Source organism: Pseudomonas sp. WS 5071 (assembly GCF_012985765.1).
Lineage (GTDB): Bacteria > Pseudomonadota > Gammaproteobacteria > Pseudomonadales > Pseudomonadaceae > Aquipseudomonas > Aquipseudomonas lundensis_A.
Genome location: NZ_JAAQWY010000034.1, coordinates 1 through 55776, shown reverse-complemented (window position 1 = coordinate 55776; position 55776 = coordinate 1). Strand labels below are relative to the sequence as shown.

Here is a 55776-nt window from a genome sequence, read left to right as displayed (position 1 = left end):
TGGATGCGCAGCATGGTTTCCAGAGGATAGGGTTTTCTACCGCCGCCGGCCTTGGGGTAGAACGGTTCGATCAGCTCCAGCAGGCCTGCCCAGGGCACCACCTGATCCATTTCGGCGAGGAAGCGCTCTCGGCGGGTTTGCTTGCGCTTGCCGGCGTACTCAAAGTCGGAAAAGCTCATCTGGCTCATGGGCGGCTCGGATCAGGTGTTGCGGGGATTCTCGCATAACTGAAGGCTTGTTCGGAGATTCCCTAGAACCAGGGGTACTGAAAACCAGTCTAGAGCACAAACACGGGAAACAACTCTGTGGCCTACACGCCTTATATTAAAAATGAACGCAATAAAATTCCGTCAAGCAGCGTTACGCTGCCCGAGCACTTAGAATCAACATAGACACGTGTAGTTACTTTCTTAGCAGGTTTCAAAAAGAGCGATGCACTCAGAAAAAAAACATCGGCAACGACTTATCAGGATACGTCGTTGCCAATAACTGATTAAGACTACAGCTGACCGATCTTATCTTTCATCGCCCTATATTTCCGTCCCAACAGGGAGGGACAGGTTTATCACGCCCAGGCCACTACCCTGAACAGCGCCCACACGGGCGCACAGCCAAACGCCAGCCACACCGCCAAACGCGGTCGATAAGGCAGCAGCATCAGCAAACCGAATCCACTTACTGACAACATGCCAAACCAGCCGATGGGCCCCATAGCCCAGCCCCAGGCACGCCCACAGAAGTAAAAGCTCAGAGCCAGGCTCAACCAGCCCGCCCCGCGTAGCAGTCGCCGCACAGTTGCCGACGGCGCGTGTTGCCACACCTGTTTGTAATGCCGCTCTAACCCCTGACACAAACCGAGCATGCCGATATACGCCAGCGCGAAGGCCGTAAAAAAGTAAGCAGCCATCTCAACTCACCTCGGCCATGGGCGATGTTTTTTTGCGCGGCACCCGCCCGATCGACGGTTGCGCGATTTTCCAGCCAGTCCAGAGCAACAGCGCGCCAATCACCATCGCGACGCCTTCCACGCCCATACGACTGGGCAGCGCCCACGGCTGATTGACGGTCAGCAAACTCAGTATTGGCAGCGTCAAGCACAGCGTGCCCGCGAGGGTCAGTTGCTCGCGCCATGCCTGCATACGCGGCCGGAGCAAGGCGTGCCCCAGGCTCAGTGCCCAGACGCCAAAGAACACATTCAGTTCGGCATCCGCACGGTCCGCCATGCCCACCGGCAGCAGGCGATTGCCCCACAGCAGGCTGATGCAGGCCAAGCTCAAGCCCGCCATGACGGTCACATTGAGTGCTTCGACCCCGCGGTAAAGCACCTGTGCCACGCGGTTTTCAGTGGCGTACTTGCGTCGACGCTTGACGGTAAAAAGCACCAGTCCACTGGCGATCATGGCGCTGCTGATCAACCCGCAGATGAAGTACAACCAGCGCATCGGATAGCCGCCGAACTGGGCAAAGTGCATTCCTGAAATGACCCGATGGGTCAACACGCTGGGGCGCATTTCAGTGGGCCCGGACAGCTGCTCGCCGGTGACGCCGTCAAAGCGCATGCCCTGCCCTTTAGCCAGTGCAATCCGGTTGCCCAGCAACGGCCGAATCATGATTTGCGCGTTGCTCTGGCCGGGGTTGGAAATGCTGACCCCGCCCAGCGGCCCCATCACCTCGCGCGCCTTACTCAAAAGCGGCGCCAACGCCACCAACGGCGCGGGTTCGGCGGTGGCCGGATGTTGCACGTCAAGGACAACGGGCGCTGGATTCTGCGCCTTGAAAAACGCCTCGCGATTGCCGTCGAACAACGCGTCCATGGCCGCAGGCATGTAAATCACCAAAAAAATCGCCAGCCCGCTGTAAGTAATCATCAGGTGGAACGGCAGCAGCAACACCGCGCTGGCGTTATGCGCATCCAGCCATGAACGCTGCCCTTTGGCAGGTCGGAACGTGAAGAACTCCTTGAAGAATTTTTTGTGGATCACAATGCCGCTGACCAACGCTGCGAGCATGCCCATGGCCATCGCGCCCACCAGGTAAATGCCGAACATGCCCGGCATGTGCAAGGTGAAGTGAAAGAAGAAAAAGAACAGGCCGCCCGCGGTTTCGCGCACGGGTATTACCGCGCCAGTGTTCGGGTCGAGGGTCACTGACACGCCGTCGCGGCGCCCGCCGGTCGAGGCTTGCAGGGCTGGCGTGCGCTCGCCGGGCAGGCTGATGCCCCACTGTTTGGCATCGGCTTTGTGTTCACGCAAATAGCCCAGCGCACGCTCGGCTGCCTGTTCGTCGCTCACGTGATGGGCAGGCAGTTCGGGCTGCATCCAGTTGTCGATTTCCTGATCGAACACCGCGAGGCTGCCGGTCAGGAAAATCACAAACAACAGCCAGCCCACGATCAGGCCGCCCCAGGTGTGCAGCCACGCCATGCACTGAGTCAGGGTCTGTTTCATGCCAGTCGCTCCATCCACTGCGGCCAAAAACCAATGGCCGCCAATGGCAGCGCCAGCACCGCCCCCATCCACGCCGACCAGAGATGGCGGGCAGCAAAAGCCCAGAGGATGGCGAAGGTGTAGATCACAAAAGACAGCAGGCTGGCGACGATCAGTGCGTCCACGTTGTCCAGCGGCAACACACGCGCCAGGGCTGCGGTAAAGGCATAGGTAAAAGCATAACCGCCCACCCAGGCCGCCAGTGTGCGAGACAGAATCGGCACCCAGGCCGAGGATACGGGTTTCATAGCGTTCAATCCTTCGTTCAGCGCCGGCCACGGTTTTGCCAGTGCCAGATGCAACAACGGCGCGGCGCCCGTGTATACGGGTGTCGCGCCTGTAAAGACCGGCATTGCAGGGGGGGCAATGCACAGTCACTCAGGTCATCAGAACGAGGTGGTCACCGAGGCGAAGTAGGCGCGGCCCGCTTCGTTGTAGGTTTGCGCTCCCGCTTCGTCCGAATTGCCCTTGCGGTACAGTTGCTTGTCGAACAGGTTGTTGATGCCGAGTCGCACGCTGAGGTTTTTGTTGAACTCGTAACCGCCGCTCAGACCCACCAGACCATACGGGTCTACGGATTGCTGCACCGACTTATCGAGCTCTTCGTTGGCACGGTTATTACGTTTTGGCGCTTCTTGCTTGCCGTAGTAAGTCCCGCTGACCTGGAACGACAGTTTCTCGGTGGCGTACCAGTCCAGGGTGGTGTTGACCGTGTACTTGGGAATGATGCTCAGTGGATCGCCGGTTTCCTTGTCTTTGCTCTCGATCATGTAGGTCAGGTTGGTGTTCCAGTCCAGATCGTCGCGCAGGGTCACGAACAGGTTGCCCTCGATCCCCTGCACGATGGCTTTGCCGCTGTTATCCCACTGGTAGACACGTCGGCCATTGGGCAAGCGGTAGGCGGCTTCGTTACTGGCGTTGATCTTGTTCTGATAATCGTTGCGGAAATACGTACCGCTGGTGCGCCATGTCCCTTTATCAAACGCCAGACCAATCTCTTTGTTGACGCTGATTTCGGGTTTGAGGTCCGGGTTACCGACGAGGTAGCAACCGCCGATGTTCACTTCAACCGAGCTGCAACCTGCGCCGCGGCTGTACAGCAGGTAGTTGGGGTTGGACTGGTAAAGGTTCGGGGTTTTGTAGGCACGGGCGATGCCACCTTTGACGCTCAGTTCATCGGTGATTTGATGCGACGCGTTCAGGCTCGGGCTCCAGTTGCCGCCGAACGCGTTGTGATGATCGAAACGCACCCCCGGCGTGATGATGGTTTTGGCACCCGCTTCGATGTTGTCTTCCACATAAAACGCGTAGCTGTTGGCCGTGGACTTGGTTTGCGTGCGGTCCTGACCCGGGATGCCCGGTGTACCGTCTGAACCCGGATCCCAGCTCTGTGGACGCAACGAACCCGGGTCATTCAGGGATTCGTACAAGTATTCGCCGCCCAGTGTCAGCACTTGCTCGGTCCATGCATTGAGCGGCAGGTTCACTTCGCCGGTGGCGCGGGTATTGCGCAAGCGCGATTCGAAGCGCCCCGCACTTTGCGAAGGGGCGCCTTCGCCGTAACCGGCAAGGCCCTCGTTCAGGCGTGCGTTGCGGGTCAGGTCATGGCTCAGCGACGCCTTGGTCGAGCCCCAGTCGAACGAGCCATTGTGGGTCGCCGAGAAGGTGCTGCGTTGCAGAACGCTGGTTTCCTTGCCGGTCAGACTGTTTACGAAATCGCCGCCGCTGTTGAGCATGGTGTCGCCAGCAAAGATGTTGCCCTGACGGCTGTAACTGGCTTCGAGGTCCAGCGATTGCTCCGGGGTGAACTGCCAGCTGAGCAAGCCGTTGATGTCTTTGTTGCGCACGCCTTCACGGCCCGCCACTACGCTGTCCGGCGACGCCTGCTCGGCCGTGTTGATGCCCGCGTCGTCAGCGTCGGTTTTATTCGCACCGCCGTACACGCGAAACACCAGGTCGTCAGTGATCGGCCCGCTGAGGTTGAAGTTGGTGCGCTTGCTGATGCCTTCGGCGTCGTCTTCCGGTGCCAGGTAGTAGGCAGTCAACGAACCTTTGAGTGTGTCGCTCGGCCGTTTGGTGATGATGTTCACCACCCCGCCCATGGCCCCCGAGCCATAGCGAGCGGCGGCGGGGCCGCGCAGGATCTCGATGCGTTCGACCTCTTCGGCAGGCACCCAGTTGGTTTCGCCCCGGGTATCACGGTCGCCGCTCCAGCCATAACGCACAGCGTTGCGCGAGGACGAAGGCTTGCCGTCGATCAGGATCAGGGTGTTCTCCGGGCCCATGCCCCGCAGGTCGATCTGGCGATTGTTGCCCCGGCTGCCACTGGTGCTGTTACCCGTCAGGTTGACTCCTGGTTCGCGGCGCATGATTTCTGACAGGTCGTTGGCCGGTGGACGTTTTTTGATGTCTTCAGCGGTGATGATCGAAACCCCCGGCGCTTGCTTGAGTTCCTGCGCGGCGGTGCCCAGAACGCGGGTTTCTTCAAGCTCCAGTGCCTGCGAGGTGCCGTCGACCGGCAGGTCCGCGCCTTGAACGGGAACCTCGTCACGCTCACGTTCCAGCGTATCGGCCAGCAACGTGGGTGAAGCCAGTGCAGCAATAAAGGCGAGCGAAATCTGACTGCGTTTGAATCGAGACGACATGTCCAGTTGATCCCTTAACAATGGAGTGTGCTCAGCAGGCGCACGACTGCAAGCGTCTGCGCCGGGCTCCAAAGGACCCTGCAACGCTTGAGCGCCATGGCACTGCAAGGGTCGCAATAATAATCACTCTCAAATGAGAGTAAAGCGCAACGGACAATAATCCTCATTAATCAGTTCCGTATCCCGCGTTTTTTTCAGCTTTTTCACGCGCGAAAAAGGTTGCCAAACCCCGGCAACCCTGAGAAAACCAGCGCCCAGAAGGCTCTACAGCAGCTTTTCTTAAATTTGTTACTTTTTGTGTAGAAGATTGGCTTTTAAAAAAAAAGCTCCCCAAGACACTTCTTGAGAACCATCAATGAACCCTGAACTCCTCATCACGGACCTGCAAACCGGCGACGGTAAGGCCGCAGTCAAAGGCGCCCTGATTACCACCCACTACACCGGCTGGCTTACAGATGGCACGGTGTTTGACTCTTCCCATGAGCGCGGCAAGCCGTTCCAGTGCGTGATCGGCACTGGCCGGGTGATCAAAGGCTGGGATATTGGCCTGATGGGGATGCAGGTCGGTGGCAAACGCAAGCTGCAGGTGCCCGCGCATCTGGCCTATGGTGAAAGAAGCATGGGCGCGCACATCACGCCGAACTCTGACCTCACCTTTGAGATCGAACTGCTGCAGGTGCTGACGCGAGACGATTGAGCGCATCAGTGCATTTTGAGGATTTTCCGGGAGTTGCCTGTCAGTGAACCGTTTTAGCCTGTTTGTTTTCTCGTGTGTGTCCGTGGCCGTACTCGGCGGTTGCAGCAGCCAGGACACCCGTACTGGCCCGGTGCTGACGCCTGAGCAAACCCGTGCGCGGATCGTGCAACTGTTGCCGGCCACGGTGTCTGATCGTCAGGGTTGGGCCGCTGATATTCAGGTCGCTTTGGTGGCGCAGGATCTCCCTGCGTCCGACGAGAACCTCTGCTCGGTACTGGCCGTCACCGAGCAGGAGTCCACCTTTCAAGCAGACCCGCCCGTGCCGGGGCTCGCAAAAATTGCCCGCACTGAAATCAACCGTCGTGCCAGCAAGTTGCATATCCCGGAATTCTTGGTACGCAGCGCGCTGAACCTCACATCGCCGACCGGCAAAACCTATAACCAACGTCTGGACGCAGCCCGCACCGAAGGCCAGTTAAGTGCCATTTTCGATGACTTTATCGGCATGGTGCCCATGGGCAAAACGCTGTTTGGCAGCCTGAACCCGGTACACACTGGCGGCCCGATGCAAGTGAGCATCGCGTTTGCCGAACAACGGGCGAAGGATTATCCCTACGAGGTGGCTCACTCGATCCGACAGGAAGTGTTTACCCGGCGCGGGGGCATGTATTTCGGTATCGCTCATTTGTTGGGCTACCCGGCGGATTACTCACAGTCGCTGTACCGTTTTGCTGACTTCAACGCGGGCTGGTACGCCAGTCGCAACGCGGCTTTTCAGAACGCGGTGAGTCAGGTTTCCGGTATCCCGCTGGCACTGGATGGCGACTTGACCATTCCCGGTTCTTACGCTGTAGGCTCTACCGAGCGTGCCGTGCGAGCGCTGGGCAAACAACTGGGCATGAGTGACAACGCCATTCGGCGTCAGCTCGAAAAAGGCGACAGCCTGGCCTTCGATGAGACCGAACTCTACCGTAAGGTGTTCGCGCTGGCCGATCGCCAACAAGGCAAACCGTTGCCCCGTGCCGTGTTACCGGGCATCACCCTTAAAAGCCCGAAAATCACGCGCAACCTGACCACCGCCTGGTTTGCCCAACGCGTGGATGAACGGCGTCAACGCTGCATGAATCGCGCGGGCTCGGTGCCGATCCGATAGCACCCTTACACTGTGTACTGTTTGAACAGTTCTTCCTTGATGATCAGCAGCGCATCCTCGTAATAGCGTTCGCCCCGCGCTTCGCTGAGCAATACCGATCGAATGCTGCCCTCGCCTACGTCGGGGGTGTGTTCACAGGTCAAGTAAAACTCGGCGGTCTCGGGCTTGAATTCCAGGTAATAAAACAGTTCTCGACCCTCGCGGTGCCAATAGCCTATTTCTCTGCGCATGGGGTTCTCATATACGGGATGTCAGGAGGTAAACGCTGCAGCGCGACACTCAACTGCTGAATGCTGGGGGCTGCGCTCAGGCTGATTCGCACTGCGTTCAAGGGCGCTGATTTAACCGTAAATACCTGTGAAGGCACCACCTCAATCCCCGCCGTGCGAAACGTCTGCACCAGCGGTTCTGCCTCGGCGGGGGCTTGTAACCAGATATGCGGCGAGGCCATGTGCGTCTGGTACATCCCTCGCCCCATGAGGTGTTTTGCCATCCGCCAACGATGTCTAACCTCCCGGATTTGCCAGTCGAGGCGCTCTCGGGCAATGCCTTCACCGATCCAGTGGCAGGCAATCGCCAGCGTCAGGGGTGAAAGCCCCCAATGTGCCGCCTGGGCATGGGGGTCAATGCGCGCCAGTACCTGTGGGCGGGCCGCGATCCAGCCCAGTCGCAAACCCGCGCCGACCGTTTTGGACAGGCTGGTGATCAGCACGCCAAGCTCGGGCAAGAACTGGCACAGCGGCGGGCTGTCGGTCAGGGCGCCATAGACATCATCTTCGATCACTTGCACGCCATGGCGCCGGGCAATCTGCGCAATGATCTGCTTGCGTTCCACACTCATGACCGCTGACGTCGGGTTCTGCAAAGTGGGTGTGAGCACTGCAATGCGCGCCCCCGTGGCGCGAATCATGCGGTCGAAATCGTCCGGCATGATGCCTTGTTCGTCCAGTGCGACGCCGTGCAGGGGCAGCCGCAGTTGCGCACAGGCGGCCTTGATGCCGGGGGCGGTCAACGCTTCAACCAACACCGGTTCACCTGCCTGACACAGTGACAACAGCACGGTGAATAACCCCTGCTGCGCGCCGGTACACAACATGATGTGATCGACCGGCAGTTCCAGCCCCCGCCCGCGCAACCAGGCTGCACCTTGCGCCCTGGCCTGCAGCAAGTCGGCCGCACTGACATAGTGTTGCAGGCGACTGGCCTGTCGGGTGTCAAGCAACCAGCTCAGCGCCTGCGCGTCGCGCTCGGTGTGCAGGTCGATGGCAGGCAGGTTGGTTCGCAGGTCAAGGCGCGAGGGCAGATCCTCAACCTGTTGCAGCTTGAATAATGTGGCCTCCTGACTGCTGGCCAGTACGTAAGTGCCGCGCCCCACTTCTCCCGACACCAGATGCCGACGCGCCGCCTCGCGATAGGCTTGCATCGTGGTGCTCGGGTTCCAGCCCAACGCCCAGGCCAGACGGCGCTGTGGCGGCAAGCGTTCGCCAGGTTGCAACTCACCACAGGCAATGGCACGGGTGATTGCATCGACCAACGCCAAATAGCGCGGCTCTTGTGTCTGGTTGAGGGTCGGCATCCACATTTATTGTTGGCCATGCAATATAAGAATCGGCCCATACAATGTGCCGTGCTTAGAATCGAGTCAAACCCTCGATCACGGTACCTCCAATGTTTGACTTGAACAGCCTGCGTCTCGCCGCCCACGATATCCACCAGACCCTGGCACCCACGCCACAACTGGCGTGGCCTTTATTGGCCGAGCGCTTGGGCGCGCAGGTGTGGGTCAAACATGAAAATCACACCCCGACCGGCGCTTTCAAAGTGCGCGGCGGGTTGATCTACGTCCAAGGCTTGATCCAGCGCGAACCCCACACGCGAGGCCTGGTGACCGCCACGCGCGGTAACCACGGGCAAAGCCTGGCACTGGCTGCGCGCCGCATGGGGCTGGCGATCAGCATTGTGGTGCCGGTCGGTAATTCGTCCGAAAAAAACGCTGCGATGCGGGCACTGGGGGCGCATGTGATCGAGTTTGGCAACGACTTCGACGAGGCCCGAGCCGAAGCAGCCCTGCTTGCGCAATCCCATGGGCATCATCTGGTGCCCGCGTTCCATCCTGACCTGATCCGCGGGGTCGCCACCTATGCACTGGAACTGTTTGAAGCAGTGAGCGACTTGCACACGGTGTATGTGCCTATTGGCATGGGTTCGGGTATTTGCGGGTTGATCCAGGCCCGCGACCTGCTGGGCCTCAAGACCGAAATCGTGGGCGTTGTGTCGCGGCATGCCGATGCGTTTGCCCAGAGCCTTGAGCAAGGTCGCGTAGTGAGCACAGAAACCGCCCATACCTTCGCCGACGGCCTGGCCTGCCGCCAGCCTATGCCGCAAGCGCTGGCCATGATTGCGCAGGGCGCTGCGCGAGTGATTCGGGTCTCAGACCGTGAAATTGCCCACGCCATGCGGGTCTATCATGAAACCACGCACAACACCGCCGAAGGTGCAGGCGCTGCGGCGCTGGCCGGTTTGATCCAGGAACAGCCCCAGCAGCAGGGACGCCGAGTGGCGGTGATTTTGAGCGGTGCCAATATTGATCGGCAGCTGTATGCCGGCATTCTGGCCGAAGGGTTCGACGACTGAGGTCACAACAAGGAAGCGCCATGACTTGCACGATCCGACGCGCCACCCCCGCAGAGGCACCCGCCATCAGCCAACTGATTATCACGACGTTGCGTGTTTCCAACGCTGGTGATTACTCGCCGCAGGTCATCGCGCAGGTGGAGCAGCACTTCGCCCCGCCTTCAATTCTTCAGCTCATGCAACAGCGCCAGGTGTACGTCGCCCATGCCGAACAGCAACTGATCGGCACCGCCAGCCTGGATGGCGCCGTGGTGCGAAGTGTATTTGGGGACCCCGACTGGCAAGGACGCGGCGTAGGACAAGCATTAATGGCGCAGCTCGTTGCGCTGGCGCGCGCGGCACACCTGAGCGCATTGCAGGTCCCGGCCTCGGTCACGGCCGAGTCGTTCTATGCCCGGCTGGGCTTTGAAAAAGTGCGCGACCAGTACCATGGCGAAGAACGCACCATCGTCATGAACCTGCCGCTGAACGAGTCATCACCGGTTAACTAAAATTTCATCCCCTGCGACAAATTGTCTTTATTTGTGCCGGAAACAGGCTCAGAATAAAAACTGTACTGTACAGTACCATTCTAAAACCTAAACCCGCAGCGCTTCTAAGGCCTTGGCTGCCGGTTGCCGGGATCACCGTAATGAAAAACGCTAAACAAGAGGCGCCTGCCTCTAAAGGAAGACACCTGATACTGGGCATCTTCGGACTGTTGCTGGCCCTCAGCGGGCTGTTTCTGGCAGTTGCAGGGACGCGACTGATGGCACTGGGAGGCTCCTGGTACTACCTGCTCGCCGGGCTCGGCATGCTTGGATCGGGTGTGCTGTATATCCGCCGCAAACCCGCCGCCACTGCGGTCATGGCCATTGTGTTTGTCGCCACCGTTATCTGGTCACTGTGGGAAGTCGGCTTCACGTTCTGGCCGATGGTGCCGCGGCTGGCGCCGTTCTTGGTCATGGGTCTGTTGGCGTGTTTGCTGCACCCCTGGCTCACACAGGGTCGCCAGCGTGCTGCCAGTTATAGCGCCAGTGCAGTGTTTGCCGCCTTGCTGGCCGTGGGTGCCAATGCCCTCTTCACCCCGCACGGGGTGATCGAAGGCACGCCGCTACCGGTTGCCCAACTGGCTGCTGACACCCCGCAAGAACGTGCCGTGGACTGGAGTCACTACGGTAGCAACCCGGCGGGCACCCGCTACACGGCACTGAATCAGATCACCAAAGACAACGTCGATCAGTTGCAAGTGGCGTGGACCTATCGCACCGGTGAAGTCGCCGAAGGCGCGTCTGAATACCAGAACACGCCGATCCAGGTCGGCAACACCGTCTACACCTGCACACCTACCAGCAAAGTCATCGCGCTGGATGCGGATTCCGGTGAACAACGCTGGATGTTCGACCCCAAGCCGCACAACATCAAAACCTGGAACCGCTGCCGGGGCGTGAGCTATTACGAGCCTGCCAAGGTTGAACACCCGTTGGTGTTTGCCGACCTAAAGCCCGCTGCTCCCCCGCAAGACGGCGTATGTGCCAGGCGCATTGTGCAAGTGACCATGGATGCCCGGTTGCTGGAAATCGATGCCCAAACCGGTAAACCGTGCGAGGCCTTTGGTGACAAAGGCGCCGTGGACCTGACCCAGGGCTTGGGCAAGGTCATGGAAAACGTGCCGTATTACGCCTACACCTCAGCCCCGACCGTTTCGCGCAACCTGATTATCTTGGGCGGCTGGGTCTTTGACGGGCGTTCGACCGATGAACCGTCCGGCGTGGTTCGGGCGTTCAGTGCCGACACGGGTGAACTGGTCTGGGCCTGGGACCTTGGCAATCCGGCCATCACCAAATTGCCGCCTGAAGGTCAAACCTACACCCGCAGCACACCAAACATGTGGTCCAGCCCGGCATTCGATGACGAACTGGGTCTGGTGTACCTGCCCACGGGTAACCAGCAACCGGATTTCTGGGGCGGCGCACGCCCCGAATTGACCGAGAAATACTCGTCTGCCGTGGTTGCGCTGGACATGGCCACCGGCCGCGAACGCTGGACGTTCCAGACCGCGCATCACGACATCTGGGACTATGACCTGGCGGCCCAACCGGCCCTGTATGACGTACCGGACGGTAAAGGCGGCAAGATTCCGGCGCTGATCCAACTGACCAAGCGCGGGCAGATTTTCATGCTCGACCGCCGCACGGGTCAGCCGATTGCCGAGGTCATCGAAAAAGCGGTGCCACAGGACCATGCGGCTGGCGACTGGGTTGCCAAAACCCAACCTTACTCAGTCGGCATGCCCACCTTCGGCGCAGCACCGCTGACCGAGAAAGACATGTGGGGCGCGACCTTCTTCGATCAATTGATGTGCCGCATCGACTTCAAGAAGCTCAACTACCACGGCGAGTTCACCGCACCGAGCACCGAAGACACATTGATCTACCCAGGCTACTACGGGGGCTTTAACTGGGGCGGCGCGGCGATTGACGAGAAAAACGGTTACCTGTTCGTCAACGACATTCGCATCCCGCAGGTGGTCAAACTGGTGCCGCGTGAAGGTGTCGACCTCTCCCACCTCAAATCCGGACATGGCGTCGGCAGCACCTACCCTATGGACGGCACGCCGTTCGTGATTGACCACAAAAGCTTCAACTCGCCCTTGGGTATTCCGTGCCAGAGCCCGCCGTGGGGCGTGTTTGCTGCGGTAGACCTGAAGACACGCAAACAGGTCTGGGAGCGCCCGGCCGGTACCGTTGAAGACGCGGTCATCCAGGGTGTGCGCGCCAACTTGCCGATTCCACTGGGCATGCCGACCCTGGGGGGCGGCGCCATCACGGGCTCCGGAATCGTGTTCTACGCCGGTACACAGGATTACTACCTGCGTGCCATGGACATGGCCACCGGCAAAGAGCTGTGGAAGGGCCGCTTGCCGGTCGGAGGCCAAGCCACGCCGATGACCTATCGCTCACCTGAGACCGGGCGTCAATATGTGGTGATCGTCGCAGGTGGCGCGCGTCAGTCTCCAGATCGCGGGGATTACGTGATAGCGTACGCGCTTCCCGACAAAGAGTAGTTCCCATGCCGCAGGTGCACCGTTCCCCGACTTCAACCCCGACCCGGAGTGAGGACCGACGGCGCAACCTGCTGATCACGGCAAGCGAACTGTTTCTGCAGCAGGGCTACGATGGCCTCAGCATGGACGCCATCGTCGCCGCTGCGGGCGGCTCGAAGGCCACGATTTACCGGTATTTCGGCAGCAAGCAAGAGCTGCTGGTGGCCGTGGTCGAGTACCTGTGCGAAGACTTCATCATGGACCTCAAGCAACTTGACACCTCGGGTGTCGAGTTGACGCGCGGTCTGGAAATGATCCTTGAACAGTTGGTGGCAGTGGTCACCAGCCCTCGTCATGTCAGCTTCTACCGTCTGGTGGTCAATGGCTCGGCCCATGTCCCGCAAGTGGGGCAAACCTGGTATGAGCACGGCCCCAAATTTTGGCACCAGTTGATCGCCAACCTGCTCGAAGAGCAGCGCCAAAGGGGGGTGATCGCCACCGACGCATCTACCAGCGAATTGCCCGCCATCTTGTTCGATGCCTTGTTCTCTCACCTGACGACCCGCACCGTGATGCTGGGCCAAACGTGTACCGCCAACGCATTCCAGCCCATGATTCAGGAGCTGATTGGCCTGGTAATGCGGCGCCTGCAAACCGCTTGAACACTGCGCGGCGGGCACGGCGGCAAATTGCGGGCAATCTGGCTATGCTCTAGCCCATGACCCCATCCGTACCCATCCGACCTGCCTGCCCGCCCGGCGTTTGCATCTGCGAGCGTGACACTTTGCTGGCCCGCGCCGATGCCGACCTGCGGATTTTCAAATTAACCCGTCAGGCTGAAAAAGAGCTGCTGCAACGGCTGGAAAACATTCAAGACCTCAACGAGCTTCAACACTTGCAACGGCGCATGCACGAGCAACTGGGCATCCGGCTCGACATAGAGCCGGGTTTTAATGAAGTGCGCACCATGCGCGGTATTGCCATCCGCTTGGCCGATCAGCCTGGCCTGTGCCGCAAAACCCGTCAGGCAATTCCCGCCGCCATACGGCGAGCGCTGGAGAAACGTCCAGAAATTGCCTATCGCCTGCTCGACGGCCACGACCTGTTGCGCGATACCTGAATCGGAATGCGATACCCAGCGCCCAAATCCCGATTTTTTGAAATTACCTGAAGAATTCGCTTGCCTTGACCAGAGGCCTGAAATATAAGCCCGTGTTTCACATCAATAGAGTCACACCATGAGCACCGGATTCACCGAGGACGAAATGCGCAGAGCGCTCGGCCTTGATACCCCCACGCCCGCCGCGGCCCCCCAGCCTGAACCTGAACTGCCTCCCGCCGCCCCCGCCCCGGTCAAGACAGCGGAGCGCGCTCCGGTGAAACGCAGAGGCCCGGTGTTGCGCGTCACCATGAACGTCAGCAAGGAATACGACGGCGAAGTGACCCAATTTATTCATGACTCAAAATCCTTGAGCCGGTTTGATGCCGAGCAAGAAGCCAAAAAAGCCTTGGCCAAAGCCAAATTTAAATACTACGAATTGGCGTCGATCGTTAAAGTCGATTGATTTATTGAGCCCGCGCGCGGGTCAAACACAGCGTCTCACGGCATTCTGCGCTTTTTTTTCAGCGCCCAGCTCAAAGCGCCCGGTACAGGAACTCGTCCATGAACACCCACCCCTTGAATGCTGCCGACTTTGCCTCGCTTGAAGACACGTTGTTGAAGTACGGCGACGACCATTCGGTCCTTAACCCGAGCGAACTCGACGGCTACTTCACAGCACTGGTTTCTGGCCCGGCGCAGGTGGACATTGCTGAGTGGTTCCCCGCCATTTGGGGCGGTCAAAACCCTGAATGGGAAACCCCGCAAGAGGCCCGGACATTCATTGACCTGTGCGTGCGGCACCTCAACACGCTGGCTGTCCAACTGGCACAAGGCAGTCAGGCATTTGTGCCGCGCTTCGAACAGACGGAGCATCTCGGGCAGGCCGTGACGCTGGCAGAAGAATGGTGTTTCGGTTACCTGCGCGGCGTTGCCGTCGCCAACTGGGCGCCCTTGCCTGCCATTCAGGCGGGTTTACTGCAGGCTATTTCAGACTGCGCCGAACAGGACAACTTTGAACTGCCGGCCGATCTGGACGTCGCAGCGCATCAGCAACAGGTCAGCGATCTGGCGCCTGCCGCCCGCGCGTTGCATGACTACTGGCTGAGCCAGCGCTGATCCCGCGGCCCCCGACCTCCACTCACGCAGAGACCTGCAGATAAAGGCCCCATGACGCTTCTTACTCATTTTGATACACCGGTCAGCGAACCCATCAGCAGCCAGATTTTGCAACGCGTGGTGGACCAGCTTACCGAGCTGAGCATGATGGAAATCACGCCCAGCAACCTGCTCTACAACATCTATCAATACACCATCGGCTTCGAAGTACATTTGTACCTGGAGGCACTGGAGGGGAGCAAAGGGATTACCGTAGAGCTGATCGTGGCCACGGACGAACAGAACCCGGCCACCGTGACCGGCTTTGCCTTGTACCTGCCCGTGAAGGACGACCCTCAGGCCTGTGGCATCGCCTACATGGCCGCCAGCACCCCGGCTGTCACCCGGGCAATGGTGCAGGAAGTCACCCGCCGCTACCCCCACACCGAGCTCACGTGCAGCGTGCGCAACGTGGCGCAATTCGAGGCCTTGGGCTTTCAGGTGCTGGGTGCCCGCGGGCCGCAGATTGTGATGAATACACGCGACCACGGCACCGACGGGCTGATGGCCCTGCTGGATGTGTCGGCGGTCTACCGCTCCACCGAAGTGCGGCAGATTCACACTTACCTGCTCAACCGGCACGGCAAAAAAGCCATGATCGACGCCGAAAAAAAGCGTGACCGCCAGATCGACCAACTCACCGCCAAGGCACGCGCCTTCGTGACCGAACACACGCGCTGAAATGCGGTTGCCAAACAACGGGTGAAATAACGCATCATGGGCGCACCCCGTTCAGAGGAAACCTGCATGCGCGTTCCCGTCACCCTCACCCGCCTGGCCACTTTTACCTCCAGCGTGCTCGTGGCCTGCTCGGTCATGGCCAGTGAAGAATCGCAACTCGTCGAGTCGATCAATACCTATCGCAGCCACCTTCAGAAGTGCGGCGGGCAAGTGTCACAGGAACTGCCGCCTCTGGCCGCTGATCCGCGCCTGATATTGCCCGCCAACCGCTTTGGCGACCTGCAACAAGTGCTCGCCAGTAATGCTTATCCACTGGTCAATGTGCAGGCCATTAGCCTGTCCGGCCCGCGTGATGCACAGGCGGCGATGAAAGCGGTGCAAGAAAGCTTCTGTAACGTGGTACTCGACCCGCAATTCGTCGACATCGGCGTCAGCCGCAACCAGCGCGAGTGGCGCATCGTGCTGGCACGCCCTTTGTTGACCGGACGTCTGGGGGATTGGCAAGTTGAGGGCCAGCAGCTGCTGGCGCTGATCAACACTGCCCGCAACCAACCGCGTCAATGCGCAACACAAGCGTTTGCCGCAGCCGCCCCGTTGACCTGGAACGCTACGCTGGCCATTGCGGCCGAAAGCCACACGCGAGACATGGCCAATACCAATTACTTTGATCACATGAACCGTGACGGCAGAACGCCAGGAGATCGTGCAGAGCTGGCAGGCTACAGTGCGCAAAGCGTTGGCGAAAACATCGCCGCCGGGCAAGACACGCCGACCAAGGTGGTCGATGGATGGCTGGCCAGCCCCGGGCATTGCGCCAACATAATGAACCCGCAGTTCCGCGAACTGGGCGCGGCCTATGCGGTCGATCCGAAAAGTGATGCGGGGATTTACTGGACGGCCCTGTTCGGTACGCCGTGAATCGGCGTCCGCTCATTCAGCGGGCGTTGTATCGAGGGGGAGTCAAACGTTACAACTGAAAGTGGCCCCACCCAACATCGTTGGGTGGGGCTGCTTTTTACAGGGCCATATCAGCCGCTGGGTTGCTTGGTGCTGGCTTGGCCGGCGCTTCAGCTGGCGCTTGCTCAGCAGCGGTGGCTGCCGGAATTGCCGGTGGAGGCGTCAATTGCAGCGTCTCAGCCGTGTAGGCCCATTCCTGCGCAACGCGCTCTGGCGAACCGTTCAGCTTGGTGCCATAGCTTGGCACGATCTGGTGCAGCTTGGCTTGCCACTGCGGCGAAGCCACCTTGTCCTTGAACACGGTTTCCAGCACGGTCAGCATGATCGGTGCCGCAGTGGAGGCGCCGGGCGAAGCGCCCAGCAGGCCTGCAATGCTGCCATCTTTGGCGCTGACGATTTCGGTGCCCAGTTTCAGCACACCGCCCTTCTCTTCGTCTCGCTTGATGATCTGCACGCGCTGGCCGGCTTGCCACAGACGCCAGTCTTCAGCCTTGGCATTCGGGAAGTACTCTTTCAACGCGTTGAAACGGTCTTCGTCCGACAGCATCAACTGACCGGCCAAGTATTCAACCAATGGGTATTGTTCAATACCGACTTTGGTCATTGGCCAGAAGTTGTGGGTCGTGGTGCTGGTCAACAGGTCGAAGTAAGAACCTTCTTTCAGGAACTTGGTCGAGAACGTCGCGAATGGGCCAAACAGAATCACGCGCTTGCCGTCCAGCACGCGGGTGTCCAGGTGAGGAACCGACATGGGTGGCGCGCCGACCGATGCTTTGCCGTAGGCCTTGGCCAAGTGTTGTTCGGCAACTGTCGGGTTCTCGGTCACCAGGAACGAGCCGCCTACCGGGAAGCCCGCGTATTCCTGAGCTTCAGGAATACCGGACTTCTGCAGCAAGTGCAGTGCACCGCCGCCCGCGCCGATGAACACAAACTTGGCATCGGTCTGAGATTCGGTGCCGTCCTTCAGGTTTTTGTACACCACGCGCCAGGTGCCATCTTCGTTGCGCTTGATGTCTTTGACTTCGCTCGACAGGCTCAGCGAGAAGTTCGGCTGGGCTTGCAGGTGAGCAGCGAACTGACGCGTGATTTCACCGAAGTTAACGTCCGTACCGATCGGCGACCAGGTGGCTGCGATCTTCTGGTTCGGATCACGGCCTTCCATCATGAGCGGGACCCATTTTTTGATCTGGTCCGGGTCTTCGGAGTACTGCATGCCGGCGAACAGCGGGCTCGCCTGCAGTGCCTCGTAGCGCTTTTTCAGGAACTTGATGTTGTCATCGCCCCACACAAAGCTCATGTGCGGCGTGGAATTGATGAATGAACGCGGGTTCTTCAGAACGCCGTTCTTGACCTGCCAGGACCAGAATTGACGGGAAATCTGAAACGCTTCATTGATTTCAATGGCTTTCGGGATTTCAACGTTGCCGTTTTTGTCTTCCGGGGTGTAGTTCAGTTCAGCCAGTGCCGAGTGACCCGTACCCGCGTTGTTCCAGCCATTGGAGCTTTCCAGCGCCACACCGTCCAGACGCTCGATCATCTGCATCGAGGTGTTCGGTTCCAGCTCATTGAGCCAAACGCCCAATGTGGTGCTCATGATGCCGCCGCCAATCAGCAAAACATCAACCTGTTTGGGCTCGGCTGCCTGCACGGAGGTCAACCCCATGCTCAGCGCGAGGCCCAGTAGCCCCTTGTTCATTTTTTTTAACATTTTGTAGTACCTAAGATAAAACATCATCTACCCGGCACGCGGTTCATGAGCACTATCAACTCACCACAGGCCGATCGCCTGCAGTCGAGCCCTCAGGCCTTGAACGGGTAGATGGATAAAGGCCTATGCACAACTATAGACCCCACGTTTATGTACCTTGGGTGCTGATCTCTTATTAATTATTGGCTTCAGCGACTTGGGTGACATTTATGATATGTGTCAGCTATTGATGGCCACGGCCTAATCGGATTGCCTCCGCCCAGCTCCTTCGCAACCACCAACCGTTTCGCTATTCCCTTGCATCCGACCGCCTCGCGGTTCCTTCCGGGGAACTGCGTGAACATGAGTATCCGGGGTGGCCAGCCTCAAAACCGCGACATTCTACCTCAGGTGGCCCTTTGGGCGAAAATGCATCTTTTGCGGTTTTTTCAGGCAGCTGAATCGTTTGCGACGTGGGTTTGCCCACGGTTTGCAACCCCGCCCCAACACAAGCGCACAATCAACGATCCGCCAGTACAAAGCTTGGCGTATGATGGCCGGCTTTTCAGCACCGCCAGCCAACAGGATGATTCATGTCACTCAACAAACGTAATCAGGCGCAAATTGAACGCCGCCTGGTTAAAGCCCTGACCGAGGCCTGCGAAACCGCCAAACATCAAATCGACGGGTTTGTCTGGCTGACCCACGCCGTCGACCATGAGGCGTTTGCGACCAGTCTCAAAGTGGTGTGGGTGTTCGATACGCAAAACAACAAGGACTTTGCCCTGGCCGACGGAGAAGCAGGCTACATGGTTGAGCTGACAGAAAAGGCGTTCGACAAAGCCAATGTCAACGTGCGCAACGTAGCCTCCCATGTGTATTTCGACTCCGAAGAAGAATGCCAGCGCACAGACGCCGGTCAGTGGCCACAACGCCTGGCGCGCAAAGGCGCGGGTCGCAAGTAAGACGTGGCCAAAGATATCGAAAACCCGTGTGTAGCCACCTGCCAGCTCAGCGGGGACGTATGCGTGAGCTGCGGGCGCAACAAAGAAGACATCAGAAAGTGGCGGCGCATGAAACGCCCGGAAAAAATGGCGGCCGTGCAACGCGCCAGCGCACGCTTGAAAAGCCTGCAAAAAAAGAAAGGCTAAGTTGCCTCTGGCCACATCAGGAGCCAGAGGCTGCGCCGTCAACGTTGACGCAGTGTATTGACGTCACCCTTGCCCGCCGTTTCGCGCAAATATTCTTCCATCGAATCATCCAGCGCCTGCAACCAGCGGGTGTGATGAGGCACCGCTAACGTGCCAGTCATGACTGAACGGTAGGATTTGTCGCGATAGCCCATGATGTCGCGCTTCTTGTCAGTCTTCCATTTGAGGAAGATCTGATTCACAGCGTCGATATCAAAGGCCGGGTAATCCGTATGCTCGATCAGGTGCTTGATGTAACGGCCCTGGAACTCGTACATCGAGGCGGTGGAGTGCAGACGTTCTTCCTGCTCGCGCCACGAGGCACTGTCGGCCTGCATTTCGGATATTTCAGGCAGGTTGATGCGACCCAGAATGTAATCGCGCACAAACCAGGCCTGAGCATCAAACAGGTTGAAGCTGTACCACAGGTCTTGCATGCCGAGGTAGATCAACTGCGGGTTCTGCTCCCAGATCACGCCTTTGTACAGGCCCAGCGGCCACAGGCGATTACCTGTAGTGAGGGTCAATTCATCCGGCAGAAACGCGAAGTGATGTTGATAGCCGGTGCACAGAATGATGGCATCCACGCGCTTGCTGGACCCATCGGCAAAATACGCGATGTCTCCCTCGACCCTGTTCAGCAGCGCACGCTCTTCCCATCCCTTGGGCCATGCGTAACCCATCGGTTGCGTGCGGTAGGTGCTGGTGATCGAACGTGCGCCGTACTTGTAGCACTGCGAGCCGATGTCCTCGGCCGAATAGCTACTGCCCACGATCAACAAGTCCTTGCCCTGAAATTCGGTGGCTTCACGAAAGTCATGGGCATGCAGAATTCGCCCGGAAAAACGTTCGAACCCGGCAAACTCCGGCACGTGCGGCGTGGAGAAATGCCCACTGGCCACGATCACGAAATCAAACGTGTCCGTCGTGCTTCGCCCGTTGGCATAATCGTGGGCAGTCACGGTGAATTGCCGCGATACCGGGTCGAACGTGACGTGTTTGACCGCCGTATTGAAACGAATGTAATCACGCACGCCGGCCTTCTTGACCCGGCCCTGGATGTAATCCCACAGCACTTCACGGGGCGGATACGAAGAAATTGGTCGACCGAAGTGTTCATCAAAACTGTAATCCGCGAACTCCAGGCACTCTTTGGGACCATTGGACCAAAGGTAACGGTACATGCTGCCGTGCACCGGTTCGCCGTGCTCGTCCAGGCCGGTGCGCCAGGTGTAGTTCCACATGCCGCCCCAGTCGGCTTGCTTCTCGAAACACACCACATCCGGCATGGCCGCACCCTTTGCATGGGCTGACTGAAAGGCACGCAGTTGCGCCAGGCCGGACGGGCCTGCGCCAATAATTGCTACACGAATAGACATCGAATTCCCTCAACAGGTTGAACGCTGAATCATTGGAAACCCTCGCGTGAACACACTCGATGAGCGCGGCGAGAGGACAATCAGGCATCAAACTGAAGGGGGAGGTACCGCGCGGCTGCGCTTGCGGGTGACCAGAGCGTCCCGCAGCGAAGTGGGTGGCAAATGAAAACGCGTCGCCAGTGTCTGGCAGAACGTAGCCACTAAAACAGGAAGGGTGTGCAGCTGGATCGGCCTGGTTACGTCACTGCGTTGCGCAGGCGTAAGGCCGCAAGTGTCAAAGATACGTGTGGTCTCATGCATCGGGCTTGTTGAGCCTCTTTTGGTTATGAATGCCTTTCTAGCTATAACGGATGGAGACAGGGATTACAAGTTTGAGGCGTATTTCAGACGCTTTGCTCACTAGAAATAAAGCCGTCAGCGCTTGAGGGTTATTTTCTCTAACATCTGCGAAATCTGCTCGACTGAGTAGGGTTTAGGCAGAAACTCGAAGCCATCGTAACCGTCGAGCGCCAGCTCTTCGCTGTAGCCGGAGGCCAGTATGATCGGCAAATCTGACCGCCGTTTGCGCATCTCCTTGGCCATTACCACCCCCGTCATGCCTGGCATGACCACATCCGAAAAAACCGCGTCAAAAGCCATGGCTTGCGGCCCGATCATTTGCAGTGCCGCTTCGGCATGGGTGGCCCAAGCCGTCTCATAGCCCAGGTCCTGCATGATCTGTTGTGCAAAACGCCCCACTTCCAGGTTGTCTTCCACAATCAGGACGCGAGGTTTCTCGGCTTCAGGGTCCGAAGGTGCAGGCACGCACACGCTGGATTCAACCTCCGCAAGCGCATCAACGCTGGCTCGCGGAAGGTACAGGGTGAATACCGACCCCTGATCGAGGACACTTGAGACGTCCACATTACCCCCGGACTGCTTGGCAAACCCGAACACTTGCGACAACCCGAGTCCCGTGCCTTTGCCCACTTCCTTGGTGGTGAAAAAGGGTTCGAAAATCTGCGTCAGCATGCGCGTGGAAATACCGATGCCCGTGTCGGCCAACGAGATGGCAACAAAAGGTTCGTCGGAACCTGCATGCCCCCGAATGGCAGGCAAGGTGGTGGTGTCATTGAGCTGCAGCAGGAGCGTGCCCTGCCCTTCCATGGCATCCCGTGCATTGAGCGCCATATTGATTAGCGCTGTCTCGAATTGGCTGGCATCGGCGCGCACATAGCAGGCTTCGGGCGGTAATTCGACCGCCACATTGATTCTGGCCCCAGTGATGGTCTCCAACATGTCGCCGATATCACGGATGCGTTGACCGATCTCGAATACCTGCGGGTTGAGCGGCTGGCGCCGGGCGAAGGCCAGGAGCTGGCCGGTCAATTTGCTCGCACGCTCGACGGTGTCTGACACCGCGTTGACGTAACGCTCCCGGCGCGCATCCGACAGGTTCGGCATGCGCAGAAAATCCACCGACGAACGAATAATTGTCAGCAGGTTGTTGAAATCATGGGCTACACCGCCCGTGAGCTGGCCGATGGCCTCAAGCTTTTGCGATTGATGCAACGCCGCTTCAATGTGCAGCAAACGTGCACTGCGCTCCTGTACGCGCTGTTCCAGCGTGGTGTTGAGCTGCGCAAGCTCAGCCAGACCGGCGCGCACGGCGGCATCGGCGCGCGCACGCTCAATGTGCGCCCATGAGCGTTCTGTCACTTCACGCAACAATGCCACTTCATGGGACGACCACTGTCGCGGCGATTGATCGTGCACTGACATTAACGCTGTCAGCCGTCCGCCTTTGATCAAGGGCAGGCAAACAGTGGCCTTGACACCCAACGCGGTGAAACTGGCGGCATCTCGTGCAGGCAGTTCGGCCTGCGCGTCGTTGATGACCAGCGGCTGTCCGGCTTTCAACCGGGACGCTGCTTCCTGACCGAAATCCTCCAGACTGTATTGGCCCACAAGCCGGGTGGCGCCCTTCGCCAGCCAGTTGTCACGAATAAAGAAGGTATCTTCGTCCGCCTCCAGGTCGGCGTAGGCGCAATGCGTAACACGCAGGTGATCGGCAAGCTTGCGCATGGTGATTGCGAGGATTTCCTGCGGGTCACTGGCATTGACCACTGCACGGCCGATCGCGTCCAGCACCGACAGACGCTGGGTCATGTACACCGTCGCTGTGGTTTCGGTCACGGTATCAATCATGCCGACCACCTGGCCGGCGGAGTCGCGAATCGGGCTGTAGCAAAAGGTGAAGTACGCGAGCTCCGGACGCTCACTGCGATGAATCACTACCGGGAAATTTTCGATGTACGTCGCTTTGCCCGCGAAGGCCAGGTCGGCAATCGGACTGATCTCATGCCAGGCCTCGCTCCAGATATCGCTAAACGCACGACCCAACGCTTGTGGCTTGCTCCCCAGAATGGGCACAAAGGCGTCGTTATACAGCGTTGTCAGGGACTCGCCCCACACGATGCACTGCGGAAAATGCGAATCCAGCATCAACGCCACGCTGGTTTTCAACACATCCGGCCATTCGGTTAAAGGCCCGAGCGGCGTGCTGGCCCAATCATGCGCTCTGATTCGCTCAGCCATCGCGCCATCGTGTTGAAGCCAGTCAGTCATTACGCCGCTACTCTGATTACTGCTATTGATCGGTGAAACGCCGACGATGATAAGCCAGTCGCACAAATTGTGCTCCACTCGCCATCGTGTCACCAGACACCCTTTGTCATACTTTTGGACAGCAGCACGACAGTACAGGTTCTACTCACAGGGCTTGCGGGCTAACATGCCGCGCTACGACTAATGGCCATACGCTGTTAGCGATCTGAATCAACCGTCATGAACAGAAGGATTGAACGTTGAAAATTGTACTTGCGCTGTTATTGAGTGCGGTATCCCTGCTGGCTCAGGCAGCCAACATCGGCGATGCGTTGCAGCCCTGGGCGCTTAAAGACCAGTTCGACCAGACGCAGGCCCTCGATAAAAACACCCGCATTCTGTTGGTGGCGCGCGACATGAAGGGGGCTCAATTGGTCAAGGCGGCGATAGAAGACCAGCCCAAGGGCTACCTGGAAGCACGCCATGTTGTGTTTCTCGCCGATGTCCACGGCATGCCTTCGCTGATCGGAAAGCTGTTCGCCATTCCATCCATGAAGGGATACAACTACCGCGTCGCGCTGGACCGCGACGGCTCGATTGCCAGTCGATACCCCGGTGACAAAAAGCAAATCCTGTTTCTGCAGCTGGACAATGGCACCCTGGTTTCACAGCAGGCCTTTACAACAGCCACGGCATTGCGCGAAGCGCTGGATAAAGCGCCGACTGACTGATCCGCGCCGCGCCCCCGCCTTTTACTTGCGCCACCGCCCCAGACGGGGACAGCGGCGCAGGTGCTTGGCTTTCAGCCTTGCTTCACGTCAAAGCCACGTCCGGTCCATGTATAGATGTCGACGCCCTGCACACTCGGGCAGCATCGCGGGTCATCCGGGCCACTGGTCAGGGTACTGACAGCAACCTGCTGACCCGGGGCGGCCTTGATGTCTGTTACGGCCCCGGACACCACTGAGTGCCCCTGGTACATCCAGCCTGCGCCCGAGCGGTAAAAACCGGCCAGACTCTGGTAAGAACCGTTACCACCACCCTGCCCTTCAACCGTGAACAGCACCACGGCATCTGGCTGACTATCTTCATTCAGGTCCATGTAAATGACCTGACGGCTATCGGTGTATTCCGCGCCACCCTCTTTGGCTATTTCTGACGCAATCAAATTGTTTATCGCCGCTTCAAGGGCGGCCTCGGCTTGCCCGGCCACAGGCTCAGCGACAGGTTGCGCAGGACTTGGGGCATATTTTTCAGCGCCTTTTTCAGTCAGGGTCAGCCCTTGTTTCTTACCCTTGGCGATAAATTCGGCCATCAGCGCGCCTTGCATCTCTTTCAGGTCCTGGCCGGAGAACTCCATCATCCCTTTGCCATTCAAAGGCTGCGCATCCCCGAGGAACCAGCGCGAAAAGAATCCGGGACGCACCGATTCCAGCTTATCGACCAACTGATCAGTGCGCTGTTCAACCAGACCGGTCCACAGTGAGCCCGCCTTCTTGCCCAATGACTCGACCAACTCTCCCTCTTGCGCCAACCAGGCTGACTTGGCTTGCTCCAGTAACAGGATGTTGTAATCAATGGTTTTGCTGACACAGGTGTTGGTGAATGTGCCCATGCACTCCTGACGCAATGCATCACGCGCCATCGCAACTTTCACATCGCTGTAAACCCCACAGCCTGACAACAGAACGATCAAGCCAATCGTAGAACCCATGCGTTTCAAGGTGCTCTCCTTAACGCCTGGAGACCTCCAGGCGACACTCCATTTATGTGATCGGGCACAGGGCCATCGCCTTCGTTATCGGCAGGTGCCAAAAGGGCTTGAGTAGCAGGCAAAGGGCTTGAGCCGCGACACAACAGGAACGTATGGCATTCACCGGCCCTGTGATGTGCGTGTCCGTTCAAGGCAGGCCGGGCCTTGCAGAACCGCTTATGCCCGCAAAAAATCCAGCACGCGGCGAGTGAACTGCGCCCCAGCTTCCACGTTGGACAAGTGCGCCGCGTGCAGCATGACCCGTTGTGCCTCGCGAATGCGCTCAGCCATATAACGCCCATCCTCGACGGTAGTAACCGCATCTTGCGTGCCGCACACGATCAACACAGGGACGTCGATACGGCCCAGGTTTTCCCGAAAATCGGCATCGCGCACGGCAGCACAGTTGGCGGCATACCCCTGGGGCGCGGTGTGCGCCAGCATGTCGACAATCCGCTCAACCCGGTCGGGGCAGGCGATGGCGAATTCAGGGGTAAACCACCGTGCAACTGCGCCATCACGCAGCCCGCGCAGGGCTGCTGCACCGTCAAGCAACACCGTGTCAATGCGCGGGTTCCAGACAGCCGGGTTGCCGATTTTCGCGGCGGTGTTGCACAGCACCAGACGCTGCAAGCGCTCAGGCGCATGGATCGCCAGCCACTGACCAATCAAGCCACCCATGCTGAGGCCACAAAAACTGGCGCGATCTATCTGCAAGGCGTCCAGCAATGCCACGGCATCACGGCCATGCTGTTCGATGCTATACGGGCCGGGGGTCACACAGGATTGGCCATGCCCACGGGTGTCATAGCGCAACACACGAAAATGCTCGGTGAATGCAGCCATCTGTTCATCCCACATGCGCAAGTCAGTGCCCAGCGAATTGGACAACATCAGTACCGGGGCATCTGCCGGACCTTCAAGGAGGTAATTGAGTGGGCCATCGACCCGTTTTATTCCAGACATACAACACTCCAAGGGGAAGAGATTTTCGGGCCAGATCGCCGTCAATGAACGGCGAACCACCAGGTCAGACGCGCGCTATGGCCAATGCCAACCCCTGGCCGACCCCCACACACATCGTCGCCAGCCCATACTGGCCGCCGTACTTATGCAGATGGTGGACCGCCGTCAGTACCAGCCGATTACCACTCATGCCCAGCGGATGCCCAAGGGCAATCGCGCCCCCCTGCGGATTGACACGCGCATCGTCGTCAGCCAGCCCCCATGCACGGGTGACTGCCAAACTTTGCGCCGCAAACGCTTCGTTGAGCTCAATCACATCGAAGTCATGAAGACTCAAGTCAAGGCGCGCCAACAGGGTGCGCACAGCGGGCAGCGGGCCTACCCCCATCACCCGTGGCAAAACCGCGCCACTGGCCATGCCCAGCACTTTGGCCCGAGGCGTCAAACCATACTTGGCCACCGCGTCAGCCGAGGCCAGCACCATGGCCGACGCGCCATCGTTGAGGCCCGATGCATTGCCTGCCGTAACGGTCTGACCGTCGCCGTTGACCGGCTTGAGCTGTTCCAGGGCTGCAAGCGATGAACCGGCGCGCGGGTGCTCATCCGTGTCAATAACCGACGTTGCGTGCTTGCTGTGGATGACCACCGGCACAATTTCTTCGGCAAAATAGCCCGCCGCTTTGGCCTCGGCGGCCTTTTGCTGGCTGCGCAGTGCGAAGGCATCCTGATCGGCGCGGCTGATCGCGTACTCGTGGGCTACGTTGTCACCGGTGACCGGCATGCTGTCCACACCGTAGGCGGCCCGCAGCGCCGGGTTGATGAAACGCCAGCCCAACGTGGTGTCTTCGAGTTGTTGGGCGCGCCCAAAAGCGCTCTCGGCCTTGCCCATCACATACGGCGCACGGGTCATGGATTCGACCCCGGCCGCGATGGCCAACGCCATTTCGCCGCTGGCAATGGCCCGAAACGCAGCGCCCACCGCTTCCATGCCCGACGCGCACAGACGGTTGAGGGTGACCCCCGGCACGCTGGCTGGCAGACCGGCGAGCAACAGTGCCATGCGCGCCACGTTGCGGTTGTCTTCGCCCGACTGATTGGCACAGCCCATGAACACTTCGTCCACGGCCGTCCAGTCCACCTGCGGGTTGCGTTGCATCAGGGCGCGCAACGGGATCGCCGCCAGATCGTCGGCGCGTACCGGCGCCAGCCCTCCATTCAACCGGCCAATTGGCGTGCGCACGGCATCGCAGATGAAGACCTCGCGGCTCATTCCTGACCTCCCGTCTGCCCGTGGGCAATGGCGGTACGGGCTTCAAGGGCCCGCAGCGCGGCCAACTCTTCCACGGTAGGCGCCAGGGTGGTGGCCACGTGGGGGGCAAAGCGAATCGGCCAGCCCGTGTTGTCAATGACCTGTTCACGGGTCACGCCCGGGTGCAGCGAAGTGACGATAAATTCGCGGCTGTGCGCTTCCGGCTCCATGATGCACAAGTCGGTGATGATCGCCACCGGCCCCTCACCCGGCAACCCGAGACGCTTGCGGTAATCGCCGCCCTCGCCATGCCCGACTGAAGTGATGAAGGCCAGTTTTTCGACGAACGTGCGGTGCCCCTGCTTGAGAATGATCAAGACGTTCTTCGCACTGCCCGCGATTTCCGGCGCGCCCCCCGCACCCGGCAGACGTACCCTGGGCTGGTGGTAGTCGCCAATCACCGTGGTATTGATATTGCCAAACTTGTCGACCTGCGCGGCACCGAGGAAGCCCACATCGATGCGCCCGCCTTGCAGCCAGTAGCGAAAGATTTCGCCGGTGGGGACCACCGTGTCGGCGGTTTCAGCCAGTTCGCCGTCACCGATGGACAGCGGCAACACGCTCGGTTTTGCACCGATCGGGCCGGACTCATAAATCAGCACCACCTCGGGCGCATGGGTCAAACGCGCCAGATTGGCCGCTTTGGAAGGCAGGCCAATGCCGACAAAGCAGACACTGCCGTTGCCCAGATTTCGGGCAGCCGCCACGGTCATCATTTCGTTGGTATTGAAGTCGTTCATCACTTGGTCCCTGCGTTCAGTTTCGCCTGAAACTGCTCAAAAGCCTCAGTGCCACGGATGTGTTCATCGATCCAGGCAGTAAAAGTCTCACGGTCGCGAGCGATGGAATCCCACGCCTGGTAGAAGCGGTTATCACGCTCGTAGTAACCATGGGCATAAGACGGATGTGCGCCGCCGGGGACAACGCACACCGCGCTCAGCGCCCAGCCGGGCAGCACACAGGCATTCATCGGCGCCTGTAAGTCATCCACCACTTCTTCGACGGTCACGATGCAGTGCCTGGCCGCCAGCGCAGCTTCTTTTTGTACGCCGAGGATGCCCTGAATCAACACATTGCCTTTGCGGTCAGCTTTCTGCGCGTGGATCACGCTCACATCCGGGCGCACGCTCGGTACAGCGGCCAATTGCTCGCCGGTGTAGGGGCATTCGATGAACTTGATGTCGGGATTGACCTTCACCAAATCCGAGCCCTGATACCCGCGTAGCACCGCGAACGGCAGGTTTGAGGCGCCGGCCACATACGCATTGGCCATGGCCGCATGGCTGTGCTCGCTGATTGCCAATGGCTGCGGCCAGCCCTTTTCAACGGCGTCGCGCAGGCGATGCAACGAGCCGACGCCCGGGTTTCCGCCCCACGAAAAAATCAGCTTCCTGGCGCACCCGGCACCAATCATCAAGTCGTATACCAAGTCAGGCGTCATACGAATCAGTGTCAGATCTTTCTTTTTCTGACGAATAATCTCGTGTGCCGCTGCCGTCGGAATCAGGTGGGTAAACCCCTCAAGCGCCAGGGAGTCGCCGTCATTCACAAAGCGCTCGACAGCTTCGCGCAGGGAAAGAATCTCAGCCATGGTGATCTCAATAATGTTCAGGACGCAGCAAGGCGTCGGGTAGAGAAGAAGTACGCTCGGCAGGCATGCCACCCCATGCGCTAAACGCTTGGTGGCTCGATAATCGAACACAGGCACCCGATCAGGCAGCGGACGGGGCGCATTCGTTAATCAAGCTTTCATGACGCCTCGCAGCAGGCGCATCAGGCCATCCGTGACGCGCCGCGCGCATCGCCCAGGTTAATGCGAGGGGTGGGCAACCGCGCCGCGGCCGCCCACTTGCCGATTCAGCCGTCTTGCATCGCGCGAGGCCGCTGGCTGCGCTGTTCGGCTTCAACCCGTGGTGTCTTTTGCAACTGGAAATCGAATTTCAATTCAGCAAAGCGCTCACCCTGAACACCCCGCTCACGGGCCACTGCCGGGTCTTCGACGAAGGTAATGTCCCCCACCAGCCCCTCTCTGGTGGCATAGGCGAAGTCATCCCACAGGTACTCTTCACCTGAGAGATTGATCTGTGTGGTCAAGTGCCGATGGCCCGGCGCCGAGATGAAAAAATGAATATGCGCCGGGCGCTGACCGTGACGCCCCAACATGTTCAGGCATTCTTGAGTCGGGCCGTCGGGTGAGCAGCCGTATCCACTGGGCACGATGCTGCGGGCGCGGTACTGGCCCTTGGCATCGGTGACGATGCGCCTGCGCAAGTTGTACGGCGTCTGACGCGTGTCGAAGTAGGAGTAGCTCCCATGGGTATTGGCGTGCCACACGTCGACCACCGCCCCCGCAACCGCGCGGCCTTCGCTGTCTCGTACCACCCCTTCCAAAAACATCACGGTGGCGTGATCTAGTTCACTGCCGTCGTCCATGCGCACTTCGCCTTCGCCAATGGGCGCGCCCGCCACATACAACGGGCCTTCAATGGTGCGAGGCGTGCCGCCGCTCAGGCCTGCTTGCGCGTCTTTGGCATCTTGTAGCACATCAAGAAAGTGCTCCAGCCCCAGCCCCGGCACCAGCAGACCCGCCTCATTGCGCCCGCCCAGACGGTTGAGGTAGTCCACCGCGAACCAGAACTCGTTGTCGGTGATCTCCAGGTCTTCAATAAGCGTGGCGACGTCGTTGATCAAGCGCAGCATGATGGCTTTAACCCGCGGGTTGCCCTGGTCGTTGTTAAAACCGGCCGCCTCTTTAAACAGGTGCTGTATTTCGGCAGTGTGGCTAACGTTAACGGTCATGGGTGTTACCTCATTTTTTTGTTATGGGCGTAATCAACGGTCGTCTTCGCGAAGGGAGGACGGGTGCCGACACAGCGGCGTAACCTCAATATCCATGTAGGGAAACAACGGCAAACGCATCAAGGTGTCGTGCAGCGCTTGCACACTCTCCACGTCAAATACGCTGTAGTTGGCGTACTGCCCGGCGATGCGCCACAAGTGCCGCCAGGTGCCTTCGCTCATCAGGCGCCGGGCCAGTTCTTTCTCATCGGCCTTCAGTGTTGTGGCCTTGGCCGGGTCCATGTCCGCCGGCAGTTTTACGGTCATCTTTACGTGGAACAACATGTGCGGGTCCTCCGGGTCAGTTACGGGCAAAGAACGCCAGGCGCTCTTCATCGAGGGTCAGGCCAAGGCCCGGCGTACGCGGTACGTGCAACGCAAAATCGCGATAAACCGGTGGTTCAGTGACAATGTCTTCAGTGAGCAACAAGGGGCCAAACAACTCCGTTCCCCAGCTCAGTTGACGCAGGGTCACAAAGGCATGGGCCGAGGCCAGGGTGCCGATGGCCCCTTCGAGCATGGTGCCGCCGTACAGCGCGATGCCTGCCGCTTCGGCAATGGCCGCCGTGCGCAGCACCGCTCGCGGGCCACCGTTTTTGGCTATTTTCAGGGCGAAGATGCTCGCTGCGCCGTCTGCGGCGAGGCCAAAGGCGTCTTCGACGCTTTCAATGGATTCGTCCGCCATGATCGGTGCCGGACTGCGCTGGTTCAGGCGCACTTGCCCGGCGCGGTTGATACGCGCAATCGGCTGCTCGATCAGGTCGATGCCGTTATTGCCCAACACTTCGCAAGCGCGAATGGCCTGCGACTCGTCCCACGACTGATTGACGTCCACCCGCACGCTGGCGCGCTCACCCAAGGCCTGCTTGATGGCAATCACGTGCTTGAGGTCCTGGGCAACCGGGTTGGCCCCGATCTTCAGCTTGAAAATCCGGTGACGACGCAGGTCCAGCATCTGTTGCGCTTCGCTGATATCGCGGGCGGTATCTCCACTGGCCAAGGTCCAGGCCACCTCAAGGCTGTCGCGCACACGCCCGCCCAGTAACTCACTCACTGGCACCCCCATGCGCTTGCCCTGAGCATCGAGCAGCGCACTTTCCAGCCCGGATTTGGCAAACGTGTTGCCTTTAGCCGCTATTTCCAGCCGCAACATCGCTGCATTGATGTTGGCAGCGTCCTGGCCCACCCACAGCGGCCCCAAATGGCTGTCGATGTTCTGCTTGATGCTTTCCGGGCTTTCGTTGCCGTAAGCCAGCCCACCAATGGTGGTCGACTCACCGATACCTTCTATGCCATCGCTGCACTGCACGCGGATCACGACCAGTGTCTGTTTATGCAGGGTGTGCATGGCCAGCTTGTGGGGGCGGATGGTGGGCAGGTCGACGATAACGGCCGACACACGTTCGATCAGGACTTGGCTCATTTCAGGGTTCTCTGTTGCATTAATAAAGAGGTCAGGGACTGGCTGCGCCCGGCACAGGAGCAGCGTTGTCGGTGCCTGACACAGATGGCTAACTGGCACAAACCCGCCTAGCCCTGATCGCCCCCCCCGACGGGCAGCGTCACGCCGGTGATGTACGCGGCGTCATCGCTGGCAAGGAACAAAATTGCGCCCGCTTGTTCGTCAATCGTCCCGTAACGCTTCATGTGGCTGCTGCTAACGGTTTGGTCGACGATTTGCTGGTACCAGGCTTTTTCCTGTTCGGTCTGCCCGGCGGCATTTCGCGGGATGCGCCGTGGCGGCGCTTCGGTCCCGCCCGGCGCTGTGGCGTTGACCCGAATCCCGCGCTCGGCCGTCTCAAACGCCAGGCACGCCGTGAGGGCATTCACCCCCCCCTTGGCCGCGCCGTAGGGGACGCGGTTAATGCTGCGAGTGGCAATTGAAGACACGTTGACGATGGCGCCTGCCCCTTGTTCGAGCATGTGTGGCAATGCGGCATGGCAGCACCACAAGGTCGGAAACAAGGACCGGCGCACTTCGGCCTCGATTTCAGATGCCTGGTAATGCTCAAAGGGTTTGGCCCAGATGGTGCCGCCGACGTTGTTGATCAGGATGTCCAGTCGCCCGAAACGTTCGACTGCTGCCGCCATCACCCGCCGGCATTGCGCGATGTGTTCAAGGTCAGCGGTCAGGGTCAACACGTCGGTCACATGCGCCCATTCAGCGGCCAGCTCATGCACCAGCTCCGAACGGTCAACCAACACCAATTGCGCACCCTCTTGCCCCAAGCGCTCGGCCACACGCCGCCCAATGCCTTGAGCGGCACCCGTGACAACTGCAACCTTCTTTTGAAAACGCATATTCATGGTTCCGATCTCGCTATAAGCAGGTGGGCGATCCGGCCAGCGAATCCCGCACCGCACTGCGAATAAACACGCCCGTTGAGCCAGCAACGGGCCGACAAGAGCAACACTCAGGCGCTGGCGGCAAATTTCTCGTAATAGAAATTCGCAGGCTCAATGCCGTGTTCGCGCAGGTAGCTGCTAACCGCTTCCACCATCGGCGGCGGGCCGCACAGGTAAACGTCCACATCCCCATCGTTCAGGTGCGCGGGCGCAATGTGCTGGGTGACATACCCCTTGAGCGGGTGCGTGCTGTCCGGGTTGGCGACGCACACGCTGTAGGTGAAGTTGGCGATGCATGCGGCCATGGCCTGCAATTTGTCCACTTGCACCACATCGACGTCATGGGTCACGCCATAGATCAAGTGCAGGGGGTAGGCACTGCCCTGCTCGGCGATTTTTTCCAGCATGGCGGTGAGTGGCGCCAGCCCCGTGCCACCCGCCAACAGCAACAGCGGCCGCTTGATATCCCGCAGGTAAAAACTGCCCATGGGGCCAGTCAGGGTCATGGTGTCGCCGACCGCTGCCTGGCCGACCAAATAACGGCTCATCAACCCGCCGGGCACATTGCGGATCAGAAAGCTGACCTCTGCGTCCTTTTGCAGCGAGCTGAACGAATAGGCACGTGAGTGCTCGCTGCCAGGCACCTTGAGATTGACGTATTGGCCCGGCAGAAATGCCAGGTTGCTCAGGGCCTCGCCCTTGAGCGACAGGCCGATGGTGCTTTCGGAAAGCGGGTGCACTGCGCTGATGTGCACCTCATAACTGGCCTGCCGGGTTTTACACACCTCGCTGGAAGCTGGCACGCGCACCACGCAGTCGCTTTCGGCGCGCATCTGGCAGGTCAATACGAAGCCGCGTTGCGCTTCTTCTTCACTCAAGGCGTCTTCAACGTATTCTTCGCCGAGGTCGTACTGACCGGACTCCGCGAAGCATTTACAAGCACCGCAAGCGCCGTCGCGGCAATCGAGCGGGATGTTGATGCCCTGACGGTAGGCCGCATCCGCAACCGTTTCGCCCACAGCGGCATCAATAAAACGGGTCACCCCGTCTTCAAAATTCAGTGCGATCTTATGGCTCATGGCACGCCTCGCTTAACACAGAAAGAGGTCAAACCGCAGGCGGAGCTTCATGCGCGCACGGCACCCAAGGTGGCGGCAAGAACCGGGGGTTCTGCTCGCCCCTGATACGGGCCAGCGCAGGCTCCGCATCGGGTTTAGAGGTGCTACACGTCGATAATCTGACGCACGTAGTCGTTCTTCAGGACTACCTTTTTAGCCTTGATCAGCGGGTTAGGCCCGCGGGTGTCCAGGGTGTAAAAGCTGGTGCCGTAGAAATGATCGACGACCTTGTAGCGAAAGCTCAGGGTGTGCCAGTTGAAACGCAGTTTGCACAGGCCCTCCGCTTGCTCGATCAGTTCTATGTTGCTGATGTTGTGCGAGGTGCGTGTGTCAGGCACCGTCGCGCTGGAGCGTTCGGTGCGGATGCGAAACACGCGGTCTTCCAGACCGCTGCGGTTGGCGTACCAGATCAACGAGATCTCGGTCTGGGGGTTTTCCACTAATTGGTCGCGATCGTCCCAGGCGGGCATCCAGAAACTTGCGTCGCGGGCGTACATTTCCAGCCAATCGTCCCACTGCTTGTCGTCCAAGTAACGCGCTTCACGGTAAAGAAAGTCTCGCGCGGCTTCGTAGGTCAGGCTCATTTACGCGCCCTCCACGTGAATCATCTGATCCTGACGGTGTGTAAGCGCTGCCACCATTTGCGACTGCCAATACGTATGCTGCAACACGAACAAGCCCTCGTCTTCGGTGCGCACACCGCTCATCAACGGCTGCAGGTCGATCTCCCTGGCCGATTCGTCGGCGCCATCGACCCAATGCTCACTGCCCCGGGACATGTCATTCCATTCCATGGCGCGACCGGCGAAGCCTTGTTGACAGGCGCGAAACTCTTCCAGATCGTCCGGCGTGGCCATGCCACTGACGTTGAAGAAGTCTTCGTACTGACGAATCCGTTTGGCACGCGATTCAGCGCTCTCGCCTTTGGGGGCGATGCAATAGATGGTGACTTCGGTCTTGTCGACTGCCAACGGCCGGGCAATGCGCAGCTGTGAGCCGAACTGGTCCATCAGGTACAAGTTGGGGTACAGGCACAGGTTGCGTGAATTACCGATCATCCAGTCAGCCCGCGCGTCACCGAACTCACTGGCAAGGCGATCGCGCTCGGCAAACATTGGCCGGTCTTCAGGGTTGTCCCAACGGGTCCAGAGCAACAAATGGCCGTTTTCGAAGGCGTAGAACCCCCCGCCCTTTTTGCCCCAGCCGCCCGCGCTCATGGCGCGAATATCATCCCCTGCCTCTTTGAGCTTGCGCTGCTGCTGGGTCGCAGCGTAGTTCCAGTGCACGGCCGACACGTGGTAGCCGTCAGCGCCGTTCTCGGCCTGCAACTTCCAGTTACCTTCGTACACATAGGTCGATGAACCGCGCAGCACTTCCAGGCCATCGGCAGATTGATCGACCACCATGTCGATGATTTTTTTCGATTCGCCAAGGAAGGTTTCAAGCGGCGCAACGTCATCGCGCAGGCTGCCGAACAGAAACCCCCGGTACGACTCAAACCGAGCAATTTTCTTCAGGTCATGGGAGCCGTCGCAGTCGAAGCTTTCCGGGTAACCGGCGTGCTTGGGATCTTTGACTTTGAGCAGCTTGCCCGAGTTATTGAACGTCCAGCCGTGGAACGGGCAGGTGTAGGTTGCCTTGTTGCCGCTTTTGAAACGACAGAGCATTGCCCCGCGATGGCTGCAAGCGTTGATAAACGCATTGAGTTCACCCGCCTTGTTGCGTGCGATAAAAATCGGCTGACGCCCCATGTGGGTGGTGTAGTAGTCGTTGCTCTGCGGGATCTGGCTTTCATGTGCCAAGTACAACCAGTTGCCTTCGAAGATGTGTTCCATCTCCAGATCAAACAACCGCGGGTCGGTGAACATTTCGCGTTTGCAGCGGAAGATGCCGTTCTCTTTATCGTCTTGCAGCAGGCTGTTCAGGTAGTCGAGTCCCAGGTTCATGGCCATGGCTCCGTTATTATTGTTTCAACGGAATCAAGGCTACGTTGCCCGGTGACGCGGCAATATCCGCTTTGTGCACGACCTCTATCCGTTTACTGCATACCCGCAGTCGGCAGGTAAACGGCAGCGGATGAGCGGCACAGCAAAAGGTCATCGGCCCGGATCAGGCCGACGGTGCAGCTACCCCTGAGGGTTAGGTGCCTTGTGGCGACGCAGGGTTTCGGAGGGCAATTCGCCAAAAGCACTTCTGTAGCTTTCCGAAAACCGTCCCAAATGCAGGAACCCATACTCCAAGGCGACTTGCGTCACGTTGCGCACCCGTGCGGCCGGGTCGCAAAGGCTTGAGCGGATCTGTTCGAGCTTCTTCTGACGGATAAAACTCTTAGGCGTCGTGCCCGTGTGTCGCTCAAACAAGGCATACAACGAGCGTGGGCTGCTGTGCGCCAGACGGGCCAATTGCTCAACACTGATGTCGTGTTTCAGGTTGGTTTCAATAAATTGCAGAATGCGCTCAAAACTGGCGGCGCCTTGTGCGAGCGGCAGGCGGCTGACGTTGTTGTCCAGCAGTGTGAGCAATTTGGCGCAGATGATCCGCGTAAAGTGCTCTTGCACTTGCTGCAACGTGTGAGCGCTCTCCGCTTCCACGCACACCAACTGCAACAGACCGTAAAAACCCTCTAACTGATGCAGGTTGTGCCTGGGTTTGAAACGAATTCCGTCATCAGGGGGCTGCCAGTGATGATCGCGGCACGTTTTATCCAACAGCGAGGAAGGCAATTTGATGATGAATTTCTCGCAGTCAGCGGAATACGTGAGGTCGACCGGATCATCCGGGTTAATCAGCAACAACTCGCCGGGGCTGAAGTGGTGCTTCTCACCGCCCCCGCGCCAGAGGCAATGGCCACGCAACAACACCTGCAAGTGGTAAATGGTCTCCAGCGCAGGCGAAGTCACCTGCATACTGCCGCCGTAGCTGATGCGACACAGGTCAAGGCTGGCGAACTTGCGATGGTTTAACGAAGCCGCGGGCTGACCGAGCCGCGGCATACGGATGTCGTGCATTCCCATGTGTTCATTCACGTAGCTGGAGACGGCATGGGGGTCCGCACGGTCGAACACACTACTGGTGTTACTGAGCAGGCAACTGTTCATGGCAAGGCACTCACGTTGTTTTTATGCACTGCGCTTTGCCTAAACGCAGTGTTTGATCAAGCTGCCACCGATTCTATGCCTGTGTGCACAGATAAATACGCTGACCGGAGGAACGGTTCTCGGCGCATGGCGCATGGCGCCTGTCGCATTAAGCCGCACGACGAAGAAGGACTCAATTGAACCTTCTGCCAAGCGTTCGATTAACGCACACTGTTTCAGCTATAGAGCCGGGTGCTGAGTTCCCGGCTGGCTTGCAGCAGTATGGGCAGGTAGCGCGACTCCAGCTCCTGGCTAGATACGCGGCTGACGTGAGTCCCCACATTGAGGGCTGCCAGGACTTGTCCCGCCGCGTCTTTCAATGGGACGGCAATCGAACGCAAACCGATTTCCAACTCTTGATCGACAAGTACCCACCCCTGCTCGCGGACGTGTCCGATGCTTGCGCGCAAACCGTCCACGGTATGGACCGTACGGCTGGTTTTGACGTGAAGTTTGGCACGCTCCAGATAATCGTCCAGCGCCAGATCATCCAGCCCGGCGAGCAGAATTCGTCCCATGGACGTGCAATAGGCCGGTAAACGACTGCCCACACTCAAATCAACCGAGATCAAGCGTTGAGGGATTGCCGAGCGGGCGATGTAGAGGATTTCATCGCCCTCCAGCGTGGCCATTGAGCACGCCTCATGCAGGTGTTCGCTGAGGCGATCCAGAATGGGCTGGGCCGTCACCGCCAAGGGGGTCGAAGACACGTAAGCGTGACCCAGGGTCAGCACTTTGGGCAGCAAGGAATACGTGCGCCCATCGGTGGTGGCGTAGCCGAGTTTGATCAGGGTATGCAAGCAACGGCGTACGGCGGCACGGGGAATTTCGGTGCGATGGCTGATCTGCGCAATCGTCAGTTGCCGTTTTCGCTCCTGGAAGGCATGCACCACGGCGAGGCCTCGGGCCAGTGACGTCATGAAATTCGGGTCGCCGGTCAAGGCGTCGATGCGCTTGGCGGGGGACGCCACAATTGACGGCGCCACGGTAGAGAGTGGCAACGGGCGTTCTTCGCTCATTATTGTTTTCCTGTCCTGATGCCAACAAAGGCCGGGGCGATTATCGAACCGCCACTTGATAATCGCAAACGGGCGCGGCACAGCTAACAGGCAGGAAACCTTATCGACAGGCATAAAAAAAGCCGCTATCGCTAGCGGCTTTTCTTTTATCTGGCTCCACGACCTGGACTCGAACCAGGGACCCAATGATTAACAGTCATTTGCTCTACCAACTGAGCTATCGCGGAATGGCGTCTATCTTACTGATATAAAAAGAGAAGTCAACACTCGTGAAGACTTCTCTTTGCATTATTCAGATGACCTGAACAATGGCGTCGGTAACCACCTCAATGTTGCGCTGGTTCAAAGAAGCCACGCAGATGCGACCCGTGTCGAGCGCGTAAATGCCGAACTCGGACCGCAGGCGCACCACTTGCTCCACGGTCAGGCCCGAGTAGGAGAACATGCCGCGCTGGCGGGCCACGAAGCTGAAATCGTGCTCAGGTGCCTTCTTGGCCAGCAACTCGACCATTTGCAGGCGCATGCCACGAATGCGCAGGCGCATTTCGGCCAGCTCGTCTTCCCACATGGCCCGCAGCTCAGGGCTGTTGAGCACAGCCGCCACAATGCTTGCGCCGTGGGTTGGCGGGTTCGAGTAGTTGGTGCGGATCACACGCTTGACCTGAGACAGAACGCGCGCGCTCTCGTCCCTGGATTCGGTGATGATCGACAGTGCGCCAACACGTTCGCCGTACAGCGAGAACGACTTGGAGAACGAACTGGACACAAAGAAGCTCAGGCCCGAGTCAGCAAACAGGCGCACGGCTGCGGCGTCTTCGGCGATGCCGTCACCAAAGCCCTGATAGGCCATGTCGAGGAACGGAATCAGTTGGTTGGCCTTGACCACGTCCAGCACGTTCTGCCAGTCAGCAGGGGTCAGGTCGACACCGGTCGGGTTATGGCAGCAGGCGTGCAGCACCACGATGGAACCCGACGGCAGCGCGTTCAGGTCTTCCAGCATCCCGGCACGGTTCACATCGTGGGTGGCGGCGTCGTAGTAGCGGTAGTTCTGCACCGGGAAACCTGCGGTTTCAAACAGTGCGCGGTGGTTTTCCCAGCTTGGATCGCTGATGGCGACCACCGCATCGGGCTGCAGCTGCTTGAGGAAGTCTGCGCCGATTTTCAGAGCGCCCGTCCCGCCGACTGCCTGGGTGGTGATGACACGGCCAGCGGCCAGCAACGGCGACTCGGCACCGAACAGCAGTTTTTGAACGGCCTGGTCGTAGGCGGCAATACCGTCGATTGGCAAGTAACCGCGCGACGCGTGTTGAGCGACGCGTTGGGTCTCGGCTTCGACAACGGCACGCAAGAGCGGAATTCTTCCCTCTTCGTTGCAGTAAACACCGACCCCCAGATTCACTTTGCTGGTACGGGTATCGGCGTTGAATGCTTCGTTGAGGCCCAGGATAGGATCGCGTGGTGCCATTTCGACAGCGGAGAACAGGCTCATTATTACGGCGGCTCTGAATAGGGAATGGAGGGGGTGACAACGCTCCAGCCGATTGCACTAGAGCGGTGCACAAACGGGGAGCAAGTATAAGCCCGTACACGATTGGGGCAACAGGCGATTCCCGGATTTGGTCAAGTATTTCAGTTTATTTTCAGGCCACTGGTCTAATTGCATTCCGGGCCTGAATGGCCCTGTCAGACACGCGCCTTGAAACAGTCAGTCACCAACACCATATTTAGCCGTATCCTGTTTTTTTCCTGCGGCATGCGTCGTATGCAGTCTTTCGCGCATTTGAAAGGTCCATGCCTTTATAGATGCGAATCCAGAGGTCAGATATGTCCGATTTTCAGCTCGTTACCCGCTTTGAGCCCGCAGGCGATCAACCCGAAGCCATTCGCCAGATGATCGAAGGCATTGAAGCCGGCCTGTCCCACCAGACCCTGCTCGGGGTGACCGGTTCGGGCAAGACCTTCAGCATCGCTAACGTGATTGCCCACGTGAACCGTCCGACCCTGGTGCTCGCGCCCAACAAGACCCTGGCGGCGCAGTTGTATGGCGAGTTCAAGTCGTTCTTCCCGAACAATGCGGTGGAATACTTCGTTTCGTACTACGACTATTACCAGCCCGAAGCCTACGTACCCTCCTCTGACACCTTCATTGAGAAAGATGCCTCGATCAACGACCACATCGAACAAATGCGTCTGTCAGCGACCAAAGCGCTGCTGGAACGCAAGGACGCGATTATCGTGACCACGGTGTCGTGCATCTACGGCTTGGGCAGCCCCGAAACCTATTTGAAAATGGTGTTGCACATCGACCGCGGCGACAAACTCGATCAGCGCGAACTGCTGCGTCGCCTGGCCGACCTGCAATACACCCGCAACGACATGGACTTCGCGCGTGCCACGTTCCGCGTGCGTGGCGACGTCATCGACATCTACCCGGCCGAATCCGACCTCGAAGCCATCCGCATCGAGCTGTTTGATGATGAGGTCGAGAGCATCAGCGCATTCGACCCCTTGACCGGTGAAGTGATCCGCAAGATGCCGCGCTTCACCTTCTACCCGAAAAGCCACTACGTGACCCCGCGCGAAACCCTGCTCGACGCCGTAGAGGGCATCAAGGAAGAGCTCAAAGAGCGCCTCGATTACCTGCGCGCCAACAATAAGCTGGTGGAAGCCCAGCGGCTTGAACAGCGCACCCGCTTCGACCTGGAAATGATCATGGAGCTGGGTTACTGCAACGGCATCGAAAACTACTCACGCTACCTGTCGGGACGCGAATCCGGGGCTCCGCCGCCCACGCTGTTTGATTACCTGCCGGCTGACGCACTGCTGGTGATTGATGAATCCCACGTCAGTGTGCCGCAGGTCGGCGCGATGTATAAGGGCGACCGCTCGCGCAAGGAAACCCTTGTTGAGTACGGTTTCCGCCTGCCGTCGGCGCTGGACAACCGGCCCATGCGTTTTGACGAGTGGGAGCGCATCAGCCCGCAAACCATTTTTGTCTCGGCCACCCCCGGCAACTACGAAGCCGAGCATGCGGGCCGGGTGATCGAACAGGTGGTGCGTCCGACCGGTCTGGTGGACCCGCAAATCGAGATCCGCCCGGCACTGACCCAGGTCGACGACTTGCTGTCGGAAATCACCAAGCGTGTGGCGCTGCAAGAGCGCGTCCTGGTGACCACGCTGACCAAGCGTATGTCCGAAGACTTGACCGACTACCTGGCTGACCACGGTGTGCGTGTGCGTTATCTGCACTCGGACATCGACACGGTGGAACGGGTCGAGATCATCCGCGACTTACGCTTGGGCGTGTTTGACGTGCTGGTGGGCATCAACTTGCTGCGTGAAGGCCTGGACATGCCGGAAGTGTCATTGGTGGCGATTCTCGACGCTGACAAGGAAGGCTTCCTGCGCTCCGAGCGCTCGTTGATCCAGACCATTGGCCGGGCAGCCCGTAACCTCAATGGCCGGGCAATCCTGTACGCAGACCGTATCACCGGCTCCATGGAGCGGGCGATCGGTGAAACGGAACGGCGCCGGGAGAAACAAATCGCCTTCAACCTTGCCAACGGCATCACCCCCAAAGGCGTGTTCAAGGACGTGGCCGACATCATGGAAGGCGCAACCGTGCCCGGCTCGCGCAGCAAAAAACGCAAAGGCATGGCCAAAGCCGCCGAAGAAAACGCCAAGTACGAAAACGAACTGCGTTCACCGAGCGAAATCAGCAAGCGTATTCGTCAGCTGGAAGAAAAAATGTACGCACTGGCCCGCGACCTGGAATTCGAAGCCGCGGCGCAGATGCGCGACGAAATCGGCAAATTGCGCGAACGTTTGCTGCAGGTGTAAACCGTGCACCAGCAGGTCCAGAGGGCCATGCAATGCCTGTAGGCGCACGCAGGCTGCGTTTTCACAGCGCAGCCTCGCACCGCCCGCCGCGAATATGTCAGGATGTTTCGCCGCGTCGCACCGACTCGATAGACAAGGATGATCATGACCGCCGCCGTTACGCAAAAGCCCCTTGTTCCGGGACGCCTCGAGCAGATGTCGACCCGCATGGCGTTCTTTATTGCCGGGTTCGGCGTGGCGGCCTGGGCGCCGTTGGTGCCCTATGCCAAAGCCCGGGCGGGGCTGGACGAGGCCACCTTGGGCTTGCTGTTGTTATGTTTGGGGGCCGGTTCGATTCTGGCGATGCCCATCGCGGGCATGCTGGCGACCCGTTATGGCTGCCGCAACGTCACCATCGCCGGTACGCTATTGATTTGTCTGGCACTGCCTCTACTGGCCACCGCCAGCACCGTCGCACTGCTGATTGCCACGCTGTTTGTGTTTGGGGCCGGTTTGGGGGTCGTGGATTCCACGGTCAACCTGCAAGCCGTGATCGTCGAACGCGCCAGCGGCCGCAATATGATGTCGGGCTTCCACGGCCTGTTCAGCGTGGGCGGGATTGCCGGTGCGGCGGGGGTCAGCGCCTTGCTGGCGCTGGGGCTTACACCGCTGTGGGCGATTGCCGTGGTGATTGTGCTGTTACTGGCTGCGCTGGCCAAAGCCGCACCGCACCTGCTGCCGTATGGCAGTGAAAGCAGTGGCCCGGCATTTGCCATCCCTCACGGCGTGGTGCTGTTCATCGGTGTGCTGTGCTTCATCGTATTTTTGGCCGAAGGGGCCATGCTTGACTGGAGCGCCGTGTTCCTCAGCGCTGAAAAACACATCGGCGAAGCCTATGCGGGCTTGGGCTATGCCGCCTTCGCCCTGACCATGACCGCCGGGCGCTTGCTGGGCGACACCCTCGTCCGGCGGTTGGGCCCCACCCGGGTGATCGTGCTGGGAGGGGCGCTCGCGGCGTTGGGCCTGGCACTGGCTACCCTGGCACCGGGTTGGCAAGTGGCATTGCTCGGCTACGCGCTAGTAGGCGCGGGATGTTCCAACATTGTGCCGGTGCTGTACTCCGCCGTGGGCAAGCAAACCGTGATGCCTGAACACATCGCCGTACCGGCCATCACCACGCTGGGCTACGCCGGTATTCTCGCAGGCCCTGCGGCAATCGGATTTGTCGCACACGCCAGCAGTTTGAGCGTGGCCTTCCTGATGATCGCCGCCCTGCTGCTGGTCGTGGCCATCAGCGGGCGGATCTTGCGGGTTTAAACCTGGCTGCCCCTACCCTGGCACATTCGCCAACAGCCGTTGCTCCACCTGCACCCCCCGTGCAAAACCGAACACGCGTGCCGTGAGCACACCGACCAGCCCCATCATTGCGCAGAATCCCACGCAAACCCACGGGCTCCAGGGCATCAGCGCAATCAGCAACAGGGGCGTGGTACTGGCCCACAGGGCGTACGCGATGTTGTAGGTGAAGGAAATACCCGACACCCGAATCGGAGCAGGGAACAACCCCACCATCACCGACGGCACCACGCCGACGATGCCGCAGGTCAGGCCGGCAAACGCATACGCCAGCCCCGGCATGGCCCATTGACCGACCAGACTGGCGTAAAGCAGGCCAATCCCCAGCGGCAGCAGCAGACTGTAAAGCACGATGCTGCGCCATACGCCGATGCGGTCCACCATCAACCCGGCCAGCACGCAGCCCAGGTTTAAACACACGATCCCCAGACTGCTCAACGCAAAGGTATGGCTAGCGTCCATACCAAAGCGCTGTTGCATGACGGTGGGGGTTATCACCACAAACACCACCACCGCGCTGGTCAATACGCAGGTCAGTAACGCCGCAGGCAGCAAGGCACTGCGATGGTCGCGCAATACGGTGCGCAGCGGGAACTGCGCCCTGCCCTCGTTGCGTTCGCGCAGGGCCAGAAAGACCGGGGTCTCGCTCAGCCAGCGGCGCAGCCATACACCGATCACCCCGAATACCCCGCCCAGCAGGAACGGAAACCGCCATGCGTAATCAAGGATTTCGGCGGGGGTGAAGAGCTGCGCCAGCAACGTCGCCGTCAGGGCTCCCAGCAAATAGCCGAAGGTCAAGCCGGCCTGCAAAAAGCCCAGTGCATACCCGCGTCGCCCGGCCGGGGCGTGCTCGGCCACGAACACCCAGGCGCTGGGCACCTCGCCCCCTACCGCTGCGCCTTGCAGGATGCGCAACGCCAGCAGAATCAAGGGGGCGAAGTAACCAATGTCGGCGTAAGTGGGCATAACCCCAATCAGCAGGCACGGCAGGGCCATCATTAAAATACTGAGGCTGAACACCCGTTTGCGGCCCAAATGATCGGCAAAGTGCGCCATCAGAATGCCGCCCAGCGGGCGTGCCAGGTAGCCGGTCACGAAAATGCCGAAGCTTTGCAGCAAGCGCAGCCATTCAGGCATGTCCGGCGGGAAAAACAGCTGGCTCAGGGTCAAGGCGAAAAAAACGAAAATGATGAAATCGTAGATTTCCAGCGCCCCGCCCAGGGCCGCCAGGCCGAGGGTTCGGTAGTCAGACCGGGAAAAATGCACCGAAGAGGCTTGAGTATCAGCAGGCATAAATACGCTCAATGTGAAAGGAACACGCCTAAGCAGACGCTGCGACCAAGGGCGCGAGCATAGCAAATCTGCATCCTGGGACTTCAACCTCTACTTGAGGCAGGGCTCACGCCTGCACTGACTCACCTCCCAGCCCCCACCCAGCGAGACATAGACGTCCACCAGCGCTAGCGACACCGCTGCCGTGCTCTGCACCCACGCCGCCTGATTGGCCAGCAGCGCGTTTTGCACCGTCATGACGTTGAGAAAATCCACCGTGCCCTGCGCGTACTGCTGATGCACGCTGTCGAGCGCCCGCTCGCTGTGACGCACCGCCTGCTGCAGGCTGTCCCGGCGTTGCTGGTTGGCCTGATAGGCCACCAGCGCATCATCCACCTCATGCCAGGCCCGCAGCACGGTTTGCTGATAATGGACCCCCGCTTCCTGCTGACGACCTTCCTGCAATTGCAATGCGCCCTGCAAACGTGCGCCTTCAAACAACGGCACGCTCAAGCCCGGCCCGAGGGCAAAGCGGCGCGAGCCCCAACTGCCCAAATCCGACAACTGCAGGGCTTGAAACTCAAGGTTGCCGGACAACGTGATGCGCGGATAGAAGTCTGCTCGCGCCACGCCGATGGCGGCCGTTGCGGCGTGCAACCTCGCGTCGGCGCTGCGAATGTCCGGGCGGCGCTGGGCCAGTTCACTCGGCAAACCGATGGGCACATCCCCTCGGTACGCAGGCACGGGGGCAAGGGTCGCCAATTGCCGGTGCAACGCACGCGGCGCCTTACCCAGCAACAGGCTCAAGGCATTGATCAACTGAGCGCTGTTTTGCTGCAACGGCGCCAGTCGCGCTTGCATCTCCGCCACTTGCGAGGCAGCTTCAGACACTTGCAGGTCCGTGGCCACGCCCTCCTGGACTTGCAAGCGCGTCAACTCCAGCGTGCGCTGTGCAATCTTCAGGTTTTGCTCCACCACCGTCAGCACCTGCTGGATGCCGCGCAACTGGATGTACTGTTGCGCCGTTTGCCGCATGACCAGCAATTGCACGCCGTGGCGGTCTTCCTCCGCCATGCGCACCGTGGCGTCGGCCGCTTCCACGGAGCGCTTGACCCGCCCCCACACGTCAGCTTCCCAACTGAACCTAAGGCCACCATTCCACAGGCTGAACGCCTGTTTACCGCTGCGACCCGACGGGTCGTTCAACCCGCGCTGACTATTACGGCTGCGGCTGTAATCCAGCCCACCACTCACCGCCGGCAAGGTGTCGGCAGCGATCTGGCGACGTAGGGCACGACTTTGCTCAAGTCGGCTGGCGGCTTGTTGCAGATCGAGATTACTGAGAAGCGCCTCACGCACCAGGGCCGCCAGTTGCGCATCGCCAAAACTGTCCCACCAACGCCAATCGACCGCCCGGCTATGACCGGTTTCACTGGCCGTGGGCGCCCAATGTGCGGGCAACGGTGAGGTCGGGGTGCGAAAGTCCGGGCCCATCACGCAACCGGTCAGGTTCAAGGCTACGGCGCAGGCCAATGCGTTGAGTTTCATCGCGCAATCACCCGTTCGGGTCGGGTCGAGGCGATGTCGATGGCCGCGTCCACCGACATGCCCAGACGCAGCTCGCTGGCCATAGGCTGACCTTGATCGAGGGTGATTTTTACCGGCACGCGTTGCACCACTTTGGTGAAATTGCCAGTGGCGTTGTCCGGGGCGATAGCCGAAAACGTCACGCCCGTGGCCGGAGCAATGCTGTCAACCGTGCCGAGCAAGAGTTCTCCGGGGAAGGTATCGACCTTGATGCTGACCCGCTGGCCAGGCCGCATGTGGGTCAATTGATTTTCCAGAAAGTTGGCCACGACATAGGCCTGCGCCAAAGGCACCACGGCCATAATCGTGTCGCCGGGCTTTACGTAGGCCCCAAGCCGCAGACTGCGGCGCCCGATCACGCCATCAAAGGGAGCGACCACGCGGGTGTGCGACAGGTCCAGCTCGGCGCGTGCCAGCAATGCTTGCGCATGTTGCACCGAGGCTTGAGCGGCGGTGTGCTCGGCAACCAGCACGCGGGTTTGCTGGCGGGCCGCTTCCAGCGCTGCCTTGTGCTGAGCCAATAATGCGCGGGCGGTTTGCGAGCGGTTTTTTGCCTGCTGCGAATTTTGCAGCGTCCCGGCGCCCTGGCCTGCCAGATGCTCGTAGCGCTTCAATTCATGGGCCGCAAACTCCACTTGCGCCAGGTCTGCGTCCACCGTGGCAGTGGCCTGTTCGATCAACGAACGCTGGCGTTCCATCCTTGCCAGCGCATTCGCCTGTTGCGCCTGAGCCATTGCCACACTGGCCTTTGCCGCCTGTACCTCAGCCTCGTAGTCTTGCGGATCGATGCGCGCCAGTAACTGGCCCGCCTTGACCGGCTGGTTATCCTGCACCAGCACCGCCTCAATAAAGCCCGCTACCTTCGGCGCCACCAGGGTGAAATCGGCACTGACAAACGCGTCATTGGTGCTTTGCACCGCGCTAGCGCCAAACACCAGCCGCCACAGGCCATACAACAGCACCACCGCCAGCAGTCCCAGCCCCGCCACCACCCAAGGCGTGCGCCCGCGTGTTGTGTTCATGTCATTACTCCGCACAGATTCAGCCACCAGCCCGTGGCGGATAGATCCGCGTCGGGCCGAAAGGGATTAAAACAATCAGCAGCAGGGCCAGACCGGCCATGCACAGATAAAGGTCAGACGAGGTCAGCACTATCGCCTGCTGGTGAACACGGCGTGCCAGATCTGCGCCGTCGCTGACGAGTGGCCAATTGCCGATCCGGTCCACCAGCATCATCGAGTGAAAGTGTTCGCGGTTGAGGGTGATCACTTGCAGCAAACTGCCCGCGGCCATGGCCGCGAACCCTTTGACCGTGTTGAACCAGGCCGACGCAAACGGCCCGTCGGCCGGGTTCAGGCTGCCTGTGGCCAGCATCAGCAGCGGAATCACCGCCATGGGCTGGGCAATGATTTGAATCGCTTGCAGCGCGTAGAAGTTGTCGCGGTTCCACGCTGAGGTCACTTGCGAGCCAATAACACAGGCCAGCGCCAACAAGGCCAATCCGATGGCCAGCACCCAGCGGCAATCCACCCAACGCACGTTGCACAGTGCGACCACCAACGGCAGTGCGATCAGTTGCGGCACCGCCACCAGCAGCATCACCGGCGCGGTTTCCAAAGGCCGGTAGCCCTGAATCTGTGCCAGATAACTGGACGGGATCTTGATCAGCGCCAGCAGCACAAACAGCACCCCACCCAAGGTGATCAGCGCGTGCGCAAGGTTGCGGATCTTGAGCAACTGCAATTTGAAAAACGGCAACGGGTGCGACCATTCATTGATGAAAAACAGCACCAGCAACCCCACCCCGCCGACGATGAACAGGCGGATCATCGGGGACGCAAACCAGTTCATGCGTTGACCCAGCTCCAACCCCAGCACCAGCATGATCAAACCCGGCAGGCCCAAGAGCAGGCCGCGCCAGTCAAATTGCTTGAAACGTTCAAGGCGTAGCGGGTCGTGCGGCAAGCCCCAGGCGACACAGACCATGGCCAGCAGGCTTAACGGAATGATTTGCCAGAACGCCCATTGCCAACCTGCGTATTCCACCCACCAGGCTGACAGCGGTGTGCCAAAACTGGGGCCAAAGGTGGCGGTCAGCGCGTAACTGCCCAAGCCGTACAGGCGAATCCCCGGTGGCAAAAAACGCAGCGCCGCTGACATCAACATGGGCGGCAAGGCGCCCCCGGCAAAGCCTTGCAGGATGCGCAACAGCATTAGCACATCGACAGTGGGGGCGAACGGGCAGAGGATGCCCAGCAGCAAAAAGGCGCCAATCGCGCATAGCGTAAAACGTCGCAGGGAGAACGTCGCAGCGCACCACGGCGCAAAGGCCATGGCGCTGATCGAGGTAGCGGAGTAAACCGCCAGCAGCCAGGTGCTTTCGTCATAGCCGATGCCCATCGCGCCGCGAATGTCTGGCATCGCCACCTTGATGACGTTTTCGTTGAAACCCGACACCAGCACAGCCAGCAGCACGCCGACCAGCCCGGTGAAAATCCGCAGGCCGAATGCCGCGTCGATGACCGGGGCCGGCACTGGCATACCCTGCACGCCGCGCGCACCGTTAGAACCGCCGCACATGGCTGACTCCGTCGTCATTAAAGAGGACGAAAAGTGTAATCAGCAGCGACAGTTATAAAAATTGATATATCGGCACGCGTGGAATGCGCCAAACGCAATCCACAAATACCCTTCAGGCCGTGGCGTTATCGCACAGGGTTTTCAGGGTCCGGCGCAGCCAACGATGAGCGTGATCGTTGTCGAGTCGCGGGTGCCATGCCTGAGAAATTTCTTCCGGTTTTACAAGGATTGGCAGCTCAAAAGCGCGCAGTCTCAGCCCCAGGGGCTCCAAGGTTTTAAGCAACAACTGTGGCATCAGCGGCAGGATCAATTCCGAGTCAGCCAAGGCAAAAATCGCGGAATAAAACGTCGGTGTGGTGAATAGCACCCTGCGCTCAAGGGCCATTTGCGCCAGCACCGCATCGATAGGCCCACGCGCTCGCCCCCGGCGCGAGACGCTGATGTGGTCGTAGGCGGCGAAACGCTGCGGCGTAATCGGCTGATCGAAAATCGGATGCCCTTCTCGGGCCAGCCCTACGAACGGGCAGGTAAACAAGTGCTGCACTTTGATGTCTGCACTTGAAGGAAGCGTGGACCCGATGGCCAGGTCAATGCGGCCCTCACTCAAAGCCTCATCGTCGGTGAAGCCTTCAGGTACCACCCGCAACGCGGCATTCGGCATTTCCAAGGCCATTTTCCGACGCAATGCCACGCCATACACACCGAAAAATACATCTTTGGCCCGGATGCTGAAGGTGCGGTCCAACTGACTAAGGTCGCTGTCCTGCCCTTGGGTAAATACCCCGTGCGCCAGTTCAACCACACCGCGCACCTGCTCGCGCAGTTCCAGTGCGCGGGGGGTGGGCACCAGCCCGCGACCGGAACGCACCAAAATCGGATCATTCAGGGTCTCGCGGATGCGCGTCAGGGTGCGGCTCATTGCGGGCGCGCTGAGGTTCATGCGTCGGGCAGCGCCGACCACCGAGCCTTCTTCAAGCAATACGTTGAGGGCAACCAGTAAATTCATGTCAGGTATGTGCATGGGCCAAAGGTTAGCGCCTAAGTGATGACGTGAACAGTTCCAGGCATTGCGCCGGCGCCATGCCCCCACCTGAAAAACGCACCATTGTTGCGCATAAGGTAAAACTGTTTCGCGCCTCCTTAGCTAGCTAACTAAGTGGCCCATTGATACATTCTCGTCCGTCAGGTCAGTCCTGACGCTCTCTTTGGTTGAGATAGTTGGCCATTACCGGATCCCCATGATGGTAATGGCCCTTTTTATGCCCCCTCGCTCAACCCGCACCTGCCTGCTTGTCTTTTCTGCCACTTTTGGCCTGCCTGTCTTCTCCTGCACGAAAGATAAACCGCCGATTGTGCGAATCGTCCCGCGACCTTAGAGTCCCTTTTGCACCTCACTAAAAGATGCCTGCCCACGCCCGTGTTCAGGCGCGTGATAACAAAAAAGGGCTTGAACGATGACTCACCTTCCTGCGCAACACGCTGACCCCGATGATCAGGCTCTAGACGGGGCATATCGTAAAACCGCCTGGCGCGTCATGCCGCTGTTAATGGTCTGTTTTCTGGTGGCCTATCTGGACCGGGTCAACGTCGGCTTTGCCAAGCTGCAAATGCTTGATGACTTGAAATTCAGCGAGGCCGTGTACGGGCTGGGTGCCGGGATATTTTTCATCGGCTACTTGATGTTTGAAGTGCCCAGTAACATCGCCCTGCACCGCTTCGGCGCACGACGCTGGATCGCTCGCATCATGGTGACCTGGGGCTTGTTGTCTGCCGCCATGATGTTTGTGCAAACACCGTGGAGCTTTTATGCGCTGCGCTTTCTGATCGGTGTGGCCGAAGCGGGGTTCTTTCCCGGCATCATTTTCTACCTCACCACCTGGTTTCCCGGTCACCGACGCGGGGTGATGGTGGCACTGTTCATCTCGGCCCTGCCGATTTCCAACCTGCTGGGGTCATTAATCTCCGGCTACATCATGCAAAACATGAACGGCGTGGCCGGTTATGCCGGCTGGCAATGGCTATTCGTTATTGAAGGCTTGCCTGCCGTGTTTTTGGGCATGGCTGTGTTCTGCCTGCTGCACGACCGCATTGCCGACGCCGGTTGGCTGAGCGATGACGAAAAGCACGCCATGCAAGCCGCCATCGACCGCGATAACCAGGGCAAACAGGGGCACTCGGTGCGTGAGGGCCTGCTTAACCCGAAAATCTGGTTGCTGGGGGCGGTGTATTTCTGCCTAGTGATGGGCCAATACATCATCAGCTTCTGGATGCCCACCATCATTCGTAACAGCGGCATCGAACAGCCGTGGGTCATCGGCATGTTGTCAGCCATACCGTTCGCCGCGGCGGCTGTGGCCATGGTGTGGGTGGGGCGCAGTTCTGACCGCCGTCATGAGTACCGCTGGCACGTGGCATTGTGCGCACTGGTCGGCGCGGCGGGTGTGCTGTTCGGCACCCTGTTCGGTGACAACCTGCTACTGGCCATGATCGGCCTGACCGTCGGCACCGCTGCGATGATCAGCAGCCTGCCCGTATTCTGGGGCATGCCGACGGCCGTGGTGGGCGGTGCCGCAGCCGCAGCAGGGATTGCACTGATTAACTCAATGGGCAATGTGGCGGGCTTCTTCGCCACCATTGTGGTGGGCTGGATCACGCAAATAACCGGCAGTACCCAGGCCGCCATGTACATGATGGCGGCGGTGCTGGTGCTGGGCGGTGCACTGGGGTTGTGCGTACCCAAAGCCAGATTGAACCTGCGCGGCCCGGCCCCTGTGGTCGCGGTGCAGCGCCCGTAACACCTCAGCGGGGCCCGGTGGTCAACCGCCGGCTGCCGGGCCACTGCCCTTGCTCACACATGCCGCTGACCACCTGCGCGATCAACGCGGCGACCGCCTCACGTGCGGGGGTCGGTGGCATGCGCGTCGACACACACATGCCCAGCGTGCGATACAACCCCGCACATGCGATGCGGTGAGCTGTCAGCCGCCCCTCTTCGAGTTCGCGACGGGCCAGGTTGAGGGGCATCAGGGTCGGCCCCACACCCGCCTCAACCGCACTTTTGAGGATGTGCACTGAATTGACCTCCAGTGCAGGCGTTGACGCAAACAGGCCACTGCGCGCCGCCACCCGCTCGACAATCGCCCGTGTGCAATGCCCATGCGCTGCGCCCGGCCATACCAGCGGCCGGGCAAACGCTTGTTGCAGATCAAGCACCTGACCGGCTGGCCATGGGTCATCGCTGGTCGCGCACAGCCAGTAAAAATCTTCTTCCAGCAACGGGGTAAAGGCGATCTCGGGCGGCAGCTCGGCATCGGTGAACAGCGCCAGATCGATGCGCCCGTACAACAGTTGTTCGAACAGGTTACCGGTCAACTCTTCATTGAGGTTTAACTGCACCTGCGGATAGCGCGCGGCCACCTCGCGCAGCAAGGGTAAGGCCAGCGGGCTGGCAACACTCTGCGGCAGCGCCACCACCACCGGGCCGCTGACGGCTTGCGCCGAGTTCAGCACCGCACTGCGTGCGTCCTGCAAATGCTTGAGAATGCCCTGGGCATATTCGTAAAACACCTTGCCCGGCTCAGTGGCAGTCACCCCGCTGTGGCTGCGGTGCAACAGTTGCACCCCAAGCTCTTTCTCAAGGTCAAGGATTTGCTTGCTCAGCGCCGACTGGGCGACAAACACGTCGCGGGCAGCCCCGCTGAGGCTGCCGCTGTCGAGAATGGCGACAAAATATTTGAGCTGACGAATTTCCATGCCGCGGATTCTATACACGCCGCGATTGCAGCGTCACCTGACAATCCTTGTGCGCTGCGCGCGCAAGCCGCGAACTAGTCGCGATTGAAAATTTTGCCGGGGTTCATCAGCCCTTTCGGGTCCAGCGCGTGCTTGATCGACTGCATCACGTCGACCGCGTTTTGCCCGTGTTCCACCACCAGGTAATCGCGCTTGGTCAGGCCGATGCCATGCTCCCCCGTGCAACTGCCTTCATAGGCAATCGCCCGTTCGGCCAGGCGATGGGCAACCGCTTCGGCTCGAGCGACTTCGTCGGGATCGTTGGGATCGACCAGAATCAGCGCGTGGAAATTGCCATCCCCGACGTGGCCGAAAATCGGCGCCAGCAAACCGTGTTCCTGCAAGTCTGCAGCCGTGGCCTCCATGCACTCCGCCAGTCGCGAGATCGGCACCACCGAATCGGTGGTCAAGGAGCGGCAGCCTGGGCGCAGGGCCACGGATGCGAAATACGCATCGTGCCGTGCTTGCCATAGACGGGTACGGTCTTCGGGATTGACGGCCCATTCAAAGTCTTGCCCGCCATGCTCATCGGCCACCATGCGCACGGTTTCTATCTGCTCCTTGACCCCGGATTCAGAGCCATGCAGCTCGAAAAACAGCGAGGGCGCTTCGCGTAAGGCGGTTTTGCTGTAGGCGTTAATCGCCCGCACGGTCAGGGCATCGATCAGTTCAATGCGGGCTATCGGCACGCCGAGCTGGATGGTCTGAATCACTGCGCGCACGGCATGATCCACTGTCGGGAACGTGCAAATCGCCGCCGATATTGCTTCCGGCAAAGGGTGCAGCTTGACCGTCAGCTCGGCAAAGGTGGCCAGCGTACCGCCCGAACCCACCAGCAAATGCGTAAGGTCGTAGCCCGCCGACGATTTGCGCGCCCGGCCCCCGGTTTTAATCACTCGGCCGTCGGCCAGCACCGCCGTCATGCCCAGCACATTTTCACGCATGGTCCCGTAGCGCACCGCGTTAGTGCCCGATGCCCGGGTCGAAGCCATGCCGCCCAACGAGGCGTCTGCGCCCGGATCAATCGGGAAGAACAGGCCCGTACCATGCAGGGCCGCATTCAGCTGTTTGCGAGTAACACCCGGTTGCACCGTGACGTCCATGTCGTCCGGGCGAATCTCAAGGATCTGGTTCATCCCCGACACATCGATGCACACCCCGCCCTTCACCGCTTGCAGCCAGCCCTCCAGCGAGGTGCCACTGCCGTAGGGGATCATCGGTACGTCGTGGGCATGACACACCCGGGAAACGCTGACGATTTCATCAAGGCTCTGCACGAACGCCACCGCGTCCGGCGCAATCGGCCCCAACGAGGAAATATCACTGCCGTGGTGCTCGCGCACACTGGCAGAGGTCGACAGACGGGAGCCCAACAGCGCCTGCAACTGTTGCAGCAACGACTCGGGCAAAGGTGGGCGGGTCAACGGCGCCTGCACAGCATTCATCAGCACTTCCTCTTTATTTTTTTGGCCTGTGGTCGCCATCTTAAGCGCTGCACTGTGCGTCTTGGCCATAGCAAATACAGAACGTGCCATCTCGAATGCGCATGGCAAATCAGCTCATCGTGTGGAGGACTCCCCGCCCTTGAACTACGCTGCCAGCCCAATCCACATCAATGATTGGGGACGACATGCAACTGGGAAAAAAGATTTCGACGCTCGAGCAGTTGGCGTGTCGCTATTACCGCTGGATTCACGCGACACGCATCAGTCTGGCGTTTTTGATCACGTTCGCTGCCATCCGCTGGTTCAAGCTCGAAGACGCCTCTTGGGCCTTGATTACCATGCTGATCGTGATGGGCCCGCTGCCCTACTGGGGCAATGTGTTCTCACGGGCCGTGCAACGAACGGGCGGTACGGTAATCGGCGCCCTGTCGGGGCTGGTGGCGCTGTACCTGGAAATGTATTCATTCCCCGCGATGCTGCTGTGGTGCGCGGTGGTGATGTTCGCGTGCGGCTACCTGACACTGGGCAAGCATCCCTACATGGCGCTCTTGATTGGCGCGACCCTGGCCGTGGTCAGTTGTTCGGCCCCCAACGACATGGACGCCGCCGTATTGCGCAGCGTCTATGTGATGGCGGGTTCGATTCTGGCGTTGATCTTCACCAGCATTTACCCGCAGCGGGCTTACACCGACCTGCGCATCAAGTTCAGCCAGAGCATGGGCAAACTCAATGACCTGTATGAGGCGTATTTTTCGCCGCTGGTCCTTGAGCGGCCCAGCCTGGACGACAAACTCAAAGACGAACTGGATGGGGTGGTGAAGTTGCGCAATTACATTGCGCCAGCCAGTAATGAAAGCCACCTCAAACAAGACGTGTTTAATTCACTGCAAACCCTGCACCGCAATGTCGTGTCCACGCTGATTCTAATGATTGATGCGTACTGGTCATCCCGGGAAAACCATTTGTTGATTAAAAACGAACCGGCCTTGAGTGATTTGCACCGGTTGATTCCGCTGGCGCTGCAATCGCTGCAAAACAAGTTAGTGATGGGCATCGACAACAACGAAATCAGTACACAACTGCGTAACAGTGCCCAAGAACTACGCGAACTGGCGTTAAACAGTATGAATGGTAAAGAAATACAAACCGCATTTTATGCCTATGTCTGGTTAAGCCTTGAGATGCTCAGGCAATTGACGGCATTGAATGATCAACTGCACGCCGCGCTCTACCATCCGGGGCATAAACACTTGTTCATTAACCCTAAACGCCCCTCTAAAAATTAGTGTTCTCAATCACGACATGGCGCGGGAATGTCGCGCCACCTGTATCGAATGTCGATACAGAAAGCCGACTAACAACAAGAAGATCCCTACAAGCATTTATGACATAGAGCACTAAAGATGAAGATTTTAGCTTCAAATCCCACTCAAAACAGCCAAAAAAGGGAGCAAAAACGGTCAATTCAATGCTTAAAGCAATCTCAACCCATTGATTTAAAAGATATTTAATTGAAAGCGCCGCTCGCATTCACCCGTCAAGCCTCGTCCTTCATTCTTGCGCTGTGCCAGACGTACCCTCTGCAGCTCAAATTTATGGTCTACGCTCTGATCGCGCCCGTTTTGATGGAACTAAACGGTAAGGCCCATGACCACTGAATGCATCTTTACAACTCAACCCATGATGCACGTATCCCGTGCAATGTGCCGGGTGTTTGTAACCGGCAGCGTGTACACGCTCCGTGGTCACAGGGCGTCGGGCAGGGTGCGTCAACAGCACGCAACAAGGGCTGCCGTGACGCCCGCGTGTTTGAACAACCCCGTTCCCGCACCAAGAAACACTACGTTCCATTCAACCCGTTGTATTCACGCTTGTTCTCGATTGATGAAACTTGGGTGGGTGGGGCTGACCGGCACATTGAAACTTAACCCTTAAGGAATCTCCGAACAAGCCTTCAGTTATGCGAGAATCCCCGCAACACCTGATCCGAGCCGCCCATGAGCCAGATGAGCTTTTCCGACTTTGAGTACGCCGGCAAGCGCAAGCAAACCCGCCGAGAGCG

At 59.4% G+C, this 55776-nt stretch carries 50 protein-coding genes and 1 tRNA gene; 18 read left to right on the top strand and 33 right to left on the bottom strand.

Translation table 11 applies throughout. The features are described from left to right. The 5 genes from HBN61_RS19160 to HBN61_RS19140 all read right to left on the bottom strand — a co-directional run. Positions 1–188, bottom strand: a 188-nt coding sequence (locus HBN61_RS19160; protein ID WP_524539063.1) for a transposase, incomplete at its 3' end; no start/stop codon positions are given. 377 nt (positions 189–565) lie between these two features. Then, the gene (locus tag HBN61_RS19155) at positions 566–907 is read right to left on the bottom strand and encodes a DUF3325 domain-containing protein (RefSeq protein WP_094994599.1); all 342 of its coding nucleotides are present in this window, start codon (positions 905–907) and stop codon (positions 566–568) included. 1 nt (position 908) lies between these two features. Next, a complete protein-coding gene (locus HBN61_RS19150; protein ID WP_170047645.1) occupies positions 909–2447 on the bottom strand; it encodes a PepSY-associated TM helix domain-containing protein in 1539 nt (512 codons plus the stop codon). Continuing rightward, positions 2444–2734 carry an iron transporter gene (locus tag HBN61_RS19145; protein ID WP_094994610.1) on the bottom strand — a complete coding sequence of 97 codons (291 nt, stop codon included), beginning with the start codon at positions 2732–2734 and terminating at the stop codon, positions 2444–2446. Before HBN61_RS19145 ends, HBN61_RS19150 begins: the two co-directional genes overlap by 4 nt. Before the next feature lie 138 nt (positions 2735–2872). After that, complete coding sequence (locus tag HBN61_RS19140; RefSeq protein ID WP_094994601.1) at positions 2873–5131, bottom strand: FepA family TonB-dependent siderophore receptor; 2259 nt, start codon at positions 5129–5131, stop codon at positions 2873–2875. Between the two features lie 355 nt (positions 5132–5486). Between HBN61_RS19140 and HBN61_RS19135 the strand changes: the two genes are divergently transcribed. Further along, positions 5487–5828 carry an FKBP-type peptidyl-prolyl cis-trans isomerase gene (locus HBN61_RS19135; RefSeq protein WP_170047644.1) on the top strand — a complete coding sequence of 114 codons (342 nt, stop codon included), beginning with the start codon at positions 5487–5489 and terminating at the stop codon, positions 5826–5828. Between the two features lie 43 nt (positions 5829–5871). Beyond that, entirely contained in the window at positions 5872–6981 is a 1110-nt protein-coding gene (locus HBN61_RS19130) for a DUF1615 family protein (RefSeq protein WP_170047642.1), read from the top strand. A 5-nt stretch (positions 6982–6986) separates the two neighbouring features. Here HBN61_RS19130 and HBN61_RS19125 read toward each other — a convergent pair whose 3' ends face one another. Both HBN61_RS19125 and HBN61_RS19120 read right to left on the bottom strand, forming a co-directional pair. Beyond that, positions 6987–7211, bottom strand: coding sequence for a hypothetical protein (locus HBN61_RS19125; RefSeq protein WP_169964476.1), 225 nt, complete (start codon positions 7209–7211; stop codon positions 6987–6989). After that, complete coding sequence (locus tag HBN61_RS19120) at positions 7196–8563, bottom strand: aminotransferase-like domain-containing protein (RefSeq protein WP_170047640.1); 1368 nt, start codon at positions 8561–8563, stop codon at positions 7196–7198. Before HBN61_RS19120 ends, HBN61_RS19125 begins: the two co-directional genes overlap by 16 nt. A gap of 86 nt (positions 8564–8649) precedes the next feature. Between HBN61_RS19120 and HBN61_RS19115 the strand changes: the two genes are divergently transcribed. The 9 genes from HBN61_RS19115 (at position 8650) to HBN61_RS19075 (ending at position 16496) form a co-directional block, all read left to right on the top strand. Beyond that, positions 8650–9615 (top strand): threonine dehydratase, encoded by a 966-nt coding sequence (locus HBN61_RS19115; protein WP_094994605.1) that lies wholly within the window; start codon positions 8650–8652, stop codon positions 9613–9615. Positions 9616–9635: 20 nt separating this feature from the next. Next, positions 9636–10106, top strand: coding sequence for a GNAT family N-acetyltransferase (locus tag HBN61_RS19110; protein WP_170047638.1), 471 nt, complete (start codon positions 9636–9638; stop codon positions 10104–10106). A gap of 140 nt (positions 10107–10246) precedes the next feature. Beyond that, positions 10247–12661, top strand: a complete 2415-nt coding sequence (locus tag HBN61_RS19105) for a membrane-bound PQQ-dependent dehydrogenase, glucose/quinate/shikimate family (RefSeq protein ID WP_170047636.1) — start codon at positions 10247–10249, stop codon at positions 12659–12661. 5 nt (positions 12662–12666) lie between these two features. Beyond that, positions 12667–13302, top strand: a complete 636-nt coding sequence (locus tag HBN61_RS19100; RefSeq protein WP_170047635.1) for a TetR/AcrR family transcriptional regulator — start codon at positions 12667–12669, stop codon at positions 13300–13302. Between the two features lie 56 nt (positions 13303–13358). Continuing rightward, on the top strand, positions 13359–13760 hold the full coding sequence (locus HBN61_RS19095; protein ID WP_094994609.1) for a hypothetical protein: 402 nt from the start codon (positions 13359–13361) through the stop codon (positions 13758–13760). Positions 13761–13878: 118 nt separating this feature from the next. Further along, positions 13879–14205 (top strand): hypothetical protein, encoded by a 327-nt coding sequence (locus HBN61_RS19090; protein WP_170047633.1) that lies wholly within the window; start codon positions 13879–13881, stop codon positions 14203–14205. Positions 14206–14303: 98 nt separating this feature from the next. Further along, positions 14304–14858, top strand: coding sequence for a UPF0149 family protein (locus HBN61_RS19085; protein WP_094993894.1), 555 nt, complete (start codon positions 14304–14306; stop codon positions 14856–14858). A 51-nt stretch (positions 14859–14909) separates the two neighbouring features. Continuing rightward, positions 14910–15578 (top strand): GNAT family N-acetyltransferase, encoded by a 669-nt coding sequence (locus tag HBN61_RS19080; RefSeq protein ID WP_169964460.1) that lies wholly within the window; start codon positions 14910–14912, stop codon positions 15576–15578. A 66-nt stretch (positions 15579–15644) separates the two neighbouring features. Beyond that, entirely contained in the window at positions 15645–16496 is an 852-nt protein-coding gene (locus tag HBN61_RS19075) for a CAP domain-containing protein (protein WP_094993892.1), read from the top strand. A 97-nt stretch (positions 16497–16593) separates the two neighbouring features. On the opposite strand, the gene mqo is transcribed toward HBN61_RS19075, so the two are convergent. After that, on the bottom strand, positions 16594–18243 hold the full coding sequence (gene mqo, locus HBN61_RS19070; protein ID WP_170047631.1) for a malate dehydrogenase (quinone): 1650 nt from the start codon (positions 18241–18243) through the stop codon (positions 16594–16596). A gap of 572 nt (positions 18244–18815) precedes the next feature. On the opposite strand from mqo, the gene HBN61_RS19065 reads away from it, so the two are divergent. Together HBN61_RS19065 and HBN61_RS19060 are read left to right on the top strand one after the other, a co-directional pair. Beyond that, on the top strand, positions 18816–19187 hold the full coding sequence (locus HBN61_RS19065) for a hypothetical protein (RefSeq protein ID WP_094993890.1): 372 nt from the start codon (positions 18816–18818) through the stop codon (positions 19185–19187). Positions 19188–19190: 3 nt separating this feature from the next. Beyond that, positions 19191–19373 carry a DUF1289 domain-containing protein gene (locus HBN61_RS19060; protein ID WP_094993889.1) on the top strand — a complete coding sequence of 61 codons (183 nt, stop codon included), beginning with the start codon at positions 19191–19193 and terminating at the stop codon, positions 19371–19373. 38 nt (positions 19374–19411) lie between these two features. Here the strand turns inward: HBN61_RS19060 and HBN61_RS19055 are convergent, their stop codons facing one another. Together HBN61_RS19055 and HBN61_RS19050 are read right to left on the bottom strand one after the other, a co-directional pair. Next, the gene (locus HBN61_RS19055) at positions 19412–20791 is read right to left on the bottom strand and encodes a trimethylamine monooxygenase (RefSeq protein WP_170047629.1); all 1380 of its coding nucleotides are present in this window, start codon (positions 20789–20791) and stop codon (positions 19412–19414) included. A gap of 414 nt (positions 20792–21205) precedes the next feature. Beyond that, positions 21206–23398 carry a GAF domain-containing protein gene (locus HBN61_RS19050; protein WP_170047627.1) on the bottom strand — a complete coding sequence of 731 codons (2193 nt, stop codon included), beginning with the start codon at positions 23396–23398 and terminating at the stop codon, positions 21206–21208. A 239-nt stretch (positions 23399–23637) separates the two neighbouring features. Between HBN61_RS19050 and HBN61_RS19045 the strand changes: the two genes are divergently transcribed. Next, entirely contained in the window at positions 23638–24108 is a 471-nt protein-coding gene (locus HBN61_RS19045; protein ID WP_094993887.1) for an FAD/FMN-containing dehydrogenase, read from the top strand. 71 nt (positions 24109–24179) lie between these two features. On the opposite strand, the gene HBN61_RS19040 is transcribed toward HBN61_RS19045, so the two are convergent. From HBN61_RS19040 to HBN61_RS18965, 16 genes are all read right to left on the bottom strand, one after another. Then, positions 24180–25100: a hypothetical protein gene (locus HBN61_RS19040; RefSeq protein ID WP_170047625.1), complete on the bottom strand. Its 921-nt coding sequence runs from the start codon at positions 25098–25100 to the stop codon at positions 24180–24182. 207 nt (positions 25101–25307) lie between these two features. Then, positions 25308–26096 carry a 3-oxoadipate enol-lactonase gene (gene pcaD / locus HBN61_RS19035; protein ID WP_094993885.1) on the bottom strand — a complete coding sequence of 263 codons (789 nt, stop codon included), beginning with the start codon at positions 26094–26096 and terminating at the stop codon, positions 25308–25310. A 64-nt stretch (positions 26097–26160) separates the two neighbouring features. Beyond that, positions 26161–27366: a 3-oxoadipyl-CoA thiolase gene (gene pcaF / locus HBN61_RS19030; RefSeq protein WP_094993884.1), complete on the bottom strand. Its 1206-nt coding sequence runs from the start codon at positions 27364–27366 to the stop codon at positions 26161–26163. After that, positions 27363–28145 (bottom strand): CoA-transferase subunit beta, encoded by a 783-nt coding sequence (locus HBN61_RS19025; protein WP_170047623.1) that lies wholly within the window; start codon positions 28143–28145, stop codon positions 27363–27365. Before HBN61_RS19025 ends, pcaF begins: the two co-directional genes overlap by 4 nt. Beyond that, positions 28145–28996, bottom strand: a complete 852-nt coding sequence (locus HBN61_RS19020; protein WP_170047621.1) for a CoA transferase subunit A — start codon at positions 28994–28996, stop codon at positions 28145–28147. The genes HBN61_RS19025 and HBN61_RS19020 overlap by 1 nt, the downstream gene beginning before the upstream one ends. A 266-nt stretch (positions 28997–29262) precedes the next feature. After that, on the bottom strand, positions 29263–30204 hold the full coding sequence (gene catA, locus HBN61_RS19015; protein ID WP_170047619.1) for a catechol 1,2-dioxygenase: 942 nt from the start codon (positions 30202–30204) through the stop codon (positions 29263–29265). 33 nt (positions 30205–30237) lie between these two features. Then, positions 30238–30528: a muconolactone Delta-isomerase gene (catC, locus tag HBN61_RS19010; RefSeq protein WP_094993880.1), complete on the bottom strand. Its 291-nt coding sequence runs from the start codon at positions 30526–30528 to the stop codon at positions 30238–30240. A gap of 16 nt (positions 30529–30544) precedes the next feature. Then, positions 30545–31666 carry a muconate cycloisomerase family protein gene (locus HBN61_RS19005; protein ID WP_169964450.1) on the bottom strand — a complete coding sequence of 374 codons (1122 nt, stop codon included), beginning with the start codon at positions 31664–31666 and terminating at the stop codon, positions 30545–30547. A gap of 107 nt (positions 31667–31773) precedes the next feature. Continuing rightward, the gene (locus tag HBN61_RS19000) at positions 31774–32550 is read right to left on the bottom strand and encodes a 1,6-dihydroxycyclohexa-2,4-diene-1-carboxylate dehydrogenase (protein ID WP_170047617.1); all 777 of its coding nucleotides are present in this window, start codon (positions 32548–32550) and stop codon (positions 31774–31776) included. Between the two features lie 107 nt (positions 32551–32657). Further along, complete coding sequence (benC, locus tag HBN61_RS18995; RefSeq protein ID WP_094993877.1) at positions 32658–33668, bottom strand: benzoate 1,2-dioxygenase electron transfer component BenC; 1011 nt, start codon at positions 33666–33668, stop codon at positions 32658–32660. Between the two features lie 143 nt (positions 33669–33811). Next, the gene (gene benB, locus HBN61_RS18990) at positions 33812–34291 is read right to left on the bottom strand and encodes a benzoate 1,2-dioxygenase small subunit (RefSeq protein WP_170047615.1); all 480 of its coding nucleotides are present in this window, start codon (positions 34289–34291) and stop codon (positions 33812–33814) included. After that, positions 34292–35653 carry a benzoate 1,2-dioxygenase large subunit gene (gene benA, locus HBN61_RS18985; protein ID WP_170047613.1) on the bottom strand — a complete coding sequence of 454 codons (1362 nt, stop codon included), beginning with the start codon at positions 35651–35653 and terminating at the stop codon, positions 34292–34294. Positions 35654–35833: 180 nt separating this feature from the next. After that, positions 35834–36805 (bottom strand): AraC family transcriptional regulator, encoded by a 972-nt coding sequence (locus HBN61_RS18980; RefSeq protein WP_170047611.1) that lies wholly within the window; start codon positions 36803–36805, stop codon positions 35834–35836. Positions 36806–37020: 215 nt separating this feature from the next. Next, entirely contained in the window at positions 37021–37863 is an 843-nt protein-coding gene (locus HBN61_RS18975; protein WP_170047609.1) for an IclR family transcriptional regulator domain-containing protein, read from the bottom strand. A gap of 151 nt (positions 37864–38014) precedes the next feature. After that, positions 38015–38090, bottom strand: a tRNA-Asn gene (locus tag HBN61_RS18970). Between the two features lie 65 nt (positions 38091–38155). Further along, on the bottom strand, positions 38156–39352 hold the full coding sequence (locus HBN61_RS18965; protein ID WP_170047607.1) for an amino acid aminotransferase: 1197 nt from the start codon (positions 39350–39352) through the stop codon (positions 38156–38158). A 335-nt stretch (positions 39353–39687) separates the two neighbouring features. Between HBN61_RS18965 and uvrB the strand changes: the two genes are divergently transcribed. Continuing rightward, complete coding sequence (gene uvrB / locus HBN61_RS18960) at positions 39688–41703, top strand: excinuclease ABC subunit UvrB (RefSeq protein ID WP_094993899.1); 2016 nt, start codon at positions 39688–39690, stop codon at positions 41701–41703. Positions 41704–41847: 144 nt separating this feature from the next. Beyond that, positions 41848–42999, top strand: coding sequence for an MFS transporter (locus tag HBN61_RS18955; protein WP_170047605.1), 1152 nt, complete (start codon positions 41848–41850; stop codon positions 42997–42999). A gap of 12 nt (positions 43000–43011) precedes the next feature. Here the strand turns inward: HBN61_RS18955 and HBN61_RS18950 are convergent, their stop codons facing one another. From HBN61_RS18950 to HBN61_RS18930, 5 genes are all read right to left on the bottom strand, one after another. Beyond that, positions 43012–44331 (bottom strand): MFS transporter, encoded by a 1320-nt coding sequence (locus HBN61_RS18950; RefSeq protein WP_170047603.1) that lies wholly within the window; start codon positions 44329–44331, stop codon positions 43012–43014. Positions 44332–44421: 90 nt separating this feature from the next. Then, positions 44422–45858, bottom strand: coding sequence for an efflux transporter outer membrane subunit (locus HBN61_RS18945; protein ID WP_170047601.1), 1437 nt, complete (start codon positions 45856–45858; stop codon positions 44422–44424). Next, the gene (locus HBN61_RS18940; RefSeq protein ID WP_170047599.1) at positions 45855–46919 is read right to left on the bottom strand and encodes an HlyD family secretion protein; all 1065 of its coding nucleotides are present in this window, start codon (positions 46917–46919) and stop codon (positions 45855–45857) included. Before HBN61_RS18940 ends, HBN61_RS18945 begins: the two co-directional genes overlap by 4 nt. 19 nt (positions 46920–46938) lie before the next feature. After that, positions 46939–48438: an MFS transporter gene (locus HBN61_RS18935; RefSeq protein WP_170047647.1), complete on the bottom strand. Its 1500-nt coding sequence runs from the start codon at positions 48436–48438 to the stop codon at positions 46939–46941. Between the two features lie 151 nt (positions 48439–48589). Continuing rightward, entirely contained in the window at positions 48590–49498 is a 909-nt protein-coding gene (locus tag HBN61_RS18930; protein WP_170047597.1) for a LysR family transcriptional regulator, read from the bottom strand. Between the two features lie 433 nt (positions 49499–49931). On the opposite strand from HBN61_RS18930, the gene HBN61_RS18925 reads away from it, so the two are divergent. Beyond that, positions 49932–51272: an MFS transporter gene (locus HBN61_RS18925; protein WP_094993904.1), complete on the top strand. Its 1341-nt coding sequence runs from the start codon at positions 49932–49934 to the stop codon at positions 51270–51272. A 4-nt stretch (positions 51273–51276) separates the two neighbouring features. Here the strand turns inward: HBN61_RS18925 and HBN61_RS18920 are convergent, their stop codons facing one another. Continuing rightward, entirely contained in the window at positions 51277–52230 is a 954-nt protein-coding gene (locus HBN61_RS18920) for a LysR substrate-binding domain-containing protein (protein ID WP_094993905.1), read from the bottom strand. 74 nt (positions 52231–52304) lie between these two features. After that, positions 52305–53714 carry an FAD-binding oxidoreductase gene (locus HBN61_RS18915; protein WP_170047595.1) on the bottom strand — a complete coding sequence of 470 codons (1410 nt, stop codon included), beginning with the start codon at positions 53712–53714 and terminating at the stop codon, positions 52305–52307. 185 nt (positions 53715–53899) lie between these two features. On the opposite strand from HBN61_RS18915, the gene HBN61_RS18910 reads away from it, so the two are divergent. Next, a complete protein-coding gene (locus HBN61_RS18910) occupies positions 53900–55000 on the top strand; it encodes an FUSC family protein (protein WP_170047593.1) in 1101 nt (366 codons plus the stop codon). The last annotated feature ends 776 nt before the right edge of the window (positions 55001–55776 follow it).

What these genes read in the sequence shown, in the direction of transcription:
- HBN61_RS19155 (WP_094994599.1), bottom strand. Translation starts at nt 907, where the DNA reads ATGGCTGCTTACTTTTTTACGGCCTTCGCGCTGGCGTATATCGGCATG.
- HBN61_RS19150 (WP_170047645.1), bottom strand. Translation starts at nt 2,447, where the DNA reads ATGAAACAGACCCTGACTCAGTGCATGGCGTGGCTGCACACCTGGGGC.
- HBN61_RS19145 (WP_094994610.1), bottom strand. Translation starts at nt 2,734, where the DNA reads ATGAAACCCGTATCCTCGGCCTGGGTGCCGATTCTGTCTCGCACACTG.
- HBN61_RS19140 (WP_094994601.1), bottom strand. Translation starts at nt 5,131, where the DNA reads ATGTCGTCTCGATTCAAACGCAGTCAGATTTCGCTCGCCTTTATTGCT.
- HBN61_RS19135 (WP_170047644.1), top strand. Translation starts at nt 5,487, where the DNA reads ATGAACCCTGAACTCCTCATCACGGACCTGCAAACCGGCGACGGTAAG.
- HBN61_RS19125 (WP_169964476.1), bottom strand. Translation starts at nt 7,211, where the DNA reads ATGCGCAGAGAAATAGGCTATTGGCACCGCGAGGGTCGAGAACTGTTT.
- HBN61_RS19120 (WP_170047640.1), bottom strand. Translation starts at nt 8,563, where the DNA reads ATGTGGATGCCGACCCTCAACCAGACACAAGAGCCGCGCTATTTGGCG.
- HBN61_RS19115 (WP_094994605.1), top strand. Translation starts at nt 8,650, where the DNA reads ATGTTTGACTTGAACAGCCTGCGTCTCGCCGCCCACGATATCCACCAG.
- HBN61_RS19110 (WP_170047638.1), top strand. Translation starts at nt 9,636, where the DNA reads ATGACTTGCACGATCCGACGCGCCACCCCCGCAGAGGCACCCGCCATC.
- HBN61_RS19105 (WP_170047636.1), top strand. Translation starts at nt 10,247, where the DNA reads ATGAAAAACGCTAAACAAGAGGCGCCTGCCTCTAAAGGAAGACACCTG.
- HBN61_RS19100 (WP_170047635.1), top strand. Translation starts at nt 12,667, where the DNA reads ATGCCGCAGGTGCACCGTTCCCCGACTTCAACCCCGACCCGGAGTGAG.
- HBN61_RS19095 (WP_094994609.1), top strand. Translation starts at nt 13,359, where the DNA reads ATGACCCCATCCGTACCCATCCGACCTGCCTGCCCGCCCGGCGTTTGC.
- HBN61_RS19090 (WP_170047633.1), top strand. Translation starts at nt 13,879, where the DNA reads ATGAGCACCGGATTCACCGAGGACGAAATGCGCAGAGCGCTCGGCCTT.
- HBN61_RS19085 (WP_094993894.1), top strand. Translation starts at nt 14,304, where the DNA reads ATGAACACCCACCCCTTGAATGCTGCCGACTTTGCCTCGCTTGAAGAC.
- HBN61_RS19080 (WP_169964460.1), top strand. Translation starts at nt 14,910, where the DNA reads ATGACGCTTCTTACTCATTTTGATACACCGGTCAGCGAACCCATCAGC.
- HBN61_RS19075 (WP_094993892.1), top strand. Translation starts at nt 15,645, where the DNA reads ATGCGCGTTCCCGTCACCCTCACCCGCCTGGCCACTTTTACCTCCAGC.
- mqo (WP_170047631.1), bottom strand. Translation starts at nt 18,243, where the DNA reads ATGTTAAAAAAAATGAACAAGGGGCTACTGGGCCTCGCGCTGAGCATG.
- HBN61_RS19065 (WP_094993890.1), top strand. Translation starts at nt 18,816, where the DNA reads ATGTCACTCAACAAACGTAATCAGGCGCAAATTGAACGCCGCCTGGTT.
- HBN61_RS19055 (WP_170047629.1), bottom strand. Translation starts at nt 20,791, where the DNA reads ATGTCTATTCGTGTAGCAATTATTGGCGCAGGCCCGTCCGGCCTGGCG.
- HBN61_RS19050 (WP_170047627.1), bottom strand. Translation starts at nt 23,398, where the DNA reads ATGACTGACTGGCTTCAACACGATGGCGCGATGGCTGAGCGAATCAGA.
- pcaD (WP_094993885.1), bottom strand. Translation starts at nt 26,096, where the DNA reads ATGTCTGGAATAAAACGGGTCGATGGCCCACTCAATTACCTCCTTGAA.
- pcaF (WP_094993884.1), bottom strand. Translation starts at nt 27,366, where the DNA reads ATGAGCCGCGAGGTCTTCATCTGCGATGCCGTGCGCACGCCAATTGGC.
- HBN61_RS19025 (WP_170047623.1), bottom strand. Translation starts at nt 28,145, where the DNA reads ATGAACGACTTCAATACCAACGAAATGATGACCGTGGCGGCTGCCCGA.
- HBN61_RS19020 (WP_170047621.1), bottom strand. Translation starts at nt 28,996, where the DNA reads ATGGCTGAGATTCTTTCCCTGCGCGAAGCTGTCGAGCGCTTTGTGAAT.
- catA (WP_170047619.1), bottom strand. Translation starts at nt 30,204, where the DNA reads ATGACCGTTAACGTTAGCCACACTGCCGAAATACAGCACCTGTTTAAA.
- catC (WP_094993880.1), bottom strand. Translation starts at nt 30,528, where the DNA reads ATGTTGTTCCACGTAAAGATGACCGTAAAACTGCCGGCGGACATGGAC.
- HBN61_RS19005 (WP_169964450.1), bottom strand. Translation starts at nt 31,666, where the DNA reads ATGAGCCAAGTCCTGATCGAACGTGTGTCGGCCGTTATCGTCGACCTG.
- HBN61_RS19000 (WP_170047617.1), bottom strand. Translation starts at nt 32,550, where the DNA reads ATGAATATGCGTTTTCAAAAGAAGGTTGCAGTTGTCACGGGTGCCGCT.
- benC (WP_094993877.1), bottom strand. Translation starts at nt 33,668, where the DNA reads ATGAGCCATAAGATCGCACTGAATTTTGAAGACGGGGTGACCCGTTTT.
- benB (WP_170047615.1), bottom strand. Translation starts at nt 34,291, where the DNA reads ATGAGCCTGACCTACGAAGCCGCGCGAGACTTTCTTTACCGTGAAGCG.
- benA (WP_170047613.1), bottom strand. Translation starts at nt 35,653, where the DNA reads ATGAACCTGGGACTCGACTACCTGAACAGCCTGCTGCAAGACGATAAA.
- HBN61_RS18980 (WP_170047611.1), bottom strand. Translation starts at nt 36,805, where the DNA reads ATGAACAGTTGCCTGCTCAGTAACACCAGTAGTGTGTTCGACCGTGCG.
- HBN61_RS18975 (WP_170047609.1), bottom strand. Translation starts at nt 37,863, where the DNA reads ATGAGCGAAGAACGCCCGTTGCCACTCTCTACCGTGGCGCCGTCAATT.
- HBN61_RS18965 (WP_170047607.1), bottom strand. Translation starts at nt 39,352, where the DNA reads ATGAGCCTGTTCTCCGCTGTCGAAATGGCACCACGCGATCCTATCCTG.
- uvrB (WP_094993899.1), top strand. Translation starts at nt 39,688, where the DNA reads ATGTCCGATTTTCAGCTCGTTACCCGCTTTGAGCCCGCAGGCGATCAA.
- HBN61_RS18955 (WP_170047605.1), top strand. Translation starts at nt 41,848, where the DNA reads ATGACCGCCGCCGTTACGCAAAAGCCCCTTGTTCCGGGACGCCTCGAG.
- HBN61_RS18950 (WP_170047603.1), bottom strand. Translation starts at nt 44,331, where the DNA reads ATGCCTGCTGATACTCAAGCCTCTTCGGTGCATTTTTCCCGGTCTGAC.
- HBN61_RS18945 (WP_170047601.1), bottom strand. Translation starts at nt 45,858, where the DNA reads ATGAAACTCAACGCATTGGCCTGCGCCGTAGCCTTGAACCTGACCGGT.
- HBN61_RS18940 (WP_170047599.1), bottom strand. Translation starts at nt 46,919, where the DNA reads ATGAACACAACACGCGGGCGCACGCCTTGGGTGGTGGCGGGGCTGGGA.
- HBN61_RS18935 (WP_170047647.1), bottom strand. Translation starts at nt 48,438, where the DNA reads ATGCCAGTGCCGGCCCCGGTCATCGACGCGGCATTCGGCCTGCGGATT.
- HBN61_RS18930 (WP_170047597.1), bottom strand. Translation starts at nt 49,498, where the DNA reads ATGCACATACCTGACATGAATTTACTGGTTGCCCTCAACGTATTGCTT.
- HBN61_RS18925 (WP_094993904.1), top strand. Translation starts at nt 49,932, where the DNA reads ATGACTCACCTTCCTGCGCAACACGCTGACCCCGATGATCAGGCTCTA.
- HBN61_RS18920 (WP_094993905.1), bottom strand. Translation starts at nt 52,230, where the DNA reads ATGGAAATTCGTCAGCTCAAATATTTTGTCGCCATTCTCGACAGCGGC.
- HBN61_RS18915 (WP_170047595.1), bottom strand. Translation starts at nt 53,714, where the DNA reads ATGAATGCTGTGCAGGCGCCGTTGACCCGCCCACCTTTGCCCGAGTCG.
- HBN61_RS18910 (WP_170047593.1), top strand. Translation starts at nt 53,900, where the DNA reads ATGCAACTGGGAAAAAAGATTTCGACGCTCGAGCAGTTGGCGTGTCGC.